Consider the following 57413-nt stretch of genomic DNA (forward strand, 5'->3'; position numbering starts at 1 on the left):
TCCCCGGCGTGCGCGGCTTCGGCTTCATCGAGCGCGTGGCGCGGCGCGACCTGGATGCCTTTGTCGCCACCCACCAGCGCGAGGGCTCCACGGGTTTTCGCGTGCATGGTTCGGGCACCGACGAGACCCTCTACGTCGTCACGCAGATCTCGCCGTTCTCGCGCAACTTCGCAGCCTGGGGCATCGACTCCGGCGCCGACCCCGTACGCCGCCAGGCCATCGATCGCGCCATCGACACCGGCGAAGCCACCCTGTCCGCCCCCGTGCGCCTGGTGCAGGACCCGCTGAAGGGCCCGGGCTTCATGCTGCTGGTGCCGGTCTACCGGGAAGGGCACGACCCCGGCACGCCGACCCAGCGCCGCGCCGCGCTGCTGGGCCTGCTGTACGCACCGCTGGTGGCCAACGAGCTGCTGCACGGCGTGGCCGAGCCGGCGGCAGCGCTGCTGGACCTGAAGCTGTCCGCGAAAACGGCGGACGGCGAGTTCAGGCCGCTGCTGGCCCTGCACCGGGGTCAGGCCCTGACGCCCGAGGAAGCGGCCGACTATTCGCTGGCGGACGCCCCAACGGCCGAGGCGCTGTCCTTCACGGTCGCCGGGCGCGAGTTCATGCTCGACACCGCGCTGACGCACGACGCCGCCGTCAAGCTGCTCGGCCTGTCCGGCGTCGGCCTGGAGCTGGGCGGCGCCCTGCTGAGCCTGCTGCTCGCCGTGACGGTCTATCTGCTGGCCGCCGGCCGGGCGCGCGCCGAGGAGATGGCGCGCGGCATGACGGCCGACCTGACGCGGCTCGCCCGGGTGGCCAGCCACACGACGAACGCCGTCCTCATCACCGATGCCGAGCGCCGCATCAACTGGGTCAACGATGGCTTCACGCGGCTCAGCGGCTTCACGAGCGCGGAGGCCCTGGGCCGTCTGCCCAGCGAGCTGCTGCATTCCGAGCTGACCAACGAGGACACCGTGCACGGCATGCGCGAGGCCATGAACGTCGGCCTGGGCTGCAAGGTGGAGCTGATGCACCGCAGCAAGGACGGCCGCGACTACTGGGTGGACATCGAGATCCAGCCCCTGGACGGTGCCGACGGCCTGACGGGCTTCATGATCATCGAGTCCGACATCACGGCGCGCAAGCAGCTGCAGGCCCAGGCCGACGAGGCGCGCCAGAGCTTCCAGGACCTCTACGACAACGCGCCCTGCGCCTACTACGCGCTGGACCAGAACGGCCGCTTCCTGCAGATCAACGCCCTCGGCCTGAGCTGGCTGGGTGCGACGGCCGAGGAGCTGATCGGCCAGGCCAGCCCGGCGGACTTCTTCGATGCCGAGGGCCGGGTGCTGTTCAGCCAGGCCTTCCCGCGCTTTATGCGCGAAGGGAGGGTCTCGGAGCTGGAGTTCAACGTCAAGGGCCGCCAGGGCGAGGTCCGCCGCGTCAGCCTGTCCGCCACGGCCATCTACGCCCCCGACGGCCGCTACCTGCGCAGCCGCTCGGTGATGTTCGACATCAGTGAGACCCACCGCATCCGCCAGCAGTTGCACCAGCTGACGCTGGACCAGGAGGCCATGCTGGAGAGCGATCTGGTCGGCATCACCAAGCTGCGCGACCGCACGATCGTCTGGCGCAACCATGCGCTGGAGCGCATCTTCGGCTATGCCGAAGGCGAGCTGCTCGGCATGCCGGCGCGCCAGCTCTACGTCGACGACACCGCCTACGGGACCCTGGGAGCCCTGGCCTATCCGCAGCTCAAGGCCGGCGGGCGCTTCCGCACCCAGCTGCAGATGCGGCGCAAGGACGGCTCGCTGATCTGGGTGGACCTGGCTGGCGTGGAACTGCCCGCAGTCTCCAGCGAACGGGGCGGCGAGTCGCTGTGGATGATGGTGGACATCACGCAGAGCAAGGCCCACGAGGCGCGCATGGAGCGCGCTGCCCTGCACGACGCGCTGACCGGCCTGCCCAACCGCCTGCTGCTGGGTGACCGGCTCAAGCAGGCCATCGCGGGCGCGGAGCGCAACGGCCACGTCTTTGCGCTGGCCTATCTCGACCTGAACGGCTTCAAGCAGATCAACGACAACCATGGCCACGACGCCGGCGACGAAGTGCTCAAGGCCGTGGCCGCGCGCCTGCATGCCGGCCTGCGCGCCAGCGACACGGTGGCGCGRCTGGGCGGCGACGAGTTCGTCGTGCTGCTGACGCCGGCCCTGGCGCCCGCCGACGCCGAGCCGGTGCTGAACCGCCTGCTGGACGCGCTGTCCCAGCCGATCACGCTGAGCTCGGGCGAGCAGGTCGCCGTGGGCAGCAGCCTGGGCCTGGCCCATTACCCCAACAACGGCCGCACGCCGGATGCGCTGATGCGCCATGCCGACGAAGCCATGTATGCCAACAAGCGGGCCGGCCGCGCCCGCTCACGTACAAGTTAGCAAACGTTTCATCCAGGGCGTATTCACGCGCGACGCATGCCGTGGATCAATTGGTTGTAACAGCCCCCGCGGCTTGCGGCATCATTCGCGCCCATGCTGACCCGCCGCCAAGCCCATCTCGCCCTGGCCAGCCTCGCGCTGCCGGCCACATTCGCTCGCGCCCAGGAACGCCGCGCCATCGTGCTCGGCCAGTCCGTGCCGCTGACCGGCCCTGCCGCCCAACTCGGCCTGCAGATGCAGCTCGGCGCCAAGGCCTATTTCGACGGCGTCAATGCGGCTGGCGGCGTCGGCGGACTGCCCATCGTGCTGAAGACGCTGGACGACGGCTACGACCCGGTGCGCTGCAAGGCCAACACCGAGAAGTTCATCCAGGAGGATGTCTTCGCGCTGTTCGGCTATGTCGGCACGCCCACCTCGCTGGCGGCCCTGCCCCTGGTCAACGCCGCCAAGATCCCCTTCGTCGCGCCCTTCACCGGCGCCGAGGCGCTGCGCGACCCCTTCAACAAGCTGGTCTTCCACGTCCGCGCGTCCTACTACGACGAGACGGAACTGATCGTCAAGCAACTGACCCAGCTCGACCTGAAGAAGATCGCCGTCTTCCACCAGAACGATGCCTACGGCCAGGCCGGCCTCAAGGGTGTGCAGCGCGCGCTGGAAAAACGCGGGCTGCAACCCCTGGCCGTCGCCACCGTCGAGCGCAACAGCGTGGACGTGGCCTCCGCGCTGAAGACGCTGGTGCCGGCACAGCCCGAGGCCATCGTGCAGATCGGTGCCTACAAGGGCTGCGCCGCCTTCATTCGCGAGGCGCGCAAGGCCGGCTATTACGGCCAGTTCTACAACGTGTCCTTCGTTGGCACCCAGGCCCTGGCCGATGAGCTCGGCAAGGACGCCGCCGGCGTCGTCGTCTCGCAGGTGATGCCCTCGCCCTTCGGCACCGCGGTCGGCCTCGTCAACGACTACCAGCAGGCCATCACCAAGCTCGACGCCAAGGCCGAGCCCAACTACACCAGCATGGAAGGCTATGTCGCCGCACGCGTCATCGTCGACGGCCTGCGCCGCCTGGGCGGCCGCCTCAATCGCGACGCGCTGATCGGCGCGCTGGAGACGCTGTCCGGCTACGAGTCACGCGGCTACCGGTTGCATTTCACGCCCACCAAGCATGCCGGCTCGAGCTTTGTCGAACTGTCGATGCTGACCGGCGACGGCAAAGTCAAACGTTGAAGCCCCTCGTCCAGTCTGGCCCTGCTGAACACGGGCCAGCCTGACCGGTCCCCCGAGGGGACGGCGATGCTTGCGGCATTGAGCCGCAAGCACATCGCCATACGCGGGCCGGCTAGGGGCGGCCCGGCGCTCGGCCCGCAAACCCGAATGCAGAGCGCTGGATCAGCCCCTATCGTCTTTCGGCGAGTCCATGACGATGTAGCTCGTGATCATGCTGACCTGAGGCAGGCCGCCCAGCACGTCGGCATGGAAGCGCTTGTAGGCCGGCAGGTCGGCCACCTCGACGCGCAGCAGGTACTCGAAGGCGCCGGTCACGTTGTGGCATTCGCGCACGACGGGGCAGTCCTTCATGGCCTGCTCGAAGCTCAATTGCTCACCCAGCGTGTGGCGCGACAGGCCGATGGCCACATAGGCGACAAAGCCCATGCCGAGCTGCGTCGGGTCCAGCACGGCACGGTAGCCCTTGATGACACCCAGCCTCTCCAGTTCCTGCACACGCCGCAGGCAGGCCGAGGGGCTCAGGGCAATGCGCTGGGCCAGCTCGGCATTGGTCAGGCGGCCATCGCGGGCCAGTTCGCGCAATATCTTGTCGTCAATCGCATCCATGACCGCAGATGATTGCACAACCGGCCCCAGCAACACCGCACAACGCAAGCCCATTCGACGCCGACCTGCCTAGAGTTGCGCGCCATGGAAACCACCCTCAGCACGCTGGCCGCCCTCACCGGCTTCGCCTTCGTCATGTCCATCACGCCCGGACCCAACAACCTGATGCTGCTGGCCTCGGGCACCAACTTTGGCTGGCGGCGCAGCCTGCCGCATCTGTTGGGCATCAGCTTCGGCTTCGGGGTCATGCTGGTGCTCGTCGGCCTCGGGCTGGGCGAGGTCTTCACGCGCTACCCCGGCCTGCATGAGGTGCTGAAGTGGGCGAGCCTGGCCTATCTGCTCTACCTCGCGGTCAGGATCGCCACCGCTGCGCCACCCAGCGCCCAGGGCGGCGGCCAGGGCCGGCCGATGGGCTTCGGCGCCGCGGCGCTGTTCCAGGTCGTCAACCCCAAGGCCTGGGCCATGGCGCTGACCGCCGTGACGGCCTATGGTGAACTCGGCATCGCGGCGTTGACGGCCGTCTTCGTCCTCGTCAACCTGCCCTGCTGCGGCTCCTGGGCCCTGCTGGGCGAACAGATGCGCCGTTGGCTGCACCGCCCACGCGCGCTGCAGGCCTTCAACTGGGGCGCCGCGGCGCTGATGGTGGTGTCGGTGCTGCCGCTGCTGCGCGGCTGACCGCAGCGCGGCTCAGCCGGCCACCGGCTCCACCGTCACGCCCACGCTCAGCGTCGCCACGCCACCGCCGCGCAGCACGCCGCGCAGTGGGGCCACATCGGCATAGTCGCGGCCCCAGGCCAGCGTGACATGGTCCAGGCCCGCGGGAATGGCATTGGTCGGATCCAGCGCCAGCCAACCCTGCTCGGGGCACCACAGCTCGGCCCAGGCATGCGAGGCGTCGGCGCCGACGAGCTTGGTCACGCCCTCGGGCGGGCGCGTCAGCAGATAGCCACTCACATAGCGCGCCGCCAGGCCGAGCGACCGGCAGGCGGCGATGAAGACATGGGCGAAGTCCTGGCAGACGCCGCTGCGCTGGGCCAGCGCATCCGCGGCACGGGTCGCCACGGTCGTGCTCTGCGGCAGATAGCGCAGGTCGGTGTGGATCTGGTGCATCAGCGACAGGCCACCGGCCGCCAGCGTGCGGCCGGGCGAGAAGGCCCGGCGCGCATAGGCGGCCAGCGTCGCGTCCGGCGCCGCATAGCCCGAGGCCAGCGCGAACTCGTCGGCCTCCTGCAGCGCCCGGCCGGCGCGGTAGCGCAGGCCAGCGGCGACCGACTCCCACGACGGCCCGCGCGTCGGGTCGGGCGCCGGGCGCTCCTGCAGCTCGGCCACGAAGCGGCTGTCGACGACCAGCCTCTCGTGCACGCGCGCATGGCCGAAGCTCAGGTGGCGGTTGCCCCAGGGGTCGCGGCGCAGGTGGCGGCCCAGCTCGGCGGCGTCCAGCTCCAGCCCTTCGACACCCCAGCCATCGGGCAGCGGGTCGATGCCCAGCTGCCAGCCGCTGACCTTCTGCCACGGCGTGTTGCGCGGCGCCAGGCAGGCGGCGTGATAGGCCCATTCCACCGAGTCGTCATAGGTGTACTCGGTGACATGGTGCACGGCCAACTTCACTGCCATACGCGTTGCTCCGCGCCGATGACATGGGCGAAATAGCGCTGGCTGATGAGGCTGGACAGCTCGCCGGCCTGGGCCGCCGCACGGTCCAGCTGTTCGATCAGCGCGCCGCCCGGCGCCGCCAGCTCGGCCAGCGGCCAGGCCTCGGGCACGGGCAGCTCGGCAGCAATGTCGGCCGCCCAGCCCGGGTCGTGGCGGGCGAGCTTGGCGAAGCGGTCGCGCAGCGTGCGCGCGACCCAGGCCAGCGAGCGCGGGTTGTCGGTGTCGTGCACGAGCAGATGCAGCAGCGGCGGCGCCTCGCGGCGCGCCTGGAACTGGGCGCGGTAGGTGATGGTGGAGTCGAACACGCCGAGCAGCAGCGCGAAACCGTCCTCGGTCAGCGCGAGGTCGCGTTCGAAGGTCTCGGCCAGCACCTCGGCATGGAATGAAAGGCGTTCGATCTGGCGGCCGATGGACAGCAGCCGCCAGCCGTCGTCGCGCGTCATGCGGTCGGTCTGGGCGCCGGTGATGGCGGCCAGATGGGTGTCGGCGCGGGCCAGCACATTGAGCACATCGCTGACGGGCGTGGCCGGGCCGGGCCGGTCCAGCACGGCGCGCAGATGCTGCTCGAACTGGGCCGCCGTCTCGTGGATGAGGCGCCAGGCCTCAGGCGACAGGCGTTCGCGCAGCGCCTGGGCGCAACCCTGCAGGGCGCGCAGGTTCCAGCCGACGCTGGTGACGCCGGAGGCCGGCARCAGGGCCGTCAGCAGCGCGCGTTCGAAGCCGCGCGGGTCGTCCTCGGCGCGTGGCGCGTCGGCGCCGACCAGGCCGTGGCTGCGCGCCAGCGCGTCCAGCAGCGGCAGCATGGGCGGCGCCATCGCGCCGCGCTGCACCATGACGCTGGCCTCGATGACATAACGCGCGAGCCGCGCGCTGTTCTCGGCGCGCTCGGTGTAGCGGCCGAGCCAGAACAGGTTCTCGGCCGCGCGGCTGGTGACGGTCCAGTGCACGTCGCGCAGGTCGGCGGCCTGCAGGGGCTGGGACAGCAGCGTCGTCGGGTCGACCTCGCCATCGGTCATGACCCAGGTGTCGGCGCTGAGCGACCCGCGCTGGATGGACAGCCAGGCGTCGGCCAGTGGATCGCGGCGCGGTGCGACGCGCGCCAGGCCGCCGGGCAGCACCTTCCAGCCGCCCTGCCCGTCGGTCAGCGCGAAGACGCGCAGCACGGCCACGCGCGGCTCCAGCGCGCCGCGCGTCCAGACCGGCTGCTTGGTGGGCTTGACGCGCGCCTGCAGCGTGTAGGCGGTGGGGTCGGCGTCGATGCGCTCGGCCAGCGCCCACAGCTGCTCGTCGGTCAGCTCGGCGGCCACGATGGGGCTGAAGCTGCGCGTCGTGCTGCTGGCCGAGAAGGTCGGCACGACGACGAATTCCGCCAGCCGCGGCCGCAGCCTGCGCCAGGCGCTGTCTTCACCGCACCACCAGCTCTGGATGGCCGGCAGCGTCAGCTCCTCGCCGAGCAGGCTCTCGGCCACGCCGGGCCAGAAGGCGGCCAGGCCGGGGCTCTCCAGCCAGCCGGCGCCGGGGGCGTTGGCGATGATGACCTCGCCGGCACGCGCGGCCTGCAGCAGGCCGGGCACGCCGAGGATGGAATCGGGGCGCAGTTCCAGCGGGTCCAGCCAGGTGTCGTCGACGCGGCGCAGCAGCACGTGCACGCGCTCCAGGCCGGCCAGCGTCTTCAGGTAGACCTTGTCGGCGCGCACCGTCAGGTCGGCGCCCTCGACCAGCGTGATGCCGAGATAGCGCGCCAGGAAGGCCTGCTCGAAATAGGTCTCGTTGCGCGGCCCCGGCGTCAGCAGCGCCACGCGGCTGCGCTCGCCGGCGGGCGACAGCTTCATCAGCGTCTGGATGAAATCGCGGTAGCTGGCGGCCAGGCGCTGCACGGCCATCTGGCGGAAGGCCTCGGGGAACTGCTGGGCAATGATGAGGCGGTTCTCGAGCACATAGCCCAGGCCCGAAGCCGCCTGGGTGCGCTGGCCGACCACCCACCAGTGGCCGTCGGCACAGCGCGTCAGGTCGAAGGCCAGCACCTGCAGATGCACGCCACCGGCCGGCTGGCTGCCGTGCATGCCGCGCAGGTATTGCGGGTGGGCCAGCACGAGGGAGGCGGGCAGCAGGCCCTCGTTGAGCAGCTTGCGCTCGCCATAGGTGTCGGCCATGACGGCGTTGAGCAGGCGCGAGCGCTGGGCGATGCCGGCCTCGATGCCGCGCCACTCGTCCGGCTCGATGAGCATGGGCAGCAGCTCCAGCGGCCAGTGGCGGGCCAGCGGCGCACCCTCGCGCTCGTCCTGGCCCGGCAGCGGCGGGGCGTCGCTGTGCACGTTGTAGCTGGCGCCGTCCTCCAGCACGCGGCGCTGCACGCGCAGGGCCTTGGCGCTGAGTTCCTGCCAGCCCGCGGCACCACCGGCGGCGAAGAAGCGCCGCCAGCGCTCGGCCAGGCCGCCCTGGGGCTCGCCGGGCTGGTTGACCTGGCCGGTCAGCTCGTAGAAGTGGCCGTCGCGGCTGCGCAGCGCGGCCGACAGGGCCAGCGCCAGCGGGTCGGGCGACAGCACCTCCTCGGGCTCGTCGGGTAACAGGCTCCATTGACTGGGGGTGAGCTCAGACATGGGCGAGGCGTATCGATGCAGTCATGCGGCGCGTTGAGGGCGAAAGGGCATTGTCGAGCAATGTCCATGCCGCGAAGCCCTGCGCCTAGGGTGTGGGCAAAGCGTCGCCGACCGGGCCGCGCGGCGACAGAAAGGCGCGCAGCACTTTCTCGGCAGCTTCGGGGTCGTCGCGCCAGGCGCCATGGCCGACGCCGGCGAAGCGCTCGAACTGCACCCATTGCGCCGGCAGCGCCGCGACGATCTCCTCGGCATCCTGCGGCGGCGTGACCGGGTCCTGCTCGCCGGCCATGACCAGCACCGGGCATTGCACCTTGGACAGGCCAGGGCGCAGATCCATGTCGCGCAGCTCGGTGCGGGTGTGGGCGAACAGGATCTCGGGCTTGAACATCATCCAGCCGCCCGCGTTGGGGTTCTTCGGCTGCGTGTTGTAGAGATGGCGGCAGTGCTTCTCGTAGACGGCCCAGGAGGCCGGCCCGGGGTTCTCCCAGAACTCGCGCGTGGCCGCTGCGGCATCGGGCCCGCCCAGGGCGCCGAAGCGGGCTATCTTGCGTTCCAGGCCGAAGTGATGCGAGGTGCTGGACAGCACGACCTTGCTCGGATGCTCGGGGTGGCGCGCCAGATAGCGCTGCGCGACAAAGCCGCCAAAGCTCTGGCCCAGCACGATGGGCTTGGTCACACCCAGCGCATCGCAGAGCCGCACCACATCGTCGGCGAACACATCCAGCACCCATTCATCCGCCGGCCTCGGGTCGCTGCGGCCGTGGCCGCGCTGGTCGTAGTAGACGACCTGGCAGAGGTCGGTGAAGCGGCTGAAGAAGGGGCGGAAAGCGGTGTGGTCGAAACCCGGGCCGCCATGGATGAGGATCAGCGTCGGCTTCTCGCGCAGCTCCGGGCCGACGGGCTCATGGCCCAGGCCCTCGATGTCGACGAAGAGGCGGACGCCGGGTTGGATCTCGATGTGCATGATGCAGGGCGTTTCAGCGCCGCCCCTGCCTTGCGGGGGGCGGACGACGATGGTGGAAGACGGCAACCACCAGCAACTCGTCGCCGGCAGCACGGTAGTAGAGCGAGTACGGGAAGCGCCTCAGCACGACGCGACGGCAGCCTTCCTCGACCTCGGCGAAGCCGGCAGGTTGCCGGCAGGCCGACTGCAGCGCGACCTCGAAGGCGCGGGCGAATTCCTGTCCCAGGCCGATTGCGTGAGCTTCGTACCAGGCCTGCGCTTCGAGCAGCTCGTCGCGTGCTTCAGGCCGAAAGAAAACTCGCATGGCTCAGCGTGATGCAGGCCCTGCCATCAACTCGGCGCGCACCTGCTCCCAAGGCAGGGCAGCCGATGGATCCGACTCATGCGCACGCAGGCGACGTTGCAACTCCTGCCGCTGGGCGTCGGTCAGCCCCGGCGCCTCGGCGGCGTCCAAGGCGATGCTGTCCCACAAGTCCTCGGCCAGCTGAATGCGTTCAGCCACCGAGAGCTTGCGGAGTTCGGCGAGGTCAATGCTCATGCCGTGAGTTTGCCCCAAGCTGTCTAGACCGTCTTGCGAAGATCCAGCGTGAAAGGAAACTCCAGGCTGCGTTTCGGCTCTTTCACTTCGACACGCCCCGGCGTGTGGCCGATGGCCGCAAAACGCGCCAGGCGCCGGCTCTCGGCCTCGTAGGCGTTGACCGGCAGCGTCGCGTAGTTGCGGCCGCCGGGATGGGCGACGAAGTAGCGGCAGCCGCCGAGCGACTTCTGCTGCCAGGTGTCCACCAGGTCCACCGTCAGCGGCGCATGGATGCCGATGGTGGGGTGCAGGGCCGACTGCGGCAGCCAGGCGCGGTAGCGCACGCCGCAGACGAACTCGCCGACGCGGCCCGTGGGCTGCAGCGGCACGGGCTGGCCGTTGACCGTCACGCGGTGGCGCGGGTCGATGAGGCCCGTGACATGCAGCTCCAGCCTCTCCATCGACGCGTCCACATAGCGGACATTGCCGCCGGCCGAGCCCTCCTCGCCCATCACATGCCAAGGCTCCAGCGCGCCGCGCAGCGTCAGGTGCACGCCGCGCGACGCGAACTCGCCGTACTTGGGGAAGCGGAACTCGTAGTGCGGCGCGAACCAGGCTGCGTCCATCGCGTAGCCGGCCTCCTGCATGTCCTGCATGACATCGGCAAAGTCCTCGCGGATGAAATGCGGCAGCAGCCAGCGGTCATGCAGCTCGGTGCCCCAGCGCACCAGCGGCGCGCGGTAGGGTGTTTTCCAGAAGCGGGCGACGAGGGCGCGCAGCAGCAATTGCTGCACGATGCTCATGCGCGCATGCGGCGGCATCTCGAAGGCGCGCAGCTCCAGCAGGCCCAGGCGTCCGGTCGCGGAGTCCGGCGAATAGAGCTTGTCGATGCAGAACTCGCTGCGGTGGGTGTTGCCGGTCACGTCCACCAGCACATTGCGCAGCATGCGGTCGATGATCCAGGGCGGCACGTCCCCAGCGTCACGTTCGGACAGCTTGTGGATCTCGTCCAGCGCGATCTCCAGCTCGCGCAGCTGGTCGTTGCGCGCTTCGTCCACGCGCGGCGCCTGGCTCGTCGGGCCGAGGAAGAGACCGCTGAAGAGATAGCTCAGCGAGGGGTGGTTGTGCCAGTAGGCCAGCAGCGAGGCCAGCAGCGACGGCCGGCGCAGGAAGGGCGAGTCGGCCGGCGTGGCGCCACCGAGCACGAAGTGGTTGCCGCCACCGGTGCCGGTGTGGCGGCCGTCGATCATGAACTTCTCGCTCGACAGCCGCGTCAGGCGCGCGGCTTCGTAGAGGAACTCGGTGTGGGCGACCAGTTCGCCCCAGCTGTGCGCCGGGTGGATGTTGACCTCGATGACGCCGGGGTCGGGCGTGACGGCCAGCAGCTTCAGGCGCGGGTCGCGCGGCGGCGGGTAGCCCTCCAGCACGATCTTGTAGCCGGTGTCCTCGCAAGCGGCTTCCACCGCCGCCAGCAGCTCCATGTAATGCTCGAGTTTCTCCAGCGGCGGCATGAAGACATAGAGGACGCCACTGGCCTTGCCCTTGGCTTCTGCCGCGGGGCCGTTGGCGCGGCGCGGGTCGCGGGCCTCGACGCACAGCGCGGTGCGCGTGATGTCGCGGGCACTCTCGAAGCGCCCCGGTGCGGCGGGGCCAGCACCCGTGCCCCCTGCACCGCCGGCCTTGCCGCCGGGCAGCAAGCCAGGCGTCGGCCCGGCCGAGGTCACGCCCAGCGTCTGCACACGCAGTGCCGCCGCCGCGGGCAGCATGCCGCGCGGGGCGAAAGGGTCCTGCTCGATCAGATAGGGGTAGTCGCCCTTGCTGACCCAGGGCAGCGAATCCAGCGGCAGGCGCCAGCCCATCGGCGAGTCGCCGGGGTGGAGATAGAGGCGCTCGCCGCGGAAGAACCACGGCCCCGTCTGCCAGCGCGTGCCGGCCAGCGCCGGTGAGTCGCCGCTGCGACTGATGGGCAGCACATAGCCGACGACCTGGGCCAGGCCCTGTTCGAAGATGCGGCGCAGGCGCGCCCTCTCCATCTCGTCGTCCAGGCGCGAGTCGAAGGGGTCGACGTTGACCGGCAGGCGGCGTTCGCGCCACAGGTAGTAGTAGGTGTCCTCGTAGGCGGGCTCGACATGCGTGTCGGGCAGGGCCAGGCGGCGCGTCAGCGCGCTCATGAAAGCCTGGGCGTGCGTGCTCGTGTAGGCGTGGCCTTCCCGCTCGTCGGCGAACCAGTCGGGGTTGCGCCAGCAGGGCTGGCCGTCGGCGCGCCAGTAGATGGACAGGGCCCAGCGTGGCAGCTGTTCGCCCGGGTACCACTTGCCCTGGCCGAAATGCAGGAAGCCGCCCTGGCCGTATTCGTCACGCAACCGGTGCGTGAGCTGCTGGGCGCTGAGCCGCTTGGTGGGGCCGAGCGCCTCGGTGTTCCATTCGGGCGCGTCGCGGTCGTCGATGGAGACGAAGGTGGGCTCGCCGCCCATGGTCAGGCGCACGTCGCCGGCGGCCAGTTCGCGGTCCACCTGCTCGCCGAGCGTCAGCACCTCGGCCCATTGCTCTTCGGTGTAGGGCTTGGTCACGCGCGGCGACTCGTAGATGCGCGTGACGCTCATTTCGTGCTCGAACTCGACCTCGGCCTTGTCGACAGCACCGCTGATGGGCGCGGCGCTGCCGGGCGTGGGCGTGGCGGCCAGCGGGATGTGGCCCTCGCCCGCGAGCAGGCCGGAGGTGGGGTCCAGGCCGATCCAGCCGGCGCCAGGCAGGTAGACCTCGCACCAGGCGTGCAGGTCGGTGAAGTCGACCTCGGTGCCGCTGGGGCCGTCCAGCGCTTTCTCGTCCGGCGTCAGCTGGATCAGATAGCCCGACACGAAGCGCGCCGCCAGGCCGAGGTGGCGCATCAGCTGCACCAGCAGCCAGCCGGAGTCGCGGCAGGAGCCCGAGGCCTTGGCCAGCGTCTCCTCGGGCGTCTGCACGCCGGGCTCCATGCGGATCAGGTAGGAGACGCTGCGCTGCACCCTCTGGTTGAGCTCGACGAGGAAGTCATTCGTCGAGCGCCGGTCGAGCGGGATGTCCTTCAGGTAGGCGGCCAGCAAGGGTGTCAGCGGCTCGACCTGCAGATAGGGCGCGAGCTCGATCTGCTGGACCTCGTCGTACTTGAAGGGGAAGGTCTGGGCGTGCTCCTCGAGGAAGAAGTCGAAGGGGTTGTAGACCGCCATCTCGGCGACCAGGTCCACCGTGACGGTGAACTCCGTCGTCTTCTCGGGGAACACCAGCCGCGCGAGGTAGTTCGCGAACGGGTCCTGCTGCCAGTTGATGAAGTGGTCCGCTGGCTCGATTCGCAGCGAATACGACAGCACCGGCGTGCGGCAGTGCGGCGCCGGCCGCAGGCGCACGACCTGGGGGCCGAGGCTGACCGGGCGGTCGTATTTGTAGCGGGTGACGTGTTTGAGGGCGACGTGGATTGACATGCGTGGCCCTGTGGCTCAAGTCGAAGGAACAAGGAAGTCGCGGCTGATGGCGGCACCGAGGTCGGCCACCTCGGCGAGGAAGCCATCCAGGAAAGGGTGCAGCCCCTGCGCCAGGATCTCGTCGATGCGGCCATAGGCCAGTTCGGCCTCCAAGCGGCCGACGCGGCGCAGGGTCTCGTCGGACTGGGGGTTGGCCACACGCTTGAGGTTGGCCTGCATGCGCGTCATGCAATGCGAGAGGGAGCGCGGCATGTCGGGACGCAGGATCAGCAACTCGGCGACCTTGTCCGGCTGGATGACGTTGCTGTAGACCTTGCGGTAGATCTCGAAGCCCGACACCGAGCGCAGCACGGCCGACCAGTAGTAGAAGTCACGCGCCGCGTCGCGCTCCGTGCCGGTTTCGTCCTGGCGATAGAACTTGATGTCCAGCAGCCGCGCCGTGTTGTCGGCCCGCTCCAGGAAGGAGCCGATGCGGATGAAGTGGAAGGCCTCGTCCTGCAGCATGGTGCCCACCGTGACGCCGCGCGACAGGTGACTGCGGTACTTGACCCACTCGAAGAGCTGCGACGGGTCGCGCGCCAGCAGGCCTTCGCGCAACAGGCGGCGAAACTCCAGCCAGGTCTGGTTCATGGTCTCCCAGACCTCGGTCGTCAGCGCCCCGCGCACGGCCCTGGCGTTCTCGCGCGCGGCGCGCAGGCAGTTGAAGATGGACGACAGGTTGGCCTCGTCGGCCACCATGAACTCCATGACGCTGCGGCCGTTGATCTCCGCATACTTGGTGCCATAGAGGCTGTTCAGCTCGGAGATGGATACCAGGCTGCGCCAGGTCTGCTCGGACTCGCTGGCCGACTGCGGCTGCAGGGAGGTCTGGTAGGCGATGTCGAGCAGACGCGCGGTGTTCTCGGCCCGCTCGATGTAGCGGGACATCCAATAGAGATGGTCAGCAGTCCTAGACAGCATGCTTCGACTCCGAATCGTTGGCCGAGAACACAGCACGCGCTGGCGCGCGTCGCGGTGTTTTGCCTTCGGCGCAAGCGCTGTGCGCTTGAACGGCGCGCTCGATGTAGCGCGACATCCAATAAAGATGGTCAGCGGTTCTAGAAAGCATCTGGTTCTCTCCCTCAGTCTTCCAGCACCCAGGTGTCCTTGGTGCCGCCGCCCTGGCTGCTGTTCACCACCAAGGAGCCCTCCTTCAACGCGACCCGGGTCAGGCCCCCTGGCACCATGCGCACCGACGACCCCGACAGCACGAAGGGTCGCAGATCGATGTGACGCGGCGCTATGCCACTCTCCACGAAGGTCGGGCAGCTGGACAGCGACAGCGTCGGCTGCGCGATGTAGTTGCCGGGGTTGGCGATGAGCCGGGCGCGGAAGGCCTCGACCTCGTCCTGGGTCGCTGCCGGGCCGACCAGCATGCCGTAGCCGCCGGCACCATGCACCTCCTTGACCACCAGCTCGGACAGATGCGCCAGCGTGTAGGCCAGGCCCTCCTTCTCGCGGCAGACATAGGTCGGCACGTTCTGCAGGATGGGTTTCTCGCCGAGGTAGAACTCGATCATCTTCGGCACATAGGGGTAGATGGACTTGTCGTCCGCGATGCCCGTGCCGATGGCGTTGGACAGCGTCACCTTGCCGGCCTTGTAGGCGCCGACCAGGCCCGCACAGCCCAGCTGCGAATCGGCACGGAAGACCTGCGGGTCGAGGAAGTCGTCGTCCAGGCGGCGGTAGATGACGTCCACGCGCTTGGGGCCACGCGTCGTGCGCATGTACACAAAGCCACCGTCGAYGAACAAGTCCTGACCCTCGACCAGCTCCACGCCCATCTGCTGGGCCAGGAAGGCGTGCTCGAAGTAGGCCGAGTTGTACATGCCCGGAGTCAGCACCACGACAGTGGGGTCGGACACCCCCGAGGGCGCGACGCTGCGCAGCGTGTCCAGCAGCAGGTCGGGGTAATGGGCCACCGGCGCGATGCGGTGGCTGACGAACAGGTCCGGGAAGAGCCGCATCATCATCTTGCGGTTCTCGAGCATGTAGCTCACGCCGCTGGGCACGCGCAGGTTGTCCTCCAGCACGTAGTAGTCGCCCGTGCCGTCGGCATTGCCGGCGCGCACGATGTCGACGCCGGCGATGTGGCTGTAGACATTGCCCGGCACGTCCACGCCCATCATCTCCTTGCGGAACTGGGCGTTGTTCAGGATCTCGTCGGCGGGCACGATGCCGGCCTTGAGGATCTCCTGGTCGTGATAGACGTCGTGGATGAAGCGGTTCAGCGCCGTCACGCGCTGGGCCAGGCCGGCCTGCATGGACGTCCATTCGGACGCCGGGATGACCCGCGGAATCAGGTCGAAGGGGATGAGGCGCTCGGTGCCTTCGCCCGAGTCCTTGTCGCCGTAGACGGCGAAGGTGATGCCAACGCGGCGGAAGATCAGTTCGGCCTGCTCGCGCCGCTCGCGCATCAGCGATTCGGGCTGTTCGGCCAGCCAGCGGGCATAGGACTCGTAGTGGGCGCGGGTCTTGTTCGACCCTGCCGCATTCATCTCGTCAAAGGCGGTCTGCATCGTCGCTCCTGTTCCCTGCCGTGCGACGCAAGTTCCGCGCCCGCGCAAGAAGAAGCTTCTGGTGCGTGCACGCACGACTTGCGTGCATACCGCCCGGTGCGTGGGCGGCATGCACGGTTGTACACCGCCTTCGACCGTCAGAAACGCAGTTGCAACCCTGTACTCGCCGACCGACCCGGCTGGGGCGACGGGTCGCGGATGGTCGGCACGGCCGTCGCGTTGTAGGCCAGCTTGTTGCCCAGGTTGTCCAGCTTCAGGTACCAGAGCGCGTCGGTCTGGCCCCAGCGCAGCTGGCGGGCAAGACTCAAGCGCACGGTGCCGTAGCCGGGGGTCGGGGTGTCGAACTGGGCCACCCGGCTCTGGCGCGCAGAACCGCGCCATTCCAGCTTGCCCGACCAGTCGCCCTGCCTGGCCTCCAGGCCCAGCATGGCGCGCAGCGGCGCCAGCCGGGGCAGCGGTTCACCCGTCGCCCGGTTGTCGCCGCGCACGGCGTCGAGCTGGCTCAGCAGCGCGATGGCCGGGTGCAGCTGCCAACGGCCTTCGAACTCCACGCCGCGCAACCGCGCCGGCACGGCCTGGAAGTTGTAGACCGGCACCGCCTCGCCGTCGTTGTCGGCCGTCGCGCCGGTGGCCTGCAGCGCGATGTAGTTGGCAAAGCGCGTCTCGTAGACGTTGACATGCACATGGCTGCCATCGCCTTCCCACTTCAGGCCGATGTCGGCCCCCTTGGAGCGCTCCAGGCCGAGGTTGGCGTCACCACGCTCGTAGGCGGCGCTGGCCAGATGCAGGCCATTGGCGAACAACTCGTAGTAGGCCGGCGCACGCTGGGTGCGGTTCAGGTTGGCGCTGAGGCTCCAGGCCGAATTCAGCGGATAGACGCCGCTGAGTGCGACGCTGACGGGCTTGAAGCGCCTGGATGCCGCCGCGCCGAAGCGCTCGCCACCGTCGGAGTCCACCGTCACGCTCTCGGTGCGCGCGCCGGCCGACCAGTCCACGCCGGCAAGCCTCGCCTGCTCCAGCAGGAAGACGCCGGTGTTGCGCGTGCGGGTGCTGGGCACGAAGGCCTCCTCGCCCAGGGCGGAGAAGTCCAGCGCTTCGGTCTGCAGGCCGATCAGGCCCTTGACCGGGCCCCACGGTGTCTGGATCGCAGCGTGCTCCACCTCCACGCGGCCATCGGTGCCGGTGCTCTTGAAGGTCGTGCCGACCTCGCCCGTGCCTTCCACCTCCTGGTGCTCGTAGCGGTTGCGGCTGAGCTGCCAGCTGATGCGGTGGATGGGGCCATCGGCCGTCGCCCACTCACCCGCCGTGGCCAGGCGCTGGCGCTGCATGCGGATGGTCACGTCCTCCTCGGCCGTCGTCCCGTAGTTGGTGTGGAAGTCGTCCACCGACACGCCGGCAAAGCCGCCCTGGAAGAACACCGAGCCGCCCACCGCGCCACCATGGCTGCGGGCGGCCGAGTTGCGCACGCTGGTGCGGCTTTCACCCTCGCTGTCGAAGCGCGGCGCGGCCTGGTCGCCGGCATCGCGGCCGGACAGGTCGACGTGCCAGCCGAAACCGGCATGCGGCTGGCCGCTGCCGCCGTCCAGCACGAGGGCGCCACTCCTGTCGCGCGAGGCGCCGCCCAGGCGCACCTCGGCCGCGCCACTGAGGCCATCGATCAGCGTGCGGGGAATGCGGTTATCCAGCGTGTTGACGACGCCGCCGACCGCGTTGCCGCCATAGAGCAGCGCCGCGGCGCCGCGCAGCACTTCGACCTTGTCGATGACCAGGGGGTCGATGGCCACGCCATGGTCGAAGCTGAGATTGGACGCATCCACCGACGCGCCCGAGTTGCTGAGGATGCGCACCCGGTCGCCATCCAGGCCGCGGATGCTGGGCCGGCTGGCATTGGGGCCGAAGTTGGTGGCGGCCACGCCGGGCAGGCCCTGCAGCGTGTCGCCGAGGTTGGCGGCGCGGGTCAGCACAAGCTGGTCGCCGCCCAGGGAATCGCTGGGCTGGGCCAGCACCTGGCTCTTCAGCGGGTTGCCGGTGACGACGACCTTGTCGAGGGATTCGGCGGGCTCGGCATGAGCGGAAAGGGAAACGAGACAGGCGGCCGCGAGGGGCGCCAGGGCAAAGGAACGCATGAGGGGTACTTCCGCAAGAAAACGCAAACACCCGCGCCGGTTTCAGGCGCGGGAAGGCTGGAGTTCAGGCGGAAGCGGGGGGTGCCCGGGCGGGCGGCAGGCCGAGGCTGACGGCGCGCGGCGCACCGCCGCGGGCCACCAGCGGGGCGGCATGCGTGGCCGTATCGGCCACCACGGCCACCGGCTCGGCGGCCGGCGCGCCCGTGCCAAGGTCGGCGGCGGTCAGGCAGAGGTCGCAATGAACCAGGTGGGCGATGCCATCGTCCTGGCGGTCGGCACTGACGTGCGACAGCGCATGCACCCCTGCCATCGCTTGCGCGAGGGGCAGGAGAAAGGCCAGCCACAAAAGCCAGCCGCGGACGTTGCGACGCAGATTCACGGCCGCAATCCTAAACTCGACCCCTTACAGAGCCTGAAGTCACCCTCTCATGAAGCTCATCGACACCATCCTCGCCGACGCGCCGGCCATCACGGCCATCCGCCGTGACCTGCACAAGCACCCCGAACTCTGCTTCCACGAGCAGCGCACCGCGGACGTCATCGCCCAGGCGCTGACCGACTGGGGCATCCCCATCCATCGCGGCCTCGGCACCACCGGCGTGGTGGGCATCGTCAAGAACGGCACATCCGACCGCGCCGTCGGCCTGCGTGCCGACATCGACGCATTGCCGATGACCGAGCGCAACCAGTTTCCGCACGCCAGTTCATATCTCGGCCGCATGCACGCCTGCGGCCACGACGGCCACACGGCCATGCTGCTGGCCGCGGCCAAGCACCTGGCCAAGCACCGCAACTTCGACGGCACGGTCTACCTGGTCTTCCAGCCCGCCGAGGAAGGTGGTGGCGGCGCCCGCGAGATGATCAAGGACGGCCTGTTCGAGAAGTTCCCGATGGAGGCCATGTTCGGCGCCCACAACTGGCCCGGCATGAAGGCCGGCCAGTTCGCGCTGAAGAGCGGCCCGGTGTTCGCCAGCAGCAACGAGTTCAAGATCACGCTCAGGGGCAAGGGCTCGCACGCCGCCATGCCCCACCTCGGCCTGGACCCCGTGCCGGCGGCCTGCCAGCTCGTCACGGCCTTCCAGACCATCGTCAGCCGCAACAAGCGCCCCATCGACCCCGGCGTCATCTCCGTGACGATGATCCACGCCGGCGAAGCCACCAACGTCGTGCCGGACTCCGTCGTCATGGAAGGCACGGTGCGCACCTTCACGCTGGAGCTGCTGGACCTGTTCGAGCGCCGCATGAAGGAGATGACCGAGCAGCTCGCCGGCGCCTTCGAGCTCACCGCCGAGTTCGAGTTCCGCCGCAACTACCCGCCGACCATCAACCACCCCGCCGAGACCGAGTTCGCGCGCCGCGTGCTGGCCGACATGGTCGGTGCCGACAACGTGCAGGAGTTCGAGCCGACGATGGGCGCCGAGGACTTCAGCTACTACCTGCTGGACAAGCCCGGCTGCTATTTCCTCATCGGCAACGGCGAAGGCGAGCACCGCATCGGCGGCCATGGCATGGGACCTTGCACGCTGCACAACCCCAGCTACGACTTCAACGACGATTTGATCCCGCTGGGCGGCTCCATGTGGGTGCGCATGGCTGAACAGTGGTTGAACACGCCGCGATGAATTCCGAACAGATCATCCAGGACACCCGCGACTGGGTCGTCAAGGCCGTCATCGGGTTGAACCTCTGCCCGTTCGCGAAAGCCGTGCACGTCAACGAGCGCATCCGCTATGTCGTCAGCGAGGCGACCGATCCGGAACAGCTGCTGAAGGACCTGGCGCACGAGCTGCTGGCGCTGAACCGCGCCGACCCGGAGGAAGTCGACACGACGCTGGTCATCCACCCGAATGTGCTGACCGACTTCCTCGACTTCAACGACTTCCTCGACGCGGCAGACGGGTTGGTGGAAGAGCTCAAGCTCGACGGCATCCTGCAGATCGCCGACTTCCATCCCGGCTACCAGTTCGACGGCAACACGCCCGACGACATCGCCAACTACAGCAACCGCTCGCCCTACCCCACGCTGCATATCCTGCGCGAGGACAGCATCGAGCGCGCCGTCGAGTCCATGCCCGACACGGCCTCCATCTACGAGAACAACCTCGAGACGCTGGACAAGCTGGGGCACGAGGGCTGGGCAGCCCTCGGCCTGAAGAAGTAGCCGCTACTCCTTCACCCAGGAGAACGCGCCGCCGCCCTTCTTGGGTGAATTGGCGCGCGTGCGCAGCACCGCGTCGAAGCCGCTCTTGCCACCGTTCCAGATCGCCGTCAGCAGGCTGACGACATCATCGCGGGTGTAGGCGTCGAGGTCGGCGCGGAACTGCTTGATGGCCGCGGCCAGCATGTCGCGCGGCAGCTCCTGGTGGGTGGCCAGCACGAGAAACATCGCGGCATAGAGATCGGGCCAGGCCGCGCACAGCGCCTGGATGCGCCGCAACGCCTCCGCCGGTGCAAAGCGATGACCGGGCTGCAGCCAGTCCAACTCGTCGGGGCCTTCGTCTTGAACGTCGTCGTCCATCGCGGTCTCCTCGTGCCGCTCGCTGGCGGCTTGATTTATCACAGCGCCCATCTAGTGTCAGTCATTTATGACCCAAAGCGTGCAGCAAACCACGTTCCGATGGCTTTCCGAGACGCCCTGACGCCTCAGTCATGCGGCAAACTCCGCGGTTGCTCCCGTGTCCAACGCCGCCATGCACCCCAAGACCCTCGCCCTCATCGACGACGACGCTGAGTACTCCGAGTTCCTGACCCAGCATCTGCAGGAGCAGCAGGGCATCGCGGTCAGCCGTTTCGACGACAGCAACGCCCTGCTGGCCTCGCCCGAGGCCTTCAACTTCGACTTCTATCTGGTCGACCTGATGCTGCCCGGCGTCAACGGCGTCGAGCTCATCAAGATCCTGCGCCGGCGCACCGACGCCGGCGTCGTCGTCGTGTCCGGCCGCCTGGGCCCCGAGGTCTTCCGCGAGGTCATCACGGCCGGTGCCGACATGTACCTCGTCAAGCCGGTGCAGTTCGAGCAGGTGTCGCTGGCCATCGCCGCCGTGCAGCGCCGCGTCGCCAAGCCATCGGCAGCCGATGCGGTCTGGAAGCTGGACCGAGCCAGCGGCGAACTCGTCGTGCCCGACGGCACGCGCATCCAGTTGAGCGAGGCCGATCGGCAATTGCTGGAATGCTTTGCCCAGGCCAATGGCGAACCGGTCACGCGCGAGGCCCTGCTGAACAAGCTCGGCCGCGAAGTGCCCGATGGCGAGACCGACGACGGCCTGTCGGCCACCATCTACCGCCTGCGCCGGCGCATCGAGCGCGCCACGCCCACCCTGGTGCCGCTGCAAAGCAAGTCGCGCGTCGGCTATGTCTTCCGCGCGCCGCTGCAGCTGATCTAAGCCTGTTTTCTGAACACGCCCGGCGCCAGCTTCTCCAGGCCCGCCAGGCTCAGGTCCTCGCCGGCGCCGATGAAGAACAGGCCACCGGGCCGCAGCTGAGCCAGCACGCGCCCGACGACGGCCTGCCGGGTCGCCGCGTCGAAATAGAGCAGCGCATGACGCAGCAAGACCGCGTCGAAGGGCCCGAGCTCGCCCACCGGCTGGCGCAGGTCCAGCCGCATGAAGTCGACACGTTCACGCAGGGCCGCCTGCATCTGGATCAGGCCGGCCGACCCCTCCTTGCCGCGCACGCCGTAGCGCCTGAGCCGCTCCGGCGTCAGCTGGCGCAGCCTGTCCTCGGCATAGATGGCCTCGAAGCCGGCGCGCAGCGCGCGCTCGCTGATGTCGGTACCGAGGACGGACCAGTCGGCGCCGATGCGGCCGGCCTGCTGCAGGTCGGCCAGCAGCATGGCCAGGCTGTAGGCCTCGTCGCCGAAGGCCGCGGCCGCGCTCCACAGCCGCAGGCGCGGCAGGCGCATGCGGCTGAGCTCGGACTCCAGCAGATCGAAGTGGGCGGGCTCGCGAAAGAAATGGCTGTCGCCGGTGGTCAGCAGGTCCACGGCCAGCTGCAGCTCGGCAGCGCCGTCCGCGCCGGCGATCAGCGCGACATAGGCCTCATAGCTGTCCAGGCCCAGACGCTGCAGCCGCGGCGCCAGGCGCGACGCGACCACGGCACGGCCGGCCGTCGAGAAGCTCAGCCCCACCGCCTCCTGCATCAGCTCGGCGAGTCGCACACAGGTGGACTCGCGCAGTTCCTGCAACAACATCGATCAGGCGACCCTCATGGCTGCGGCTCGCTGGCGGTGGATGCGATGAGGTCGGCCAGGCCGAGGGCCCTGCAGGCATGGGCGAGGACGTCGCTGGCCCGCGTCAGCTGCAAGCGCTGGCCGCGCGCGCCGAGGGCATGCGCCAGGGCCAGCAGGCTCTGGGCACCGGCGGCGTCGAATTGCTCGACGGCCGATCCATCCAGCTCGATGGCCTCGGCGTCGCCGGCGCGGCTCTCCAGCTCGACCAGCCACTGCGAGCGCAACTCGGCCGCCGTGTAGACGCTGATCTCCGCTGGCAGGCGGCCCCAGCAGACGCTGTGCGGCAGCGTGGCAGGGGCGGAAGTGGCCAGGGACAACATGGGCCCAAGCCTAGGAGGCACCGGCGGCGGCGGCTGCGGGGAGTTCTTGACCCCGCCTGTCGGGCCGCCTCCAGACCCGCCGCGGTTCAAGCCACGACTGCGGCCGTCTTCAGCACGACGGCATTGCGTCCGCCGCGCTTGGCCTCGTACAGCGCGGCATCGGCGCGCGCGATCAGCGGGCCCACGAACTCGTCATCCGGCGAGGCCAGGCTGACACCGATGCTGATGGTCAGCTTGCCGACCTCGGGGAAGGTTGCGGCCTCGACAGCGGCGCGGATCTTCTCGGCCGCCATGACGGCCTCCAGCGGCCCGGCCAGCTCCGGCAACAGCACGGCGAACTCCTCGCCACCGAAGCGGGCCGCGACGTCGCCGATGCGCACGTTGGCCTGCAGCATGGCGGCGAGCTGGCGCAGCACGGCGTCGCCGGCGGGATGGCCATAGACGTCGTTGACGCGCTTGAAATGGTCGACGTCCACCAGCAGCAGGCCGTGCACGCGGCCGTTGCTGACGCCGTAGCGGCGGTCCAGGGCCTGGGCCTCGGCCAGGCGCGCGTCCAGGCTGCGGCGGTTGTGCAGGCCGGTCAGCGGGTCGCGCGTGGCCAGGTGTTCCAGGGCCGCGTTGGCGGCCTGCAGTTCGGCGGTGCGCTGCTCGACCTGGGCCTCCAGCGTCGCATTGGTCTTCTGCAGCTGCTGCTCGGTGTCGAGCAGGGACGTCGCCATGGACTGCATCGCATCGCTGAGCTGGGCCAGCTCGCGGGCCGCCGGCTCGGCGGGGAATTCGGGGATGCGGCGCTCCACCTCGACGCGCTGGGCGATCCTGGYCAGTTGCTCGACGGGCCGGCTGATGCGCCGCGCCAGCAGCAGGGCGGCCAGCGTCAACGCGGTGGCCACCATCAGGCCGAGCAGCACCAGCTCGCGGCGCAGCTCGCGCACCGGGCGCATGGCCTGCTCCAGCGGCTGGCGGGCGACGATGCGCCAGCCGAGCTCGGCATTGGTGCGCGCCTGAAGGGCGGCCTCGCTGGTCAGGTATTCCTTGCCGTCGCCAAAGGTCTGCCGGCCTTCGATGCGGCCATTGGCGAGGTTGCTGGGCAGCACGGCCGCGCCGGCGCTCTGGGCGAGCTTCATCGCCTCCGGGTAGAGGATGCGGCCCTGGCGGTCGAGGATGAGGGCGTCGATGCCGCTGCCGGGCTGCTGGCGGCGTACCGTGCCGTCGACGATGCCGGTGATCCAGCGCCAGTGCGCATGGGCGCCGACGACGCCGCGCAGCCGGCCTTCGGCATCGCGGATGGGGGCGGCGAAGTCGATGAAGCGCGTCGGCTCGCCATTGGGCTGGGAGGGCAGCATGGTGGCGAGCAGCTTGGCCTCGTGCACATCGCCCACATAGACACGCTCGCGTGCCGCGATGAACCATTCGCGCTGGGCCACTGAGCGCCCGGTCAGCATGCCGCCGGTGGCCTGCAGCACGATGCCGTCGGGGGCAGCGACGCCCATCCAGGCGAACTCGTCGTGCAGGGCCTGGCGGCGGTCCAGCGCCTCGCGCACGGCAGCGGCGTCAAGCTTGCCGTCCACGAGATGAGGAGCGATGCTGAGCAGCTCGATCTCGCGCTCGCGGTCGCGCAGCTGGGTGGCCAGCAGCTCGGCGGCGGCCTGGGCCGTGGCCCGCACGGCCGACTGCTGGGCCGTGTAGAGCTCATCGGTCGCCAGGTTGCCGAGGTAGCCGCCGACGCCGGTCAGGATGGCCAGCGCGAGGCCGCCCAGCACCAGGCTGAGCTGGCTGCGCAGGCTGAGCGGGCCCTTCTTCATGACAGCACGATCCATGGGGCCCGCAGCCTAGCGGGACCCCAGCGCGGCGTCGCGTGACCCGGCACGGTTTCAGCCGTAAAAGTCGTGTCGGCCATCACGCTTGGCGGCATCTAGTCGGCCTGCGGCAGGCTCAACCGCATCACGGTACCCAGCGGCCCGGTGCGCAGCAATTCGGCCGTGCCACCGTGCATGTCCATCACGCGGCGCACGATGTACAGGCCCAGGCCGTGGGCCGACTCGCCGACGCCGGCATGGCCGCTGCCGCGCGCGCCACGCGTGAACAGGCGTGGCAGCAGCTCGCGCGGAATGCCGGGGCCGGCATCGGCCACCTCGAACTGCAGCACGGCGGGTTCGTCGAAGTCGATGACGTGCAGCGTCACCGGGCTGACGCCGGGTGCGTACTTCAGCGCGTTGGACAGCAGGTTGCGCAGGGCCAGGCGCAGCAGGCTCATGTCCATCAGCGCGGTGCGCGTGGCGGTGTGGCGGTGCACGACGATGCGGTCGCGCTGCTCGCGCGGCAGGTCGGCAATCGTCACGGCGATCAGCGTGTCGATGTCGGTGTCCTCGCGGGCGACGCGCCCGCCACCGGCCAGCAGGCTGGCCGCGGCCAGGGTGTTGTCGACCCCGGCCAGCACCGTGCCCAGCACGGCCTGGGCGCGCGTCAGCCGCTCCTGCGCCTGGCGCTCGCCACGCCCGGCCAGGCTGGCGGCGGCGCCCTGCAGCGCGGCGCTGGCGTTGTTCAGCGGCTGGCGCACCTCGTGGGCCAGCACGTCCAGCATCTCGGAGCGCTCGTGCAGCAACTGGTCCAGCTCCTGCACATGGCGCTCGGTCTGGCGGCGCATGCGCTGCTCGTGGGCCAGTTCGGCGCGGCGCTGCAGGTCCTCGGTGATGTCGTCCACCAGCGCCAGCGCGCGCAGCGGCTGACCCGAGGCGGTGTATTCGGCCACCGCCGAGACCAGCACGTCGCGCAACCGGCCGTCGGCGCAGATCAGCTGCACGGGGCAGTCGCTGACATGACCGTCGCGCCACATGGCAGGGCGGTAGATGTCGCGCACCTGCTGCGACGACTCGGGCGTCATGAAGTCATCCATGGCCCGGCCGATGACCTGCTGGCGCTTGTAGCCCAGGCGTTCCAGCCAGCGGTCGGACACGCTGAGCACGCGGCCGGCCGCGTCCACCGAATGCATCAGCGCCGGCGTCGACTCATACAGCGCCCGCAGCCGCTGGCGGTTGTGCTCCAGCTCGACGGCGGCGCGGTGATGCTCGGTGACGTCCTGGAAGGCGCCCACCAGCCGCACCGGCACGCCGTCCTGCCAATCCACCTGGCCCTGGGACAGCACCCAGATCTCGCGCCCCTTGGCGGTCACCAGCGGCAGCTCCAGGCTCCAGGCCTCGCCATGCTGCATGCCCCGCTGCACGGCGGCCTGGATGACGGTGCGCGCCTCGGGCTTGTAGTAGTTGATGGCCTCTTCCAGCGAAGGGACGTGGCCGGGCTCGAGGTCGTGGATGCGGCAGGTCTGGTCGCTCCAGACGATTTCCTCGCTCTGCAAGTCCAGGCTCCAGCCGCCGATGCCGGCGACGCGGCCGGTGCGGTCCAGCAGCACCTTGCTGTCGCGCAGCTCGCGCTCGGCGCTGATGCGGTCGGTCACGTCCTCCGTGATGCCGACGAAGCCGCGCAGGCCGCCGTCCGGCGCCAGCAGCGGCCGGGCACGGGCCCAGACCTGGCGCACGCCGTGGCCGTTGCCGCCGCGTCGCAGCCGGTAGCGCATCTCGAAGGGCTGGCGCAGCTCGATGCAGCGCTGCCAGTGGTCGAGCACCGAGCTGCTGTCCTCGGTCGTCAGCGTCGCCGCCCAGCCTTCACCGAGGGCCGCGCGCGCCGACAGGCCGCAGATGCGCTGCCAGTTCGCATTCGTGAAGATGAAGTGCCCCGCCGCATCGGTGCGGAAGATGCCCAGCGGCGTCGTCTCGGCCAGCACGCGAAAAGGCTGCTCTGCCGCCTCGTCGCCGGCCAGCCCCAAGGCGCGCTCGCGCATCATCAGCGCTTCGGCGGCCGCGTCGGCCAGGCGGGTCAGCGCCTCGCGCTGGGCCTCGGTCAGCTCGCGCGGCTTGAAGTCGACGACGCACAGCGTGCCGGGGTGGCTGCCATCGTCCAGGCGGATGGGCACGCCGGCGTAGAAGCGCAGCGGCGGGCTGGCCAGCACGTCGGGATGCTCGACGAAACGCTCGTCCAGGCGCGCGTCGCACACCTCGAACAGGCCGTCGGCCAGCAGCGTGTGGGCACAGAAGGTCAAGGCCCGCGGCGTCTCGCTGCGGCCGAAGCCGACGGCGGCCTTGAACCATTGGCGGCGCTCGTCCAGCAGGCCGAGCAGGGCGACGGGCGTGCCGCAGATCTGCGCGGCCAGCGCGGTCAGGTGGTCGAACAGCGGCTCGGGCTCGCTGTCCATGACGGCCAGCGCCGCCAGGCGGGCGAGGCGGCGGTCTTCGTCGGGCGGTGGGGGCGGGGTCACCATGGCCGACAGCTTAGGGCAGGTCTTGCCGCGCCCGGTCGCACGGCGTAGCGTCGCCCCTTTGCTGCTCAGGGAGAAGTTCATGCTCAAGCTCACTGTCCTGCTGCTGGTCCTGCTGGCGTCTGCGGCACATGCCGACGTCGTCAGCGACTGGGCCGAAGCCACGCCCAAGGTGCTGCAGAAATCGCCGCGCGGCCAGGTCCAGCCGGCAACGCTGCTGACCGACCTGGCGATGTTCAACGCGCTGAATGCCATCACGCCGCGCTACCAGGCCTATGGCGCGGCACCGGTGCCCGTGCCCGACGCCTCGCCTGACGCCGCCGTCGCCTCCGCCGCGCGCGTCGTGCTCGGCAGCGTGCCGGGCGCCGACCAGGCCCTGCTCGACAAGACCTACGAGGCCTCGCTGAAGGCGGCCACCGATGCAACGGCCCGCGCCAAGGGCGTGGCCCTGGGCCGGCGCGTCGCGCTGGCGCTGCTGGCCCTGCGGGCCGACGACAGCCATGCCCGCGTCGAGCCGCCCAAGGTCGAGGCTGCACCCGGCATCCATGTGCTGACGCCGGAATACAAGCAGGAGTCCGGCGTGGGGCTGGCCAGGCTCAAGCCCTTCGGCATCAAGGACGTCGCCGCCTACGACCCCGGCCCGCCGCCGGCCGTCGGCAGCGCCATCGCGCAACGCGACCTCGCCGAGGTCAAGGCCGTTGGCGGCCGGGTCAGCACGCAGCGCACGGGCGAGCAGTCGGTCATCGCGCTGTTCTGGAATTCCGGCGAGGGCGAGGACGCCGTGGCGATGCTCAAGACCCTGGCTGAGGCCAACAAGGCGACGCCGCTGGAATTCGCCCGCATGCTGGCGCTGATGGACATGGCCGACCTCGATACGCGCATCGTCTATGTCGGCCTGAAGACCAAGTACCGCCACTGGCGGCCCCACAACGCGCTGCGCGGCGCCTTTGCCGATGCCAGGCTGCGCGACGCGGCGTGGGAACCACTGATCCACACACCGCCCAACAGCGACTACCCCTCGGGCGGCGCCGCCGGCGGCGGCAATCTGCAGACGCTGCTGGCCAACTTCCGCGGCGGCAGCCAGGCGCCGCTGGTCTGGGTCAACTCGACCTTGTCGATGACGCGCAGCTGGGCCACGCCCGAGGCCATGGGCCAGGAACTGGCCAACTCACGCGTCTGGAGCGGCGTGCACTTCCGCAACTCGATCGATGTGGGCTACCGCCTCGGCCAGAAGGTGGCCGAGGAAGTGCTGGCGACGCAGCTGCGGCCCTTGCCCTGACCTTGGATCAGGGAGCAGCGCGACCGAGGTTGCGCACCCAGAAGGCCTCGTACTTGCGGTGCCAGCCGGCCGGCTTGACGACGCCGCCCAGGGCATGGACGCCGTCCGGGTCGAGGAAGAGCTCGACGAGGGACTCCTTGCCCGAGTCCAGCAGCTCGCGGTAGACGTTGACGGTGTCCTGGTAGAGCACGTTCGGGTCCTGCATGCCGTGCACCAGCATCAGCGGCTTCTTGAGGCCCTTGGCCAGCGGCAGCAACGAGTATTTGCGCAGCACCGGCTTGGTCCGGTCGGTGGCCTTGCCGATGGTGCGGCCGCTGTACCAGCTGTTGTAGTTCTCCCATTCCGTCGGGCCGGCACCGGCGATGCCGGCAGCGAACACGTCGGGCCGGGTGTACATCGTGTACTGGGTCTGGAAGCCACCGAAGCTCCAGCCGTTCAGGCCGATGCGACGGGCGTCGACGCCGTATTGCGCGGGCAGCAGCTTGGCGAGGTCTTCCAGGTCCTCGGCCTGGGGTTCGCCGGCGCGCTCCCAGTTGGCATCGGAGAACTTGCGGCCATAGTTGCTGTGGCCACGCGGGTCCACGGCGACGGTCACATAGCCATGCTTGGCGGCCATGTACTGGCCGAACAGGTAGGCGGTGTTCTGGAAGCTGTCGACCTCGACGATGTGGCGGTCGTTCAGCGGGCCGCCGTAGACGTAGACGATGGCCGGGCGCTTGTCGCTGGCCTTCCAGCCCGCGGGCTTGAAGACATAGGCCTCGATGCGGTCGCCATGGCGGTTCGTGAAGTTGAAGCGCTCGGGCTGCAGCAGCTTGAGCTGGGCCCAGGCCTTGTCGCTGCTGTCGGTCAGCGTGCGCGGTGCCGCCTTGCCGTCGGCGGCCAGCAGCTTGAGCTCGGGGCGCTGGGCCCAGTTGCCGGCGTTGGCGGCCACCCAGCGGCCGTCCTCGGATGAGGCCGCGGCGCGGTGGAATTCACCGGCCGTGCCCACGGCCTGCGTGGCACCGCTGGCCAGGTCGACACGCAGCACATTCATGGCCGCCGTGTCGCCCTGGTTGGCCAGCACGAACATGGCCTTGCTGTCGGCCGTGAAGCCGACAACCTGGTGGGCCTCGAACTCGCCCTTGACCAGCGGGCGCAGCGCCTTGCTCGCCACGTCGATGGCATAGGGCTGGCGCCAGCCGCCTTCGTCCAGCGTCAGCACCAGCGTCTTGCCATCGGGCGTGAAGCGCGGCTTGAGGACATTGACGACCTCGTGACCAACATCGCCACGGCGCTCCAGCACCATCTCGGGTTTGACCGATTCGTCAGCGCTGCCGAGGTAGACGCGCAGCAGCTCCTTGTCGCGCTCCCAGGTCGTGAAGGCATAGCGGCTGCCGTCACGCGCCCAGGCCACATCGCTCATCTCGAACCAGACGTCGCCGCCGGCGTTGGTGAACACCGGCTCGGCCTGCTTGCGCGGCGACGCGTCACCCGCCGGCACCTGGCGGATGTAGAGGGCCAGCGGCTTCTCCGTGCGCTTGTCGTCGGACACCTCGCGGTTGACCTTCTTGGCGGTGGCCCAGCGCTCGCTGTAATTCATGATCTCGACCTGCTTGGGCGGCGGGGCCGGCTTGTCGTCGGCCGTCTTCAGCGGCGCCCTGGCGAGCAGCGACATCCAGCGGCCGTCCTCGCTGATGGCGGTCTGGTCGATCTTGTACTTCTTCTGCTGCTCATCGTCGCCATGGATGAGCTCGCGATTGACGACCTGCACACCAGGCAGCTTGAAGCTGGTGCGCAGCACGCGGGTGTCGTCGTTGAACAGCACGCCGCTGTCGTCGCCCGTGTAGCCCACCAGGCGCAGCTCGCGCTGCGTCGCCACCAGCGGCAGCACGGCCGGCGCCTTGTCGTCGGCCTTCCAGCGGTAGAGGCCGCCGCGGTACTGGAAGACCAGTTCGTCGGCCTTGTGCGCCCAGGCGAACTGGGTCGGCCCGGGGTAGAGGTCGCTGGGCTTGAGCTTTTCGCGGGCCAGCTTCTTCTTCAGCTCGTCGCGCAGCTCCCACACCTCCTTCTCCTTGTCGTCCTTCTTGTCGGCGGCGGAGGCGGCCGATGCCGGCGCAGCCGCAGGCACGGGCTTGCCGGCACGCTTGGCCGCCAGCGCGGCCATGGCCTGCTTCTCGGCCTCGGCCTCGGCCTTGTCGGCGGCCTTCTGGGCGTCGTCCTTGACCTTCTTCTCGGCCAGTTCCTTCTTCAGGATAGCCAGCTGGGCGTTCTCCCATTGCGACAGGTCGACCTTGTCGCCACGCAGATAGGCCTGCTGCGCGACCTCGCGAACCTGGCGCTCGGCGTATTCGGTGTTGCGCTGCTTGAGCTTCTTGTCGAAGCGCTCCATGTCCTCGGGCGACTCGAAGGCCGCCATGACCTGGGGCGAGGTGATGCGCGTCGTCTTGCCCGTCTTGGTGTCATGCACCCACAGGTCGGTGCCGGGCTCGCCGAAGGGGCTCCAGAGATAGGCCAGATAGCGGCCGCTGCGGCTGAAACTGGCTTCCTTGGCGTTCTCGCCACGGTAGGGCTCGGCGCGGAAGATCTGCTCGAGGGAGGCGACGGCGGCGGGCGCCGTCTGGGCCTGCAGCGGGGCTGCAGCCGACAGGGCAATGGCAAGGGCCAGGCTGCTCAGCGCAGCGACGGTCACGGGCTTCAAGGGGGTCTCCTGAATTGGCCCCCTAGGGTTAGGGGCGCCGAATTTTAGGGAAGGTCCGCGTCCACTCCATTCGTCACGGCCCGCCCAGGCCCGCAGGCCTCAGAGCCAGTGCATCAGAACGGCACCCAGGCCGGTTGCGCCACTGGACGCACCGATCAGCCACACATCGCGCCTCTCATTGCGGAGACGCCAGGCATGCAAGGCGGAACCAGCCAGAACGGTGGCGAGGAGGGTGAGGCAACCAGTCAGGGGTTCCATGAGGCAGGCAGATGAGAGTTGGGTGAGAGGCGATCAGCGCAGCGCCGCGACGGTTTGCGGTGCCGTGGACTGCCGGGACTTGCGCCACAGCGCGATCGCCAAGTGGATGGCCAGGCCGATGCCCAGCAGCAGCAAGGCGCCCAAGGCCCACACCACCCAGGCCAGCACGGTCACGCCGCCGGACAGCGACGGCAGCATGCCTGCGAGTGACTGCAACTGGGGCGTCAGCGTTTCCAGCGTGGACACCAGCCAATCCGCTACCGGCCCCGGCAACCAGGCGGTCAGCGACGCGGGCAGACTCCAGTCACCCGAGCCGATGCCGCCGGCATGCGTCAACATGGCCACCAGCAGCGCATGCCCGGCCATGACCAGCCCGGACCACAGGGCCAGCAACAGCAACACCAGCACCCACCCGACCAGAAACACCATGGCACGACCCTCGGTCAAAGAACCGCCGGAGTGTGTTCGGCCGGCCCTCGATGAGGAAGATGCTCAGCCCTCAGCCAAGCTTCTGCAAAACCGAAGTGACCCTATCTCAAGCCACACGAGAAAGCACGGGTTTCAGCGCCACGCCGGTATGGCTGCCGCTGGCCACCACCTGCTCCGGCGTCCCTTCGATGACGACACGACCACCGGCATTCCCGCCCTCCGGCCCCAGGTCCAGCACCCAATCGGCTTCCGCAATCACATCCAGGTCATGCTCGATGACGACGACCGAATGCCCGCCCGCGACCAGGCGATGCAGCACGCGGATCAGCTTCTCCACGTCGGCCATGTGCAGGCCCACCGTCGGCTCGTCCAGCACATAGAGGGTGTGCGGCGCCTTCTGGCCGCGGCGGGTGACGTCGTCGCGCACCTTGACCAGTTCGGACACCAGCTTGATGCGCTGCGCCTCGCCGCCCGACAGCGTCGGTGACGGCTGGCCCAGCGTCAGATAGCCCAGGCCGACGTCCTTCAACAGCTGCAGCGGATGGGCAATCGACGGCATGGAGGCGAAGAACTCGACGGCTTCGTCGACCTCCATGGCCAGCACGTCGCCGATGCTCTTGCCGCGCCAGCTGACGCCCAGGGTCTCCGGGTTGAAGCGTTGGCCGTGGCATTGGTCGCAGGGCACCTTGACGTCGGGCAGGAAGCTCATCTCGATGGTCTTCATGCCCTGGCCCTCACAACCGGGGCAGCGGCCCGCGCCGGTGTTGAAGCTGAAGCGCGCCGGCGCATAGCCGCGCGCCTTGGACTCCAGCGTCTCGGCGAACAGCTTGCGGATGGCGTCCCAGAAGCCGATATAGGTGGCCGGGCAGGAGCGCGGCGTCTTGCCGATGGGGGTCTGGTCGACCTCCAGCACGCGGTCGACCTGGGCGTGGCCTTCGATGCCATCGCAGCCCGCCCACTTGGCCGGCGCCTTGCGCAGCGGCACGGCGACGGCCATATTGGCCAGCAGCACATCGCGCGCCAGCGTGGACTTGCCGGAGCCGGACACGCCGGTCACGGCCACGAGGCGGTGCAGCGGCACGTCCACCGTCACGGCCTTGAGGTTGTGCAGCGCCGCGTTCAGCACGGTCAGCTTGGGCGCGTCCGGTTCGATGGGCCGGCGCGGCTGCAGCGGGTGGATCAACGGATGGGCCAGCATGCGGCCGGTCGTCGACTCGGGCTCCAGCGCGAGCTGCGCCGCCGTGCCCTGGGCCACGACGCGGCCACCACGCTTGCCGGCGCCGGGGCCGATGTCGATGATATGGTCGGCGCGGCGGATGGTGTCCTCGTCGTGCTCGACGACGACCAGCGTATTGCCCTTGTCGCCCAGCGTGGCCAGGGCCTTCAGCAGGATCTGGTTGTCGCGCGGGTGCAGGCCGATGGTCGGCTCGTCCAGCACATAGCAGACGCCTTGCAGATTGCTGCCGAGCTGGGCGGCCAGGCGAATCCGTTGCGCTTCGCCGCCCGACAGCGTCGGCGCCGCGCGGTCCAGCGTCAGATAGCTCAGGCCGACTTCCTCGAGGAACTCCAGCCGGCCAAGGATCTCGCTGATGACGTCACGGGCGATGTCGGCATCACGGCCGTGCAGGTGCAGGCCCTTCACCCACTCGCGGGCCTCGCCGACGCTCCAGGCGGCGACTTCGCCGATGCCCTTGTCCTCGAACTCCACCGAGCGCGCCGTCGGGTTCAGGCGCGTGCCGTGGCAATCCGGGCAGACCGCGTCCGTCAGGCCCTCGACCTCGGCCTCCTCGGACGGGAAGCTCTGCTCGCGGCCGCGGTTGTCGTCGCTCTGCACGCTGTCGTCCAGCGCCTTGCGCTGCTCCCGCGTCAGCGCCAGGCCCGTGCCGACGCAGCCCTTGCACCAGCCATGCTTGGAGTTGTAGGAGAACAGCCGCGGGTCCAGCTCGGGGTAGCTGGTGCCGCAGACCGGGCAGGCACGCTTGGTGGAGAACACCTTGACGCTGCCGACACCGGCGCCGGTAGCGCCGGCTTCGACGCTGAGGCCGTCCAGGGGCGCCAGCAGATGCAGCACGCCCTTGCCGATGTCCAGCGCCTTGGCCAGCAGCTCGCGCAACTCGGCCTCGCGCTCGGGCTCGATGACGAGGTCGCCGACCGGCAGCTCCAGCGTGTGCTCCTTGAAGCGGTCGATGCGCGGCCAGGGCGAGGTGGGCAGGAACTCGCCGTCCACGCGCAGATGGGTGTGGCCACGGCCCTTGGCCCATTTGGCGAGGTCGGTGTAGACGCCCTTGCGTGCCACCACCAGCGGCGCCAGCAGGCCGACATGCTGGCCACGGTAGTCGCGCATCAGCTGGGCGGCGATGGACTCGACGCTCTGCGGCCGCACCGGCGCGCCGTCGTTGATGCAATGCTGCACGCCCAGCTTCACGTAGAGCAGGCGCAGGAAATGCCAGACCTCGGTCGTCGTCGCGACCGTGCTCTTGCGGCCGCCGCGACTCAGGCGCTGTTCGATGGCGACGGTGGGCGGGATGCCCCAGACCGCATCCACCTCGGGCCGGCCGGCCGGCTGCACGATGGAGCGGGCATAGGCGTTCAGCGATTCGAGATAGCGGCGCTGGCCCTCGTTGAACAGGATGTCGAAGGCCAGCGTCGACTTGCCGGAGCCGCTGACGCCGGTGACGACGTTGAACTTGCCACGCGGGATGTCGACGCTCAGGCCCTTGAGGTTGTGCTCGCGGGCGTTGACGATCTTGATGGCCTCGTCGGTCTGGCGGCGGGCGCGGATGATGGACTGCAGCGCCCTGCCCCCCTCTTCCACGACGGTGGCGGGGCGGTCCATGTGCAGCGCGTAGTCGCGCAGCGCCGCGGCGGTGTGCGAACTGGCGTGCTTGGTGATATCTTCGGGCGTGCCGACGCAGACGACCTCGCCGCCCGCCTCGCCGCCTTCGGGGCCGAGGTCGATGAGCCAGTCGGCCGCGCGGATGACGTCGAGGTTGTGCTCGATGACCAGCAGCGAGTGGCCGGCCGTCAGCAGCTTGCGCAGGGCGCGCATCAGCTTGGCGATGTCGTCGAAGTGCAGGCCGGTCGTCGGCTCGTCGAACAGGAAGAGCGTGCCCTTCTTGGCCACGCCAAAGCGCGGCGACGCCGCCGCCTCGGCGAGGAAGCCGGCGAGCTTCAAGCGCTGGGCCTCGCCGCCCGAAAGCGTCGGCACCGGCTGGCCCAGGCGCACATACTCCAGGCCCACGTCGACGATGGGCTGCAGCTTGGCCAGCACGGCGCGGTGCTCGCTGAACAGGTTCACGGCCTCGGCAACCGTCAGCTCCAGCACGTCCGACACGCTGAGGTCGCGGTCCTTCAAGGCCAGCTTGACGTCCAGCATCTCGGCGCGGAAGCGCTTGCCGTCGCAGTCCGGGCAGCGCAGATAGACGTCGCTGAGGAACTGCATCTCCACATGCTCGAAGCCCGAGCCGCCGCAGGTCGGGCAGCGGCCGTCGCCGGCGTTGAAGCTGAACATGCCGGCCGTGTAGCTGCGTTCGATGGCCAGCGGCGCGACGGCGAACAACTTGCGGATCTCGTCGAATGCGCCGACATAGCTGGCCGGGTTGGACCGCGCCGTCTTGCCGATGGGCGACTGGTCGACAAAGACCGCGTCGGCGAGGAAGTCCGCGCCCAGCAGCCGCTCGTGCACGCCGGGCGTCTCGGTGGCCTTGCCGAACTGGCGGGCCAGGGCCGGGTAGAGCACGTCCTGCATCAGCGTGCTCTTGCCCGAGCCGCTCACGCCCGTCACGACGACCATGCGCTGCAGCGGGAACTCGACGCTGACGTCCTTCAGGTTGTGCTCGCGCACGCCTTCGAGGATGAGCTTGGGCGTGGACTCGTCCACCAGCCGCTTCAGCCCCATGCCGACATGCTTGCGCCCGCCCAGGTAGGCGCCTGTCAGCGTGTCGGCCGAGCGGATGCTGTCGGGCGTGCCGTCGAAGACGATCTGGCCGCCACGCTCGCCGGGGCCGGGGCCCATGTCGATGAGGCGGTCGGCCGCCAGCATGACGGCCGGGTCATGCTCGACGACCACCAGCGTGTTGCCGGCATCGCGCAGCCGCTGCATGGCCTGGACGATGCGGCCCATGTCGCGCGGGTGCAGGCCGATGCTGGGCTCGTCCAGCACGAACAGCGTGTTGACCAGCGAGGTGCCCAACGCCGTGGTCAGGTTGATGCGCTGCACCTCGCCGCCGGACAGCGTGCGGCTCTGGCGGTCCAGCGTCAGATAGCCCAGGCCGACGTCGCAGAGGTAGCGGCTGCGGTGGCGGATCTCGTCCAGCAGCAGCTTCAGCGCCTCGTCCAGCATGGTGCTGGGCAATTGCAGGCCGTCGACGAAGTCGCGCAGGCGCTGGATGGGCAGCTGCATCAGGTCGTGCAGGGCCAGCCCCGGCATTGCCTCCAGCTGCTCACGCGACCAATCGACGCCGACGGGCAGGAAGCGTTGCGCCGCCGGCAGCGCGGCGTCGGCCAATGGCTTGGCGCCGACACGCCACAGCAGCGCCTCGGTCTTCAGCCGTGCGCCGCGGCAGGCCGGGCATTCCGTGTAGCTGCGGTATTTGGACAAGAGCACGCGGATGTGCATCTTGTAGGCCTTGCTCTCGAGGTAGTCGAAGAAGCGCTTGACCCCGTACCACTGCTTGTTCCAGTTGCCGTTCCAGTTCGGCGTGCCGTTGATGACCCATTCGCGGTGGGCCGGGCTCAACTCCTTCCACGGCGTGTCGCGCGGAATGCCGGCCTCGCCGGCGTACTTCAGCAGGTCGTCCTGGCAGTCCTTCCAGGCCGGCGTCTGCATGGGCTTGATGACACCGTTGCGCAGCGTCTTGCGGTCGTCGGGAATGACGAGGCCGAGGTCGACACCGATGACGCGCCCGAAGCCGCGGCAGCTGTCGCAGGCGCCGAAGGCCGAGTTGAAGGAAAACAGCGCCGGTTGCGGGTCGGCATAGCGGATGTCGCTTTCGGGACAGTGCAGGCCGGTCGAGAACCGCCAGAGTGTTGCGCCATCGTCACCAACGTGAACATTCACCCGACCCGCACCGCGCTTCAAACTCAGCTCGATGGCCTCCATCGCGCGCTGCTTGTCGGTGCCCCGGATGCGGAAGCGGTCGGCGACCACGTCCAACACTTTTTTACCCTCGACCTCGCGCTCCCCCTGGACGCGCGTGAAGCCGCTTGCCGACAGCCATTGCTGCACCTGCTCGGCCGAGGTGTTGCCGGGCAGCTCCACGGGGAAAGTGAGCACCATCCTGGGGTCGCCAGCCTCCTCGCCACGCGCCATCAGCTCCACATAAATGCTCTGCGCCGTGTCATGCCTGACCGGCAGCGCCGTCTTGCGGTCAAACAGCTCCGCCGCGCGTGCAAAAAGCAGCTTCAGGTGGTCATTCAGCTCCGTCATGGTGCCAACCGTGGAGCGGCTGGTGCGCACCGGGTTGGTCTGGTCGATGGCGATGGCGGGGGGCACGCCGTCCACTTTGTCGACGGCGGGGCGGTCCATGCGGTCCAGGAACTGGCGCGCATAGGCCGAAAAGGTTTCCACATAGCGCCGCTGGCCCTCGGCATAGAGGGTGTCGAACACCAGGCTGGACTTGCCCGAGCCGCTGGGCCCGGTGACGACGGTCAGCTCCGCGGTATGCAGATCGAGGTCGAGATTCTTGAGGTTGTGCTGCCGAGCGCCTCGGATGCGGATCAGACCGTCAGACATTGATGGGGAGGGCCAAAACGACAAAGGCGAGCAGTGTAGGGACGCGCCTGGCTGAAAACTGTCAGCACGCGCGACCGACAGGCGGTCGATTCAGGCGACATCGACGGCCAAATTCGCACCGTATTCGTGGGGGCAAGCGGTTGCGCGGCGGCGCCGGCTGAGGCAACAATGGCCCACGGCCTTTCGAGGGCCGCATAAGAAAAGAACAAGCTGACACAAGGACATGGGGATGGACAAGTCGAGGTTGCCCGAGCCAGCGCTGGCGTTGGTTCCGTTCTGGCTCAACGCCGCCACCGGAGGTGCGGGTGTTGACGCGCCGGAGCCCGACGAGGGCGGTGCCGCCCCGAGCCAACGACAAGCCCAGGTCCTGYTCGTCGAGGACAACCACATCAACCAGGTCGTCGCGCTGGAATTCCTGGCGCTGATGGGCGTTCAGGCCCGCCTGGCCAAGAACGGCCTCGAAGCGCTGGCCGCCTGCGCCGAATCCGCACCCGACCTCGTGCTGATGGACATCCAGATGCCCGGCATGGACGGCCTGGAATGCGCCCGCCGCATCCGCACCCAGCAGCGCGAAGGCAAGCTGCCCGCCTTCCCCATCCTGGCCCTGACGGCCCATGCGCTGGACGCCGACGTGGCTGCCAGCCTCGAGGCCGGCATGGACGAGCACCTGACCAAGCCGCTGGACTTCGTCGCGCTGCGCACGCGCTTGCAGCGTTGGCTCAAGCTACCCACAGCAAACTGAGGCCCCTCGTCCAGTTCGCCTGCTGAACGCGGCGAAGCTGGTCGGTCTTGCAGACCGCGCTGCGGCAGTGCCGCAGCTCTTCGGCAGGCACATCACGCCCACTGGGCGTAATGTGTCCGGCCTCAGCCCCCTGGGGGACGGCGATGCTCGCGGCATTGAGCCGCAAGCACATCGCCCTGGCGGGCCGGCTAGGGGCGGCCCGGCGCTCGGCCCGGCTTGCCGGATCGACCGGCAAGCATCGCCAATTCAAACAGCCGGCACGTAGACGTAACCAACGTTCCTCACCGTCTTGATGACCTCCGGCTTGTCCGGGTTGCGCTCCACCTTGCGGCGCAGGCGCATGACGCGCAGGTCGATGCTGCGGTCGAAGACGTCCCAGCCGCGGTTGTGCGCCTGTTCCATGATCTGGTCGCGGTTCAGCGGGCGGTTGGGGTGGCGGGTGAACAGGGCCAGCAGGTCGAATTCGGCGGCGGTGATGTCGATCTCCTCGCCGTCCGTGCCGAAGAGCTTGCGCTGGGCCATGTCGAGCTCGCACAGGCCGAAGGCGACACGCTCCGGGTCGCCGGGCGCCGGCAGGGGCGCCGCCGTCACCTGCAGGCGGCGCAGCACGGCGCGCACGCGGGCCAGCAGTTCGCGCAGCTCGAAGGGCTTGGCGATGTAGTCGTCCGCGCCCACCTCCAGGCCCACGATGCGGTCGATGGCCTCACCGGCCGTCGTCAGCATCAGCACGGCCAGGCGCGGGTGGCTCTCGCGCAGCGCCCGGGCCAGGGACAGGCCGTTCTCGCCCGGCATGTTGATGTCGAGCACCGCAACGTCGGGCACGCGTTCAGCGACGCGCAGGCGCGCCTCGGCCGCGTTCTCGGCCTGCATGACTTCGAAGCCGTTGCGGCCGAAGTACTCGGCCAGCAGGGCGCGCAGTTCGGGCTCGTCGTCGACGAGCAGCACGGTGGGGGTGACGTCTGGCATGGCGACGAATGATAGGCAGGACCGCCCGGCACGGCACGGGGCTGAAACAAACGCAACACAGGCGCGCCAGCGTGAAGCGGGTTTGAAACCGGCGCTGCCGACAGTAGCGACACACCAACCGGAAGACCGCCATGCACTACCGCAGCGACAACCCCCACACCGACTGGCCCGAGACCATGCTGGTCGGCTACCGCAGCGAAGCCTTCGCCGAAGACCTCGAGCACAGCCCTCAGCCCGCGCCCCGCTGGAATCTGCTGGAGCGTCTCGTCATGGCCCTGCCGCTGCTGTGCGTGTTCGCCCCCGTCGCCGACGCCTACCTCATCCACTGAACCGAGACCGCCGCCATGACCCCGCAGCAAATCGACCTGATCCGCAGCAGCTTCGCGCCGCTCAAGCCCCTGGCGCCCACCGTGGCCGAGGCCTTCTATGCCCAGCTGTTTGCCCGTGACCCCGCACTGCGCGCGCTGTTCCGCGGCGGCGACATGGGCGAGCAGGGTGCGCGGCTGATGCAGATGATCGGCGCCGCCATCGACCTGCTGGACCGTCCCGCCTCGCTGAACCCCGTGCTGCTCAAGCTCGGCCAGCGCCATGCCGGCTACGGCGTCGTCGAGGCGCACTACGCCAGCGTCGGCGCCGCACTGCTCGACACCCTGGCCGCGGGCCTGGGCGACGGTTTCACGGCCGAGGTGCGCGAAGCCTGGACGGCGATGTACGGCCATGTCGCGCGGACCATGCAAGAGGGTGCTGCTACCGAGGTGCTGGCGGCTTGAGCGTCCTTATCATCGGCCGCGCCCAGGAGCGAGCCGAATGACAGAAACCGTCCACTTCCACCCCGCACCCGACGCCGGCGTGGGCGAGCTCGGCAGCGTGCTCAAGGCCACGCTGCCGCTGCTGTCCCAACTGCTGGAAGCGGTGCCGGCGCGCGTCGTCGTCATCGACGTCGGCGAACGCTTCGTCTGGGCCAACCACGAGTTCTTCAAGTTCACCGGCCTGCATGCCAAGCAGGTGCTGGGCCAGCCCATCGGCCGCATCCTCGGTGAGGCCGCCTACGCCAGCTACAGCGCGGTGCGCGAGCGCCTGGCCACGGGCCAGACCGTCGCCTGGGAGGGTTGGACCGAGCTCGCCGGCGTGGGCCGGCGCTATATGCGCGAGCACCTCGTGCCGGTGGACGTGCGCGAAGGCGTGCCCCAGTCGACCGTGGCCATCAGCCTGGACCTGACCGAACTCAAGATCCGCGACGCCGAACTGTCGGCCAAGGTCGCCGAACTGCAGGCCAGCGAGGCCCTCAAGTCCTCGATCTTCGACCATGCGATGGCGGCCCTGGTGTCCACCGACGCGAGCGGCCACATCGTCGAGTTCAACCCCGCTGCCGCTGCGATGTTCGGCCTCGCCCGCGACGCGGCCCTGGGTCGCCCGGTCTCCGAGGTCATGATCCCGGCGCGACTGCGCGCAGCCCACGAGGCCGGCATGGCCCGCGTCACGGCCGGCGGTGAGCAGCGCATCATCGGCAAGCGCATCGAGATGCAGGCCCAGCGCGCCAACGGCGACGAGTTCCCGGTCGAGATGGTGCTGTGGCGCACCGACGTCGCCGGCCAGGCCTTCTACACGGCGTCGCTGTTCGACCTGTCCGAGCGCCAGACGGCGCTCAGCGAGATCGAGCGCCAGCGCGAGGCGCTGCGCCAGAGCGAGAAGCTGACCGCCATGGGCAGCCTGCTGGCCGGCGTGGCCCACGAGCTGAACAACCCGCTGTCCATCGTCATGGGGCGTGCGGCGCTGCTGGCCGAGAAGATGAGCGGCGACCCGCGGGCCGCCGATGCCCAGCGCATCCACGAGGCCGCCGAGCGCTGCGGCCGCATCGTGCGCACCTTCCTGAACATGGCGCGCAGCCGGCCGGCCAACCGCAGCGAGGTGGCGCTGAACGACCTCGCCACCGCCGCCGTCGACATGCTGGGCTATGTGCTGCGCAGCCACGGCATCGCCGTCACGCTGGACCTGCTGCCCGGCCTGCCCCCCGTCAAGGCCGACGCCGACCAGATCGGCCAGATCGTGCTCAACCTCATCGTCAACGCCCAGCAGGCCCTGGGCGCGCGCGACAACGGCCGCCGCCTGACCGTCTCCACCGGCGTCGCACCCATGACCGACGGTGACCGCCGCCGCACGCCGCGCGTCTGGCTGCGCGTGCGCGACAACGGCCCCGGCATCGAGTCCGAGCTGCGCGAGCGCATCTTCGAACCCTTCTTCACGACCAAGAGCGAGGGCGTGGGCACGGGCCTGGGCCTGGCCGTGTCCCGCTCCATCGCGCGCGACCACGGCGGCGAGCTGACGATGCAGGACGACGGCGACTTCGGCGCAGGCGCCTGCTTCTGCCTGCAGATGCCCGTCAGCGGCGAGCCCGAGCCCAGCGAGACCGAACCCGTGCCCCTGCCGGAGACGGATGAATGCAGCGCCCGCCTGCTCGTCGTCGACGACGAGGCCGAGATCGCCGAGCTGATCGGCGAGATGCTGTCCGGCGCCGGCTACGAGGTCATGACGGCGGAGTCCGGCGCCGTCGCACTGGCCATGCTGGCCGAGGCGCGCTTCGACGCCATCGTCAGCGACCTGCACATGCCCGACATCGACGGCGCCCAGCTCTGGCGCGAGGTCAAGGCCCTGCACCCGGCGCTGGCGCGACGCATGCTGTTCGTCACCGGCGACACGCTGTCACCCATCGCCCGCCAGTTCCTCAGCGAGGCGCGCTGCGACAGCCTCAACAAGCCCTTCTCCAAGCAGGAGCTGCTGGCGCGCATCACGGCGCTGCTGCAACCCTGAGCCTTGCCCATAATCCCGGCACAACACTGACGGAGACGAGCCGATGAAGCGACGCATGCTGCTGCCTGCGCTGATGAGCCCCTGGCTCGTGCAGGCCCAGGGCAACAAGCCCTACACCTGGATCGTTCCCTTCCCCGCCGGGGGCGGCACCGATGCCTTCGCGCGGCCGCTGACCGCGCTGCTGACAAGGCAGCTGGGCCGCCAGGTCATCATCGACAACAAGGGCGGTGCCGGCGGCACGGTGGGCGCGGGCATCGCGGCCAAGCTGGCGCCGGACGGCAGCAATTTCTTCATGGGCGCCGTGCACCACACCATCGCGCCGTCCATGTACCCGCGGCTGGACTACCGGCTGGAAGAGGACTTCATCCCCGTCGCCCTGCTGGCCAGCGTGCCCCAGGTCATCGTCGTGCACCCGGGCCAGGTGCCCGTCAGCGACCTCAAGGGCCTGCTCGCCACCGTGCGCGCCAAGCCCGGCAAGCTGAACTACGGCTCGGCCGGCAACGGCACCTCCCACCACCTGGCCGGCGAGCTGTTCAAGCTGCAGACCAAGACCTTCATCACCCACATCCCCTACCGCGGCGCCGGCCCGGCCCTGCAGGACCTGATCGCCGGCCAGGTGGACCTGATGTTCGACGGCCTGGGCTCGTCGGCCACCCACATCAAGAGCGGCCGCATCAAGGCGTTGGCCGTGGCCGGCAAGCAGCGCGCCGTCGGCTTCCCCGATGTACCGACCGCCGCCGAGGCTGGCGTGCCGGGCTATGAGGTGTCGACCTGGTATGGCCTGTGGGCCCCCAAGGGCACGTCCAAGGAAGCCGTCGGCGCCATGCAGGCGGAGCTGAAGCGCGCCTTCGCGACGGACGACATCCGCAACATCTGGCACGGCCTGGGCGCCGAGACGCCCAATCTCTACGGCGACGCCTTCGGGCAGTTCGTCAGCGCCGAGGTCAAGCGCTGGGCGGAGGTCGTCAAGCGCTCCGGCGCCAAGATGGACTGAGCGCCGATGAATCTCTACTCGGCCCTGCGCGCCGGCTTCCCGGCGGATCTCGACTCGACCGCCATCGACAACGATGGCCTGCTCTACAGCTGGCGTGACCTCGACACCGGCAGCGCCATGCTGGCCAACTGGCTGGGCCAGCTCGCCCTGCCCGCCGGCAGCCGCGTTGCCGTGCACACCGACAAGAGCGTCGAGGCGCTCATGTTCTACCTCGCCGTGCTGCGCGCCGGCTTCGTCTATCTGCCGCTGAACCCGGCCTATCACGCGGCCGAACTGGAGCATTTCATCAGCGATGCCGCGCCCGGCGCCGTGATCTGCGCGGGCAGGAACTTCGGCTGGGTCAGCAAGCTGGCCTTCCAGCGCGGCGTGCGCTGGGTCTTCACGTTGAACGATGACCGCACGGGCACGCTGCTGGACCGCGCCGCGCAGATGCCGCTGGCCCACGAAACCGTCGAACGCGCCGACGGCGACCTCGCCGCCATCCTCTACACCAGCGGCACGACCGGGCGCAGCAAGGGCGCCATGCTCAGCCACGGCAATCTGCTGAGCAACGCGCAGACGCTCCAAACCTTCTGGGATTGGAAGCCCGACGACGTGCTGCTGCACGCCCTGCCCATCTTCCACGTGCACGGCCTCTTCGTCGCCTCGCATGGGGCACTGCTGAACGGCAGCAAGATGCTGTGGTTCAACAAGTTCGAGGCCGGCCCGGTGGCGCGCCGCCTGCCCGAGGCCACCGTCTTCATGGGCGTGCCCACGCTCTATGTGCGGCTGCTGCAGGAGAAGCGGCTCGACACGAAGAACATCCGCCTCTTCATCAGCGGCTCGGCGCCGCTGCTCATCGAGACCTGGCGCGACTGGCAGGCCCGCACGGGTCACCTGATCCTGGAGCGCTACGGCATGAGCGAGACGCTGATGCTGACCTCCAACCCCTGCCGGCCCGCAGACGGTGAACGCATCGGCGGCACCGTCGGCCCGGCCCTGCCCGGCGTCGGCCTGCGCATCGTCAACGACGACGGCGAAGCCTGCGCGGCGGACGAGATCGGCCATGTGCAGGTGCGCGGGCCCAATGTCTTCAGCGGCTATTGGCAGATGCCCGAGAAGACGGCCGAGGAGTTCACGGCGGACGGCTGGTTCAAGACCGGCGACGTCGGCCGCGTCGGCGCGAACGGCTATCTGACGCTGATCGGCCGCAGCAAGGACCTCATCATCAGCGGCGGCTTCAACGTCTACCCGGCCGAGATCGAGGGCTTCCTGAACGAGTTGCCGGGCGTGGGGGAATCGGCCGTCATCGGCGTTCCCCATGCGGACTTCGGCGAGGCGGTCGTCGCCGTCATCACGCCGGCCGGCCAGCCCGACCCCGAGGCGCTGATCCAGGCGCTGAAGGCCCGCATCGCAGGCTTCAAGGTGCCCAAGCGCATCCTGGTCGTGCCGGAACTGCCGCGCAATGCCATGGGCAAGGTGCAGAAGAAGCTGCTGCGCGAACAGCACGCCGGGCTGTTCTGCGCGAAATAGCACCGCACGCGGATGGGCCTGCGGCGCAAAATGCCCCGCAACCCCTGCCCCCGATGAGCGACGCCACCCCGCCCGCCGAGCCGCTGCGCCAGGCACGCCGCCGCCGCTGGCGCGAGCGCGCGCTGCTGCTGGCACCCGCCCTGGCCTTCGGCTCCGTCGTGCTGACGATCTGGGTCGTGGTGGGCTGGTACGCCATCGAGAAACCGCGCGAACTGCTGGCCCGGCAGCGCCAGGAACTCGCCACCGGCGTGCGCGCCGTCGCGATGCAGACCGAGCCGGTGCTGCGCCAGGCCGAGAGCGCGCTGCGCGTCGTCGACCTGTGGCTGCTGACGCGGCGCGGCGACCGCCCCCAGGCCGACGCCATGCTGCGCCAGTTCGTCGACAGCGTGCGCAGCGGCTCGCGCCAGATGGTCGACATCGTCCTCGTCTCGCCCACCGGCAAGGTGCGGCGGCTGCAGGCCGGCAGCGAGGATGACGACGCCAGCATCGCCGGCACCGCGGCCTTCGGCGAGATCGCCGGCCTCGTGCCCGAGGGCATCTCGCTGGGCCTGCCGCTGCGCCTGGGTGGCCGCATCGACGACGGCCGGCTGCGCCTGCCGCTGCTGATGCGCCTGTCGCGGCCGCTGGACGACTATGAGTTCGTCGTGGCCACCATCGACCTGCAGCGCCTGCACGACGCCCAGGGCCTGTTCGTGCCGCTGCCGCCCGCCTCCCTCGTCATGCTGCGCGCCGACGGCCTGACCCTGTCGCGCTGGCCCGAGATACCGGGCTTTGTCGGGCGCAACATCTTCGAGCAGTTCCCGGCGGCCCGCCGCGACCTCACCGGTGACGAAGGCTTCTACGCCAGCAGCGGCGCGGCCACCGACGGCCGGCCCCGCATCGGCGCCTTCGTCAGCCTGTCCGACTACGGCCTCAAGCTGCTGCTGTCTGGCACCGAGGAGGACGCGCTCCTGCCTTTCTGGCGCCAGCGCACCCTGTTGCTGGCCCTGGCGGCCATGGCCACCCTGGGCCTGGTGCTGCTGGCGCGCTGGCTGGGCCAGCTGCAGCGCGCCGCGCGGCTGCGCGAGGCCACGCTGCAGGCCACCAGCAATGCCATGCCGCTGGGCTTGTTCCGCACCGACGAGACCGGCCGCATCGTCTATGTGAACGACAGCTATCTGCGCGTGCACGGCCTCAAGCGCGAGGACATCGAATGGGGCTGGACCACGCTGGTGCAACCCGAGCAGCGCGACATGCTGATCCAGCGCTGGAAGCACCAGATGGCCACCGGCGAGCCCATCGACATGGTGCGCAAGATGAAGCGCGGCGACGATGGCCGCATCCGCTGGATCGCGGTGCGCACGGCGCCGCTCTATTTCGACGGCCAGGTGGCCGGCCAGGCGGGCACCGTCGAGGACGTGACCGAGCGCGGCGAGCAGGAGAAGGCGCGCCAGACGCTGACCGCCATCTTCGACATGACGCCCGACTTCGTCTGCCAGGCCCGCGAGCATGGCCAGGTCACCTATCTGAACCCGGCGGCACGGGCCCATCTGGGCATGGCGGCGGACGCGCCGCTGGCCGACGCCCACATCGCCGACTACTTCTCGGCCGAGCAGCTCGACCTCTACGAAAAGCTGGTCCTGCCCGAAGCCATGCGCGAAGGCCATTGGCGCGGCCGCATCAGCCTGCAGATGGGTGATGCGCGGGTGCCCATGGACTGTCTCATCATCATGCACCGCGATGTGCGCGGCCGCGTCGAGACGGTCTCGGTCATCCTGCGCGACATGTCCGAGCAGCTGCGCGCCCAGCGCGAGCGCGAGCGCAGCGAGGCCATGCTGCTGGCCGTCGCGCACACGGCGCGGGCCCAGTTCCTCGTCGGCGATACCGAGGGCCGCGTGATCTTCTTCAATGCCGCCTTCGAGGAGCAGCACCGCGTCGAACTCAAGGACTGGGTCGGCCGGCCGCTGGCCGATCTGTTCGGCGCGCAGCACTACGCAGCCCGCGCGCCGCTGATCGCCAGCGCCCTGGCCGGCGAAACGCGCCGGCTGGATCTCGTCGACCCCTGCGAGCGCGACGGCCACAGCTTCGACGTGCAGTACGCGCCGCTGCGCGTGCAGAGCGGCAAGATCGAAGGCCTGATCGCGATCGAGGTCGATGTGACCGAGGCCAGGCGCGAGGAGGCGCGGCTGCGCCTGGCCTCGCAGACCGATGCGTTGACCCAGCTGCTCAACCGCGCCGGTTTCGAGGAGGGCGCGCGCCAGCTGCTGGCCGACGCCGACGGCCAGCAGCTGGCCCTGCTCTATCTCGACCTGGACAAGTTCAAGCCCGTCAACGACCAGCACGGCCACCCGACCGGCGACGCGCTGCTGAAGGCCGTGGCCCTGCGCCTGCGCCATGCGCTGCGGCCGGCCGATCTGGTCGCCCGCCTCGGTGGCGACGAGTTCGCCGTACTGCTGCCCCAGCTGCACGACCCCCGCGCCGCGGCGGCCGTGTCGGGCAAGCTGCTGCAGGCCGTCAGCGCCCCGTATCACATCGGTGAGCTGGAGCTGGAGATCGGCGTCAGCGTGGGCTACTGCGTCGCGACGGGGCCCGCCAGCCTGGAGCAGCTAGTGGAGAGGGCCGATGCCAGCCTGTACGAGGCCAAGCGCGCCGGGCGCGGCTGCTACCGAGGCGGGGAACTCTAGGCGGCGACGCCGTTCTTGATCTCGTTGAGCGCCAGTTGCAGCACGCGGGCGTCGCTGCTGGCGCGGTGGCGGGTCAGGCGCTGGCGCTGGCGCACGACATCGACGACACCGCGCCAGCGCAGCGCCTCGGCTTCGTTGAGCAAGCCGCGCAGATCGTCCAGCTTGAAGCGCAGCCCCAGGCCCGCAGCGTCAAAGAGGCGCGCCAGCCAGGGGTAGTCCTGGCCCCAGCCATCGCAGTAGACGGTCTGGCCGGCCAGGCGGGCGTTGAGCTGCTCGGCCATCCAGCGCACCGGCCGGCCATGGCGCCGCAGCAGCTCGCGGCTGATGCCGTGCAAGGCCTCGGCCCCAGCGTCCCAATGCTGCCACTCGGGTTCAGGGGCGATCAGGCCGCAGAACAGCGCGCCCTCGCCGCTACAGAACCCCACCTCGATGGGATAGCTGCCACGGCCAAAGCCCGAGGCTTCGATGTCGAGGATGGCCGGCAATTGCATGGGCCGAGTTTGTCAGGCCGGACACAGAAGTTACACAGGGTTGTCGCCGAGACGGCTAGCCCGGCTCGTTCTCGATCACCTGTTCGCTCTCGAACAGCTGCAAGGCGGCACGACCGACCTGGCGCGTGTCCCAGTAGGCATAGGCGCCGACACCCGCGGCACCGACCAGGGGTACCCAGCGCGACAGCACCCGGCTGGCGGCTTTCTTGCCCAGGTGCACGCCGATGGCCTCGGCGACACGCTGCAGCAGCAACTGGGCGGCGGGGCGCACGATGACCCGTTCGCCAACGCGCACCGTCAGATCACGCAGGGCCTGGGCAGCGGTGTGGCGGAACAGGCACCACAGCATCTGCGCCGGCCCGAGGTCGGCGCTGCGCCCATAGAGGGCGGCGATATCGGCCACCAACTGGCGTTGGATCTGCCACACGGCCAGCATCTCCGGTGCGATGGTGGCCCAACCCAGCGGCCCGGGCGGCAGGGCCAGGGTGCCGGCGGCCAGGCCGGCCTTGGCGGCGGCACCCTCGATGACGCGGGCGGCCGCATCGCGGGGCCGCGGGCTGGGCGCGCAGTCCGCCAACGGGGGCTCCGCCACCAACGCGAGAACTTTTTCACCCAGATTGCCAGTGACAGCCATGACCGTTCCGCCTTACGCTGCACCGCGCTTCGCGATGCGAGGCCAAAGGATGACACAACACAGGCGCGGCCGAACCGGCTCGTCCAGCCCCGGGAGAAACAGCATGCGATTTCTCAACGACCTGCGTATCGGCCGCCGCCTCGGGCTTGCCTTTGCGCTGTCCATCATGTTCAGCGTGCTGCTGGCCGGCTATGCGCGCACCCAGCTGCACCAGATCAACGCCGCGCTGGAGCTGATGGTGGAGGACCGCATGGTCAAGGTCCAGCAGCTCGAATCGATCAAGGACCACGTCAACGAGATCGCCCAGTCGGTGCGCGACATCGTCATGCTCTCCGATGAGGCCGGCAAGAAGAAGGAACTGGCCGACGTGACGGCCGCGCGCGCGCAGATCGTCGGGCTCGAGAAGAAGCTCGAGGGCATCCAGGAGGAGCAGGGCCGCCGTCTGATGGCCGCCGCCGCGCAGGCGCATGGGCCCTACGACGCCTCCATCCAGCGCGTCATCGACCTGGGGCTGAAGAACGAGGCCGACGCGGCCCGTGACCTGATGCTGTCCGAGACTCGCACCTACCAGGGCAAGTACTTCGCGGCGCTGGAGGCGCTGGTGGAATTCCAGAAGACGCAGATGCACGAGTCCGCCAAGGCCACCGACGACAAGGTGGACTTCGCCGCCATCGCCGTGCTGGTGGCCGCGGTGCTGGCCGTGGCGGTGGGCGCGGCCCTGGCGATGMTGATCACGCGCTCGGTCGTCGCACCCATCGACCAGGCCGTGGCCGCCGCCGAGACGGTGGCCGCGGGCGACCTGCGCCTGCGCCTGGACACCAGCCGCAAGGACGAGCCCGGCCAGTTGTTGTGTGCGCTGCAGAAGATGAACGATGCGCTCGTGACCATCGTCGGCAGCGTGCGCGGCAATGCCGACAGCGTCGCCACGGCCAGCGGCCAGATCGCCGAGGGCAATGCCCACCTCAGCCAGCGCACCGAGGAGCAGGCCAGCAGCCTGGAAGAGACGGCGGCGTCCATGGAGGAGCTGAGCGCCACCGTGAAGCACAACACCGACACGGCCCGCCAGGCGGCGCAGATGGCCGACAGCGCCGCGCGCGTGGCCGAGGCGGGCGGCCAGGTCATGGTGCAGGTCGTCAGCACCATGGACCAGATCACGACCAGCTCGCGCAAGATCGCCGACATCATCGGCACCATCGACGGCATCGCCTTCCAGACCAATATCCTGGCGCTGAACGCCGCCGTGGAAGCGGCCCGGGCCGGCGAGCAGGGCCGCGGCTTTGCGGTGGTGGCCGGCGAAGTGCGCACGCTGGCCACGCGCAGCGCCGAGGCGGCGCGCGAGATCAAGTCGCTGATCGGCGCCAGCGTCGAGCGGGTCGATGCCGGCAACAAGCTGGTCGGCGAGGCCGGCCGCACCGTCGACGACGTCGTGACCCAGGTGCGGCGCGTGGCCGACCTGATCAGCGAGATCAGCGCGGCCAGCGGCGAGCAGAGCAAGGGGCTGGGACAGATCGGCGAGGCCGTCAACCAGCTCGACCAGGTCACGCAGCAGAACGCCGCCCTGGTGGAGGAGAGCGCCGCGGCGGCCGAGAGCCTGCAACATCAAGCCCGCCAGCTGGCGGAGACGGTGGCCGCCTTCAAGCTGGACGCTGCCGCCGTCGCGCGACCATGAAGCGCATCCAGATCATCGACTCCCACACCGGTGGCGAGCCGACACGCGTCGTCATCGATGGCTTCCCCGATCTCGGCACGGGCACCATGGCCGAACGCCGTGAGCTGCTGGGCCGCGAGCACGACCGCTACCGCCGCGCCACGCTGCTGGAGCCGCGCGGCAGCGAAGTGCTGGTCGGCGCCCTGCTGTGCGCCCCGCAGGACCCCGCGCACACGGCCGGCGTCATCTTCTTCAACAACGCCGGCTACCTCGGCATGTGCGGCCACGGCAGCATCGGCCTGATCGCGACGCTGGCGCATCTGGGCCGCATCGAGGCGGGCGAGCATGTCATCGAGACGCCGGTGGGCAACGTGCTGGCGACGCTGCACCAGGACGGGCGGGTCAGCGTGCGCAATGTGCCGGCCTACCGCCTGGCCGCCGGCGTCAGCGTCGAGCTCCCCACGGGCCAGACCGTGACCGGCGACATCGCCTGGGGCGGCAACTGGTTCTTCCTGTGCGCCGACCATGGCCAGGCCGTGGTTCCAGATCGGGTGGCCGCGCTGACCGACTACGCGGCCCTGCTGGGCGAGGCCCTGCACGCGCAAGGCCACCGCGGCGCGGACGGCGCCGTCATCGACCACATCGAGCTCTTCGTCGACGTCGACCCGGCCCTGGCCGACTCGCGCAGCTTCGTGCTCTGCCCCGGCCGACAGTACGACCGCTCCCCCTGCGGCACCGGCACCAGCGCCAAGCTGGCCTGCCTGGCCGCGGCGGGCAAGCTCGCCGCCGGTGAGGTCTGGCGCCAGGCCAGCGTCATCGGCAGCGTCTTCGAGGCCTGGTACGAAAGGGATGCGGCAAGCATCGTGCCCACCATCCGCGGCCAGGCCTTCATCAGCGCCGAGGCGACGCTGCTCATCGCGCCAGATGACCCGTTCGGTTGGGGCCTGCCGTCCTGATATCCCCGCGCATCGTGAGTCATTGAAACCTGGGGCTGCGGCGCGGCGGCCGCGACGGCAAACTGGAAGCGTCGTTGAAAGGAGTCGCTGCGCATGCCATCGGAGCAAGCCACGCTGTTCCGGCCCGAGGGGCCCAAGCCGCATGCGGCGCCGCAGCCGCCCACCGTGCTGCGCGAGCTGCTGGCGCGCGCCGACGTGCAGATCAACGGCACGCGGCCCTGGGACATGCGGGTCCACGACGCCCGCACCTATCGCCGCATCCTGACGCAATGGTCACTGGGCGCCGGCGAGGCCTATGTCGACGGCGACTGGGATTGCGAGCGGCTGGACATGATGTTCGAGCGCCTGATCCGTGCCGAACTCGACCGCACCGCCCCCGCCAGTGCCAAGCTGAGGTTGTTGCTGGAAAGCCTGCGCCAGCGCCTGTTCAACCTGCAAAGCGTCGAACGGGCCCACCAGGTCGGTGAGCACCACTACGACGTCGGCAACGACGTCTTCGAGTCCATGCTGGACTCGCGCATGATCTATTCCTGCGCCTATTGGGCCCATGCTCGGGACCTGGAGCAGGCCCAGGAGCACAAGCTGGCGATGATCTGCCGCAAGCTCGAACTCAAGCCCGGCGAGACCCTGCTGGACATCGGCTGCGGCTGGGGCGGTCTGGCGCAATTCGCGGCCGAGCACCATGGCGTGCGCGTCACCGGCATCACCGTCAGCAAGGAACAACTGGCCCTGGCCGAGGCGCGCTGCGCCGGCCTGCCCGTCACGCTGCTGCTGCAGGACTACCGCTCCCTGCAGGGCCGCTTCGACAAGATCGTGTCGGTCGGCATGTTCGAGCATGTGGGGTTGAAGAACTACGCCACCTACTTCGACACCGCGCGCCGGCTGCTGGCGCCTGATGGCCTGATGCTGCTGCACAGCATCGGCGTGGACCGCCGCGCACCGCACACCGATCCCTGGATCGAGCGCTACATCTTCCCCAACGGCAAGCTGCCCTCGCCTGTCGAATTGGCGGGCGCGCTGGAGGGCCGCTTCATCGTCGAGGACTGGCACAACTTCGGCACCGACTACGACCGCACGCTGATGAGCTGGGCCGAGCGCTTCGAGGCCGCCTGGCCGCGCCTGGCCACGCGCTACGAAGAAGGTTTCCGCCGCATGTTCCGCTACTACCTGCTGAGCTGCGCCGGCTTCTTTCGCTCGCGCCAGGGTCAGCTGTGGCAGCTGGTGCTGAGCCGGCCCGAACGGCGCGGCGTCTATCGTTCCTTCCGGCCTTAGGGCCTGCCAACCCCACGGCAGCAGACCGCGTTGTGACCCGAAGGGAAGGCGACCCGCCAGGGGTCACTCCGCGTTGCCCCGCTTGCCCGCATATCAATGCGGGCGGTGCGTTGCGCCTTGATTGACCCCTGGCGGGTGGCCTTCGCGGCCGACTGCCGTGGGGTTGGCAGGCCCTAGAGCGCGACGGTGCGGCCCACGAACAGGATGGGACCGGTGGGTTTGGCTATCGGCGAACCGGCCTCGGGCTCCAGCGTGATTTCGAACAGCTGCTGCGCGCCGACGGCCGGCAGGCGCGTGACGGGCATCTCCACCGGCTGCCCGGCGCGCACCAGGCCCAGCGAGGTCGGCCCTGCCGCGCCCTGCGGCTTGGTCCAGAACTGCAGCGAGCGCCCGGGCGGCACGGGCGGCATGTCGCCCACCGGCACGAGGCGCAGCGCGCCGCCGGCCTGCACCTCCACCACCCAGCCGGCCACATGGCGCTCGTCGGGGCTCTCCAGCAGGGCCACGTAGCGCGCGCCGTCGGCCACCGGCAGCGGCGCGAGCAGGCGCAGCGCCAGCAGCAGCGACGCGACCGCGCCGACCGCACTGAGGCCCTGCCAGAAGCGCAAGCCCTGCCACCAGGGCGTGCGGGTCTGCGCTGCCTGGGGCGGCGGCTGTCGGCTGTCCAGCGCGAGCGACAGGCGTGTCCACACCGAAGCCGCCGGCTGCACCGCTGGCGCCTGGGCGCTCAGAGACAGCAGGCGGTCCTGCCAGGCATAGACCGCGGCCCGCAGCGCCGCGTCCTGCGGCAGTGCGGCGACCACGGTCGCGTGATCCTCGGCGCTCAGCGTGCCCAACACATACTCGCCGGCCGCGGCATCACGCTCGATGGGGTCCTGCAGGGCGATCACGACAGGCACTCCTTCAGGCTTGCCAGGCTGCGCTTGATCCACGACTTGACGGTGCCCAGCGGCGTGTTCAGCCGCGCCGCGATCTCCTCATGCGTGTAGCCGTCGACGAAGGCGTGCACGACGCAGGCGCGGCGCGGCGCCTCCAGCCGCTGCAGGCAGCGCTCCAGGCTGTCGGCGTCGAGACCGCGGTCGTCATCGACCGGTGCGTTGCGCTGTTGCGCGTCGGACAGGGCGGTCAATTCAGTCACGTCCATCACCTGCAGACGGCCGGGCTCGCGCACGGCTTTCAACGCCGCGTGGCGCACGACGGTGTAGATCCAGCCACGCGCCGAGCCCAACGCCGGCTGGAAGCTGGCGGCGTGCTCCCAGACCTGCACGAAGGCGTCGTGCAGCACGTCCTCCGCGCGCTCGCGGTCGCGCACGATGCGCAGCGCCACGCCCAGCAGCCAGCGCGCCTCACGTTCGTACAGCGCGCGCAGCGCAAAGCGCTCGCCCCGCGCGCAGGCGAGCAGCGCGGCTTCATAGTCGAAGGGCGGGAGGTTCAAGGGCACAGAGGGCTCAAGTCCGCGTGGACTCTAGCCCACCGCTCGTTCGGGTCAGGCGGCCTTCCAGAAGATGTAGTCGGCCTGGTACTTGACCACTTCCTTGCGGCCCACGCCGGCTGCGTCGCAAGCGACGGCCGGCGCCACGCCGCCCTGCGTCGCCACACGCTGCACATAGCTCACGTCCCACATCGCGCCCGGGCCGGAGGCCGGGTTGGCCTTGACGAGTTGCAGCGGGATGTTGCCCGCCGTGTGCGGCGCCACCGCCACCTGCGTGCCGGTGATGCGCGAGCCGTCGTTGGACGCCCAGGTGGCCGGCGGGCCGAAGTACGTGCCCTGCTTCGCACCGGCACGGCTGTTCAGATCGGCCTTGGGACCGACAAACACCCACTCGAAGGCGCCGGCCGTGCTGGCCTTGGCGCGGCACTCATAGGTGATCTCGCCGACACCGACGGTCTCCATCACGACGCGGTGGCCGGCCGGCACCTTGACGGCCTCAGGCAGCGCCGCCTGGCTGAAGACGGGAGCCGGGGGGGCCATGCCGGCGCAGGCCGACAGGCCGAGAACGGCGGCGCAGGCCAGGACGGTGGGGGTGATCTTGTGCATGCTGAATCTCCATCAAGAGAGGGTTGAAACACGGGTTGTGGCCGCAGCTCACCTTCTCACTAGCCACCGGCCCGGCCTTTGGATGCAGGGCTCCCAAAAAATATTCCATCGCAAGGCCTGGGGCTTTCCTGGTGGCCGCGGCGCCGGCTTGCGCGCAGCATGGCCATCGCCCCCCAAGCCCCCTGGAGCTGCCATGCCCGTTGTTCGTCTGCTGCTGCCTGCTCTCGCCCTGGTGGGCTCGACCGTGCTGGCCGAGGCACCGCCGGCCAAGGTGGCCACCTGCCAGGCCTGCCATGGCGTGGCCGGTGTCAGCATCGCGCCGGACATCCCCAATCTCGCCGGCCAAAAGGCGACCTATCTGGCCCGCCAGCTCGAGGCCTTCAAGGCCGGCACGCGCAAGAACGACCTGATGGCGGCGATGGCGGCGCAGCTGAACGCGGACGACATCAAGGCCCTGTCCGCCTACTGGAGCAGCCTGCCACCCGCACCTTCGGACGCCGCCGCCACGGCGCCGCACGCCGCCACCGTGTCGGCCATGGCCCTGCCCAAGGACTTCCCGCAGGCCTATGTCGAGTACAAGCGCGAGCAGGACGAGGCCAACAAGACGCTGACGCTGCGCTATGCGAACCGGCCGGCCCTGGACGCCGCGCGCGCCGGCAAGCCCCTGCCCGAAGGTTCCATCCTGCTGTCGGTGAACTACACCCCGCAGATCGGTGCCGATGGCCGTTGGACACCGGGCACCATCAAGACCTACGTCGGCATGGAAACGCGCGCCGGCTGGGGCGACGCCATCCCGCCGCTGCTGCGCAATGGCAACTGGAACTACGGCGTCTGGAGTGCCGATGGCACGCCGCGCCTGGCCCTGCAGCAGCCGCGCTGCCTGGCCTGCCACCAGCCCAAGGCGGCGGACAGCTATCTGTTCACGCTGGCGGCTCTGCGCCAGCCGGCGACCARCTAGCCTTCGTCGCGCTGCTGCTGGAGTGCCGCCGCCACGCGGGCGAAGGCAGGCAGGAGTTCGTCCCAGGCCTGGCGCGCCAGCAGCCGCGGCTTGTGCATCGCACCGGCGCGCGGCGCCCCCCGCAGCGCGCCCTGGCCCGCGAAGGCGACGGTGTTGCTGCAGTCCTTGTCGCCGACGAAGAGAACCTCGCCATCGAAAGCCCGCTGCAGCCTGGCCGCATGCAGCGGGAACTCGGGGTGGGCCGTGTGCAGGTTGACCACCAGCAGGCCATCCGCGCACAACGCCGTGCGGCAGTCGTCGTAGAAGGCCTGCGAGCACAGGGCCGGCGGCTGGCCTTCGTGGTCGAAGCCATCCACGAGCAGCACGTCCAGCCGGTCATGGGTATGGCGGACGAAGTCGGCGCCGTCGCCGCGGCGCACGCGCAGGCGTGCATCGTCCGGTGGCACCTGGAATTGATCGCGCAGCGCGATGACGTGAGGATTGATCTCGACGACCTCGATGCGGGTGTCCGGCAGCTGGCGGTGGCAGAACTTGGCCATGGAGCCACCACCCAGCCCGATCATGGCCAGCGTCTGCGGCCGCGGCACGAAGAGCAGGAAGGCCATCATCGTGCGCGTGTAGGCCAGGTCCAGGGCGTCGGGCTGCTGCACCTTCATGCGACTCTGGATCTCGCAGATCGTGAAATGCAGGGCCCGGGTATCCAGCGTCTCGTAGACGAAGGGCTTTACGAAATGCTGCGAGTCGGCGGTGTCGGGCATGGTGTGCGGGTGTGGCAGCGGCGCTCAGGCGCGCTGCAGGTCATTGATCAGCGGCGGCGAAGCCATCAGCACCAGCAGCAGTGCGATGGGCAGGGTTGCCGAGAAGCCGAAGTGCTTGAAGGCCAGCGCGCCGACGAGGCCGCCACCGAAGAACAGGCCCAGCACCAGGCTGTGGATGAAGAGCTTGTCGCGGTTGGCGCGCACGAAGTGGACCGAGTCGGGCGCGGTGGCACCGTTCCAGTAGAGCAGCCGGCCCAGTTCCAGCCCCAAGTCGGTCACGACGCCGGTCATGTGGGTGGTGCGAATCTCGGCCTGGGAGATCTTGGTCACGATAGCGTTCTGCAGGCCCATGATGAAGCACAGCAGCAGCACGGCGGTCGGCACCAGCAGACGAGTCAGTGTGTCGAGATGAGCGCCCAGCAGGCCGAACGCGAGCAGCAACGCGGCCTCCAGCAGCAGGGCCAGCGCGTACTTGCTGTGCATCTGGCGCCGACGCGCCCAGTTGATGAGCAAGGCCGTGCAGGCCGCACCCGCCATGAAGGCCAGCAGCGAGGCCAGCCCCGCCACCGCCAGCGCGAAGCCACCGGTGGCCAGATCGTCGGCCACGCCGGAGATCACGCCTGTCATGTGCGAGGTGTAGCGCCGCACGGCCAGGAAGCCGCCCGCATTGACCGCCCCGGCCACGAAGGCCAGCACAGCGCCCAACTGCCGGTTGGCCGACCGCGTGCGGTGCTTGCCGGTGAGGCGGTGCAGGAAGCTGAGGGTCACAACGCGAATCTAATGTGAATTGCGTACGTTTGCAATTATCATTTCATTAACATAGGAGCCGATATGGAGCAAAAGACCGCCCGCCTGACGGTGCTGATCGACCCGGACAAGAAAAAAGCCTTCGAGACCCTGTGCGCGCAGCAGGACGTGACGCCCTCGCAAGTGGTGAGGCGGCTGATCCGCGACTACCTGGCCGCGCACGGCGTGGAGTTCAAGCCCGGCGTCGACTCCACCACGCCGCGCTGAGCGGGCGCGTCAGCCGCGCGGCTCAGTCATCGCCGCGGCCGATGTAGGCGCGGATGGCGGCGATACGGCCGTCGGCATCGAAGTCGAACACGTCGACGACATGGATGGTGTCGCGGCCATTGATGTCGATCTTCAGCTCCGCCGCCGCGCCGCCTTCGCGTTCGTAGGCCGCCAGCACATCGATCTGCAGGCTCTCCACCGACTCGAAGTTCTTGCGCGTCTCGGCCAGCGCCGCGGCCTTGCCGACGACGCGGATCTTCCAGTCACGCAGCGTGATCGCGTCGGCGAACATCGCCGCCACGGCGGCAAGGTCGCGCGCGGCATAGGCGGCCAGGTAGGCGCGCACGAGGTCGAGTCGGGCTGAAGGCATCACCAGGTGTCGACGAAGCGGTGGTTGGGCAGGGGCCGGATGATCGCCGAGGCCAGGCCGCGTGCCAGCCATGAACGCGTGTCGGCGGGATCGATGACGGCGTCGATCTCCAGCGTCGCCGCGAGGTTGAGGGCCTCGCCATTGGCGTACTGCTGGGCGACGAGGCGCTGGAACAGGGCCTCGCGCTGCGGGCCGGCCGGCAGCGCCTCCAGCTCCTTGCGAAAGCCCAGGCGCACCGCGCCTT

At 69.6% G+C, this 57413-nt stretch carries 49 protein-coding genes (1 of these 49 running past the window's edge); 19 read left to right on the forward strand and 30 right to left on the reverse strand.

From position 1 onward, the window contains the following. The coding region (locus AC1D2H_RS21960) for a sensor domain-containing diguanylate cyclase (RefSeq protein ID WP_478012454.1) at positions 1–2408 on the forward strand (2408 nt) is incomplete at its 5' end. A gap of 93 nt (positions 2409–2501) precedes the next feature. Further along, positions 2502–3629 (forward strand): ABC transporter substrate-binding protein, encoded by a 1128-nt coding sequence (locus AC1D2H_RS21965; protein WP_477936451.1) that lies wholly within the window; start codon positions 2502–2504, stop codon positions 3627–3629. 162 nt (positions 3630–3791) lie between these two features. On the opposite strand, the gene AC1D2H_RS21970 is transcribed toward AC1D2H_RS21965, so the two are convergent. Beyond that, a complete protein-coding gene (locus tag AC1D2H_RS21970) occupies positions 3792–4235 on the reverse strand; it encodes an Lrp/AsnC family transcriptional regulator (RefSeq protein ID WP_478012455.1) in 444 nt (147 codons plus the stop codon). An 84-nt stretch (positions 4236–4319) separates the two neighbouring features. Between AC1D2H_RS21970 and AC1D2H_RS21975 the strand changes: the two genes are divergently transcribed. Continuing rightward, on the forward strand, positions 4320–4910 hold the full coding sequence (locus tag AC1D2H_RS21975; protein WP_477936447.1) for a LysE family translocator: 591 nt from the start codon (positions 4320–4322) through the stop codon (positions 4908–4910). 12 nt (positions 4911–4922) lie between these two features. Here AC1D2H_RS21975 and AC1D2H_RS21980 read toward each other — a convergent pair whose 3' ends face one another. The 11 genes from AC1D2H_RS21980 to AC1D2H_RS22030 all read right to left on the reverse strand — a co-directional run bounded on the left by AC1D2H_RS21980 (position 4923) and on the right by AC1D2H_RS22030 (position 18490). Further along, positions 4923–5849 (reverse strand): transglutaminase family protein, encoded by a 927-nt coding sequence (locus AC1D2H_RS21980; protein WP_477936445.1) that lies wholly within the window; start codon positions 5847–5849, stop codon positions 4923–4925. Then, positions 5840–8488, reverse strand: a complete 2649-nt coding sequence (locus AC1D2H_RS21985; protein WP_478012456.1) for a circularly permuted type 2 ATP-grasp protein — start codon at positions 8486–8488, stop codon at positions 5840–5842. Before AC1D2H_RS21985 ends, AC1D2H_RS21980 begins: the two co-directional genes overlap by 10 nt. Positions 8489–8573: 85 nt before the next feature. After that, positions 8574–9452, reverse strand: coding sequence for an alpha/beta fold hydrolase (locus tag AC1D2H_RS21990; RefSeq protein WP_477936441.1), 879 nt, complete (start codon positions 9450–9452; stop codon positions 8574–8576). Positions 9453–9465: 13 nt separating this feature from the next. After that, positions 9466–9756 (reverse strand): type II toxin-antitoxin system RelE/ParE family toxin, encoded by a 291-nt coding sequence (locus AC1D2H_RS21995; protein ID WP_478012457.1) that lies wholly within the window; start codon positions 9754–9756, stop codon positions 9466–9468. Between the two features lie 3 nt (positions 9757–9759). Then, on the reverse strand, positions 9760–9990 hold the full coding sequence (locus tag AC1D2H_RS22000) for an addiction module protein (RefSeq protein WP_477936437.1): 231 nt from the start codon (positions 9988–9990) through the stop codon (positions 9760–9762). 23 nt (positions 9991–10013) lie between these two features. Continuing rightward, positions 10014–13427, reverse strand: coding sequence for a transglutaminase family protein (locus AC1D2H_RS22005; protein ID WP_478012458.1), 3414 nt, complete (start codon positions 13425–13427; stop codon positions 10014–10016). A gap of 15 nt (positions 13428–13442) precedes the next feature. Beyond that, positions 13443–14387, reverse strand: coding sequence for an alpha-E domain-containing protein (locus AC1D2H_RS22010; protein WP_477936433.1), 945 nt, complete (start codon positions 14385–14387; stop codon positions 13443–13445). Continuing rightward, the gene (locus tag AC1D2H_RS22015) at positions 14377–14535 is read right to left on the reverse strand and encodes an alpha-E domain-containing protein (RefSeq protein ID WP_477936431.1); all 159 of its coding nucleotides are present in this window, start codon (positions 14533–14535) and stop codon (positions 14377–14379) included. The genes AC1D2H_RS22010 and AC1D2H_RS22015 overlap by 11 nt, the downstream gene beginning before the upstream one ends. A 13-nt stretch (positions 14536–14548) precedes the next feature. Then, entirely contained in the window at positions 14549–15985 is a 1437-nt protein-coding gene (locus tag AC1D2H_RS22020; RefSeq protein WP_478012459.1) for a circularly permuted type 2 ATP-grasp protein, read from the reverse strand. Between the two features lie 137 nt (positions 15986–16122). Beyond that, on the reverse strand, positions 16123–18111 hold the full coding sequence (locus AC1D2H_RS22025) for a TonB-dependent receptor (protein WP_478012460.1): 1989 nt from the start codon (positions 18109–18111) through the stop codon (positions 16123–16125). 64 nt (positions 18112–18175) lie between these two features. Next, positions 18176–18490, reverse strand: a complete 315-nt coding sequence (locus tag AC1D2H_RS22030) for a hypothetical protein (RefSeq protein WP_477936425.1) — start codon at positions 18488–18490, stop codon at positions 18176–18178. Between the two features lie 49 nt (positions 18491–18539). Here AC1D2H_RS22030 and AC1D2H_RS22035 point away from each other — a divergent pair, with 49 nt between their 5' ends. Together AC1D2H_RS22035 and AC1D2H_RS22040 are read left to right on the forward strand one after the other, a co-directional pair. Further along, on the forward strand, positions 18540–19733 hold the full coding sequence (locus AC1D2H_RS22035; RefSeq protein WP_477936423.1) for a M20 aminoacylase family protein: 1194 nt from the start codon (positions 18540–18542) through the stop codon (positions 19731–19733). Beyond that, positions 19730–20272 (forward strand): DUF1415 domain-containing protein, encoded by a 543-nt coding sequence (locus tag AC1D2H_RS22040; protein ID WP_477936421.1) that lies wholly within the window; start codon positions 19730–19732, stop codon positions 20270–20272. Before AC1D2H_RS22035 ends, AC1D2H_RS22040 begins: the two co-directional genes overlap by 4 nt. A 3-nt stretch (positions 20273–20275) precedes the next feature. On the opposite strand, the gene AC1D2H_RS22045 is transcribed toward AC1D2H_RS22040, so the two are convergent. Beyond that, positions 20276–20629 carry a hypothetical protein gene (locus AC1D2H_RS22045; RefSeq protein WP_477936419.1) on the reverse strand — a complete coding sequence of 118 codons (354 nt, stop codon included), beginning with the start codon at positions 20627–20629 and terminating at the stop codon, positions 20276–20278. A 157-nt stretch (positions 20630–20786) separates the two neighbouring features. Here AC1D2H_RS22045 and AC1D2H_RS22050 point away from each other — a divergent pair, with 157 nt between their 5' ends. Then, positions 20787–21494 carry a response regulator transcription factor gene (locus tag AC1D2H_RS22050; protein ID WP_478012461.1) on the forward strand — a complete coding sequence of 236 codons (708 nt, stop codon included), beginning with the start codon at positions 20787–20789 and terminating at the stop codon, positions 21492–21494. Here the strand turns inward: AC1D2H_RS22050 and AC1D2H_RS22055 are convergent. The 4 genes from AC1D2H_RS22055 to AC1D2H_RS22070 all read right to left on the reverse strand — a co-directional run bounded on the left by AC1D2H_RS22055 (position 21491) and on the right by AC1D2H_RS22070 (position 27052). Continuing rightward, complete coding sequence (locus AC1D2H_RS22055) at positions 21491–22300, reverse strand: CheR family methyltransferase (protein WP_478012462.1); 810 nt, start codon at positions 22298–22300, stop codon at positions 21491–21493. The genes AC1D2H_RS22050 and AC1D2H_RS22055 overlap by 4 nt on opposite strands. 14 nt (positions 22301–22314) lie before the next feature. Beyond that, on the reverse strand, positions 22315–22659 hold the full coding sequence (locus AC1D2H_RS22060) for an STAS domain-containing protein (protein WP_478012463.1): 345 nt from the start codon (positions 22657–22659) through the stop codon (positions 22315–22317). Between the two features lie 86 nt (positions 22660–22745). Beyond that, positions 22746–24461, reverse strand: coding sequence for a sensor domain-containing diguanylate cyclase (locus AC1D2H_RS22065; RefSeq protein WP_478012464.1), 1716 nt, complete (start codon positions 24459–24461; stop codon positions 22746–22748). A 110-nt stretch (positions 24462–24571) separates the two neighbouring features. Continuing rightward, positions 24572–27052 carry a sensor histidine kinase gene (locus tag AC1D2H_RS22070; RefSeq protein ID WP_478012465.1) on the reverse strand — a complete coding sequence of 827 codons (2481 nt, stop codon included), beginning with the start codon at positions 27050–27052 and terminating at the stop codon, positions 24572–24574. Between AC1D2H_RS22070 and AC1D2H_RS22075 the strand changes: the two genes are divergently transcribed. Further along, a complete protein-coding gene (locus tag AC1D2H_RS22075) occupies positions 27051–28247 on the forward strand; it encodes a vanadium-dependent haloperoxidase (RefSeq protein WP_477936407.1) in 1197 nt (398 codons plus the stop codon). The genes AC1D2H_RS22070 and AC1D2H_RS22075 overlap by 2 nt on opposite strands. 7 nt (positions 28248–28254) lie before the next feature. Here AC1D2H_RS22075 and AC1D2H_RS22080 read toward each other — a convergent pair whose 3' ends face one another. The 3 genes from AC1D2H_RS22080 to uvrA form a co-directional block, all read right to left on the reverse strand. Next, complete coding sequence (locus AC1D2H_RS22080) at positions 28255–30915, reverse strand: S9 family peptidase (protein WP_478012528.1); 2661 nt, start codon at positions 30913–30915, stop codon at positions 28255–28257. 300 nt (positions 30916–31215) lie between these two features. After that, positions 31216–31611, reverse strand: coding sequence for a hypothetical protein (locus AC1D2H_RS22085; protein WP_477936405.1), 396 nt, complete (start codon positions 31609–31611; stop codon positions 31216–31218). Between the two features lie 106 nt (positions 31612–31717). Next, entirely contained in the window at positions 31718–37345 is a 5628-nt protein-coding gene (uvrA, locus tag AC1D2H_RS22090; protein ID WP_478012466.1) for an excinuclease ABC subunit UvrA, read from the reverse strand. Between the two features lie 229 nt (positions 37346–37574). Here uvrA and AC1D2H_RS22095 point away from each other — a divergent pair, with 229 nt between their 5' ends. After that, complete coding sequence (locus AC1D2H_RS22095; RefSeq protein WP_478012467.1) at positions 37575–38087, forward strand: response regulator; 513 nt, start codon at positions 37575–37577, stop codon at positions 38085–38087. A 246-nt stretch (positions 38088–38333) separates the two neighbouring features. On the opposite strand, the gene AC1D2H_RS22100 is transcribed toward AC1D2H_RS22095, so the two are convergent. Then, entirely contained in the window at positions 38334–39053 is a 720-nt protein-coding gene (locus AC1D2H_RS22100) for a response regulator (RefSeq protein ID WP_477936399.1), read from the reverse strand. A 131-nt stretch (positions 39054–39184) separates the two neighbouring features. On the opposite strand from AC1D2H_RS22100, the gene AC1D2H_RS22105 reads away from it, so the two are divergent. Genes AC1D2H_RS22105 through AC1D2H_RS22130 form a run of 6 tightly spaced genes read left to right on the forward strand, consistent with a single transcriptional unit; the run spans position 39185 to position 47030 of the window. Then, positions 39185–39382: a hypothetical protein gene (locus tag AC1D2H_RS22105; protein WP_477936397.1), complete on the forward strand. Its 198-nt coding sequence runs from the start codon at positions 39185–39187 to the stop codon at positions 39380–39382. Positions 39383–39397: 15 nt separating this feature from the next. After that, the gene (locus AC1D2H_RS22110) at positions 39398–39823 is read left to right on the forward strand and encodes a globin family protein (RefSeq protein WP_477936395.1); all 426 of its coding nucleotides are present in this window, start codon (positions 39398–39400) and stop codon (positions 39821–39823) included. A gap of 37 nt (positions 39824–39860) precedes the next feature. Further along, complete coding sequence (locus AC1D2H_RS22115) at positions 39861–41861, forward strand: hybrid sensor histidine kinase/response regulator (protein WP_478012468.1); 2001 nt, start codon at positions 39861–39863, stop codon at positions 41859–41861. Positions 41862–41904: 43 nt separating this feature from the next. Beyond that, entirely contained in the window at positions 41905–42855 is a 951-nt protein-coding gene (locus AC1D2H_RS22120) for a Bug family tripartite tricarboxylate transporter substrate binding protein (protein ID WP_478012469.1), read from the forward strand. Between the two features lie 6 nt (positions 42856–42861). After that, positions 42862–44367: a malonate--CoA ligase gene (locus tag AC1D2H_RS22125; RefSeq protein ID WP_478012470.1), complete on the forward strand. Its 1506-nt coding sequence runs from the start codon at positions 42862–42864 to the stop codon at positions 44365–44367. 53 nt (positions 44368–44420) lie between these two features. Next, complete coding sequence (locus tag AC1D2H_RS22130; protein WP_478012471.1) at positions 44421–47030, forward strand: diguanylate cyclase domain-containing protein; 2610 nt, start codon at positions 44421–44423, stop codon at positions 47028–47030. Here the strand turns inward: AC1D2H_RS22130 and AC1D2H_RS22135 are convergent. Next, on the reverse strand, positions 47027–47521 hold the full coding sequence (locus AC1D2H_RS22135; RefSeq protein ID WP_477937536.1) for a hypothetical protein: 495 nt from the start codon (positions 47519–47521) through the stop codon (positions 47027–47029). The two genes, AC1D2H_RS22130 and AC1D2H_RS22135, sit on opposite strands and share 4 nt — an antisense overlap. A 55-nt stretch (positions 47522–47576) precedes the next feature. Further along, positions 47577–48155 (reverse strand): hypothetical protein, encoded by a 579-nt coding sequence (locus AC1D2H_RS22140; RefSeq protein WP_477937534.1) that lies wholly within the window; start codon positions 48153–48155, stop codon positions 47577–47579. A 103-nt stretch (positions 48156–48258) separates the two neighbouring features. Between AC1D2H_RS22140 and AC1D2H_RS22145 the strand changes: the two genes are divergently transcribed. The 3 genes from AC1D2H_RS22145 (at position 48259) to cfa (ending at position 52031) form a co-directional block, all read left to right on the forward strand. Then, positions 48259–49824 carry a methyl-accepting chemotaxis protein gene (locus AC1D2H_RS22145; RefSeq protein ID WP_478012472.1) on the forward strand — a complete coding sequence of 522 codons (1566 nt, stop codon included), beginning with the start codon at positions 48259–48261 and terminating at the stop codon, positions 49822–49824. After that, positions 49821–50759: a 4-hydroxyproline epimerase gene (locus tag AC1D2H_RS22150; RefSeq protein WP_478012473.1), complete on the forward strand. Its 939-nt coding sequence runs from the start codon at positions 49821–49823 to the stop codon at positions 50757–50759. The genes AC1D2H_RS22145 and AC1D2H_RS22150 overlap by 4 nt, the downstream gene beginning before the upstream one ends. A 93-nt stretch (positions 50760–50852) precedes the next feature. After that, positions 50853–52031 carry a cyclopropane fatty acyl phospholipid synthase gene (cfa, locus tag AC1D2H_RS22155; RefSeq protein ID WP_478012474.1) on the forward strand — a complete coding sequence of 393 codons (1179 nt, stop codon included), beginning with the start codon at positions 50853–50855 and terminating at the stop codon, positions 52029–52031. A gap of 173 nt (positions 52032–52204) precedes the next feature. Here the strand turns inward: cfa and AC1D2H_RS22160 are convergent, their stop codons facing one another. The 3 genes from AC1D2H_RS22160 to AC1D2H_RS22170 are packed head-to-tail and all read right to left on the reverse strand — an operon-like array spanning position 52205 to position 54069. Further along, complete coding sequence (locus AC1D2H_RS22160) at positions 52205–52921, reverse strand: anti-sigma factor (RefSeq protein WP_477937526.1); 717 nt, start codon at positions 52919–52921, stop codon at positions 52205–52207. Next, positions 52918–53472 (reverse strand): sigma-70 family RNA polymerase sigma factor, encoded by a 555-nt coding sequence (locus tag AC1D2H_RS22165; RefSeq protein ID WP_478012475.1) that lies wholly within the window; start codon positions 53470–53472, stop codon positions 52918–52920. Before AC1D2H_RS22165 ends, AC1D2H_RS22160 begins: the two co-directional genes overlap by 4 nt. A gap of 45 nt (positions 53473–53517) precedes the next feature. Continuing rightward, complete coding sequence (locus AC1D2H_RS22170) at positions 53518–54069, reverse strand: DUF3455 domain-containing protein (protein ID WP_477937522.1); 552 nt, start codon at positions 54067–54069, stop codon at positions 53518–53520. 193 nt (positions 54070–54262) lie between these two features. Between AC1D2H_RS22170 and AC1D2H_RS22175 the strand changes: the two genes are divergently transcribed. Beyond that, positions 54263–55027 (forward strand): cytochrome P460 family protein, encoded by a 765-nt coding sequence (locus AC1D2H_RS22175; protein WP_478012476.1) that lies wholly within the window; start codon positions 54263–54265, stop codon positions 55025–55027. Here the strand turns inward: AC1D2H_RS22175 and AC1D2H_RS22180 are convergent. Together AC1D2H_RS22180 and AC1D2H_RS22185 are read right to left on the reverse strand one after the other, a co-directional pair. Beyond that, a complete protein-coding gene (locus AC1D2H_RS22180) occupies positions 55024–55785 on the reverse strand; it encodes a spermine/spermidine synthase domain-containing protein (RefSeq protein WP_478012477.1) in 762 nt (253 codons plus the stop codon). The two genes, AC1D2H_RS22175 and AC1D2H_RS22180, sit on opposite strands and share 4 nt — an antisense overlap. A gap of 24 nt (positions 55786–55809) precedes the next feature. Next, positions 55810–56553: a YoaK family protein gene (locus AC1D2H_RS22185; RefSeq protein WP_478012478.1), complete on the reverse strand. Its 744-nt coding sequence runs from the start codon at positions 56551–56553 to the stop codon at positions 55810–55812. A gap of 63 nt (positions 56554–56616) precedes the next feature. On the opposite strand from AC1D2H_RS22185, the gene AC1D2H_RS22190 reads away from it, so the two are divergent. After that, on the forward strand, positions 56617–56799 hold the full coding sequence (locus tag AC1D2H_RS22190) for a CopG family transcriptional regulator (RefSeq protein WP_477937515.1): 183 nt from the start codon (positions 56617–56619) through the stop codon (positions 56797–56799). 22 nt (positions 56800–56821) lie between these two features. Here the strand turns inward: AC1D2H_RS22190 and AC1D2H_RS22195 are convergent, their stop codons facing one another. Both AC1D2H_RS22195 and AC1D2H_RS22200 read right to left on the reverse strand, forming a co-directional pair. After that, positions 56822–57169, reverse strand: a complete 348-nt coding sequence (locus tag AC1D2H_RS22195; protein WP_478012479.1) for a nuclear transport factor 2 family protein — start codon at positions 57167–57169, stop codon at positions 56822–56824. Continuing rightward, on the reverse strand, positions 57169–57413 hold the final stretch of the coding sequence (locus tag AC1D2H_RS22200; RefSeq protein ID WP_478012480.1) for a carboxyl transferase domain-containing protein. 2941 nt of this gene lie beyond the right edge of the window; 245 of the gene's 3186 nt are visible here — the last part of the coding sequence; its start codon lies off the right edge, out of view; the stop codon is at positions 57169–57171. Before AC1D2H_RS22200 ends, AC1D2H_RS22195 begins: the two co-directional genes overlap by 1 nt.

This window comes from Roseateles sp. P1_C1_2, from assembly GCF_056406535.1.

Excerpts from the sequence above, each read along its gene's own strand:
- AC1D2H_RS22000 (WP_477936437.1), bottom strand. The coding sequence starts at position 9,990 with ATGAGCATTGACCTCGCCGAACTCCGCAAGCTCTCGGTGGCTGAACGC.
- AC1D2H_RS22130 (WP_478012471.1), top strand. The coding sequence starts at position 44,421 with ATGAGCGACGCCACCCCGCCCGCCGAGCCGCTGCGCCAGGCACGCCGC.
- uvrA (WP_478012466.1), bottom strand. The coding sequence starts at position 37,345 with ATGTCTGACGGTCTGATCCGCATCCGAGGCGCTCGGCAGCACAACCTC.
- AC1D2H_RS22005 (WP_478012458.1), bottom strand. The coding sequence starts at position 13,427 with ATGTCAATCCACGTCGCCCTCAAACACGTCACCCGCTACAAATACGAC.
- AC1D2H_RS21965 (WP_477936451.1), top strand. The coding sequence starts at position 2,502 with ATGCTGACCCGCCGCCAAGCCCATCTCGCCCTGGCCAGCCTCGCGCTG.
- AC1D2H_RS22125 (WP_478012470.1), top strand. The coding sequence starts at position 42,862 with ATGAATCTCTACTCGGCCCTGCGCGCCGGCTTCCCGGCGGATCTCGAC.
- AC1D2H_RS22055 (WP_478012462.1), bottom strand. The coding sequence starts at position 22,300 with ATGTTGTTGCAGGAACTGCGCGAGTCCACCTGTGTGCGACTCGCCGAG.
- AC1D2H_RS22115 (WP_478012468.1), top strand. The coding sequence starts at position 39,861 with ATGACAGAAACCGTCCACTTCCACCCCGCACCCGACGCCGGCGTGGGC.
- AC1D2H_RS22075 (WP_477936407.1), top strand. The coding sequence starts at position 27,051 with ATGCTCAAGCTCACTGTCCTGCTGCTGGTCCTGCTGGCGTCTGCGGCA.
- AC1D2H_RS22110 (WP_477936395.1), top strand. The coding sequence starts at position 39,398 with ATGACCCCGCAGCAAATCGACCTGATCCGCAGCAGCTTCGCGCCGCTC.
- AC1D2H_RS22040 (WP_477936421.1), top strand. The coding sequence starts at position 19,730 with ATGAATTCCGAACAGATCATCCAGGACACCCGCGACTGGGTCGTCAAG.
- AC1D2H_RS22195 (WP_478012479.1), bottom strand. The coding sequence starts at position 57,169 with ATGCCTTCAGCCCGACTCGACCTCGTGCGCGCCTACCTGGCCGCCTAT.
- AC1D2H_RS22085 (WP_477936405.1), bottom strand. The coding sequence starts at position 31,611 with ATGGTGTTTCTGGTCGGGTGGGTGCTGGTGTTGCTGTTGCTGGCCCTG.
- AC1D2H_RS22170 (WP_477937522.1), bottom strand. The coding sequence starts at position 54,069 with ATGCACAAGATCACCCCCACCGTCCTGGCCTGCGCCGCCGTTCTCGGC.
- AC1D2H_RS22025 (WP_478012460.1), bottom strand. The coding sequence starts at position 18,111 with ATGCGTTCCTTTGCCCTGGCGCCCCTCGCGGCCGCCTGTCTCGTTTCC.
- AC1D2H_RS21970 (WP_478012455.1), bottom strand. The coding sequence starts at position 4,235 with ATGGATGCGATTGACGACAAGATATTGCGCGAACTGGCCCGCGATGGC.
- AC1D2H_RS22140 (WP_477937534.1), bottom strand. The coding sequence starts at position 48,155 with ATGGCTGTCACTGGCAATCTGGGTGAAAAAGTTCTCGCGTTGGTGGCG.
- AC1D2H_RS22015 (WP_477936431.1), bottom strand. The coding sequence starts at position 14,535 with ATGCTTTCTAGAACCGCTGACCATCTTTATTGGATGTCGCGCTACATC.
- AC1D2H_RS22120 (WP_478012469.1), top strand. The coding sequence starts at position 41,905 with ATGAAGCGACGCATGCTGCTGCCTGCGCTGATGAGCCCCTGGCTCGTG.
- AC1D2H_RS21990 (WP_477936441.1), bottom strand. The coding sequence starts at position 9,452 with ATGCACATCGAGATCCAACCCGGCGTCCGCCTCTTCGTCGACATCGAG.
- AC1D2H_RS22010 (WP_477936433.1), bottom strand. The coding sequence starts at position 14,387 with ATGCTGTCTAGGACTGCTGACCATCTCTATTGGATGTCCCGCTACATC.
- AC1D2H_RS22105 (WP_477936397.1), top strand. The coding sequence starts at position 39,185 with ATGCACTACCGCAGCGACAACCCCCACACCGACTGGCCCGAGACCATG.
- AC1D2H_RS21995 (WP_478012457.1), bottom strand. The coding sequence starts at position 9,756 with ATGCGAGTTTTCTTTCGGCCTGAAGCACGCGACGAGCTGCTCGAAGCG.
- AC1D2H_RS22060 (WP_478012463.1), bottom strand. The coding sequence starts at position 22,659 with ATGTTGTCCCTGGCCACTTCCGCCCCTGCCACGCTGCCGCACAGCGTC.
- AC1D2H_RS22180 (WP_478012477.1), bottom strand. The coding sequence starts at position 55,785 with ATGCCCGACACCGCCGACTCGCAGCATTTCGTAAAGCCCTTCGTCTAC.
- AC1D2H_RS21980 (WP_477936445.1), bottom strand. The coding sequence starts at position 5,849 with ATGGCAGTGAAGTTGGCCGTGCACCATGTCACCGAGTACACCTATGAC.
- AC1D2H_RS22045 (WP_477936419.1), bottom strand. The coding sequence starts at position 20,629 with ATGGACGACGACGTTCAAGACGAAGGCCCCGACGAGTTGGACTGGCTG.
- cfa (WP_478012474.1), top strand. The coding sequence starts at position 50,853 with ATGCCATCGGAGCAAGCCACGCTGTTCCGGCCCGAGGGGCCCAAGCCG.
- AC1D2H_RS22190 (WP_477937515.1), top strand. The coding sequence starts at position 56,617 with ATGGAGCAAAAGACCGCCCGCCTGACGGTGCTGATCGACCCGGACAAG.
- AC1D2H_RS22100 (WP_477936399.1), bottom strand. The coding sequence starts at position 39,053 with ATGCCAGACGTCACCCCCACCGTGCTGCTCGTCGACGACGAGCCCGAA.
- AC1D2H_RS22150 (WP_478012473.1), top strand. The coding sequence starts at position 49,821 with ATGAAGCGCATCCAGATCATCGACTCCCACACCGGTGGCGAGCCGACA.
- AC1D2H_RS22070 (WP_478012465.1), bottom strand. The coding sequence starts at position 27,052 with ATGAACTTCTCCCTGAGCAGCAAAGGGGCGACGCTACGCCGTGCGACC.
- AC1D2H_RS21975 (WP_477936447.1), top strand. The coding sequence starts at position 4,320 with ATGGAAACCACCCTCAGCACGCTGGCCGCCCTCACCGGCTTCGCCTTC.
- AC1D2H_RS22035 (WP_477936423.1), top strand. The coding sequence starts at position 18,540 with ATGAAGCTCATCGACACCATCCTCGCCGACGCGCCGGCCATCACGGCC.
- AC1D2H_RS22135 (WP_477937536.1), bottom strand. The coding sequence starts at position 47,521 with ATGCAATTGCCGGCCATCCTCGACATCGAAGCCTCGGGCTTTGGCCGT.